Below are 57,671 nucleotides of genomic sequence, written 5' to 3'. Positions count from 1 at the left end.
AGCTGGGAGCTATTACAAAACCAGCCGAAAGACGAGCAGCTGGACTACTGGCAGTTGCTGCAGACCATTGCGTTTTTGCGCCATAAAATTGAGCGATTGCATGAGCAGCTCGAGGGCCACGATGCCGATTACCAGTCGTTTGTTGAAAGGCTCGGTAAAGCAGAGCTAGCCACCGAGAAACAACTGCATATCCTCAAGTATGCAGAAACACTGGGCGCCTCGGGTACCCAGCTGCAGCAAGATAAACAGGCCTTCTCCCGGTGGTTTGATGAAGGGGCCGTGATAGGGCGCTATCAAACCCTGGTTGCTGACTTAGAGCAGGAGCTGCGTTTTTTTATTGCCAAACTGGGCGCACTGACCAACCGCTATCTCAGGCTGTCGGAAGACAACCTGGACCAAGCCTGGAAGAAACTGGATCTGCAACCGTTTTTCCTGCGCCTGATGGCCACCAGTAACAATGCCCATGTGCGCCATGGTATGATCCGCGCCTTGGTCAACCAGGTGTCTGTGATCAACGAATTCAAAGCCGATCCGGAACTGGACAGTGAGCTGGTTGCTGAGTTGATTGAGCTGCTGGATGCCGAAAACACCCCCTATCAGGCCGTGGTGGATATCCTGGAGATTTTGATCCACCAGCGTCCGACCTTTGTGCGCAGCTACATGTGGGCCTATGTGGAAACCAGCGAGCGCGACAACACACCTGCGCACAAGCACAATGACCAGCTGTTTATCATTGCCGCGATGCCGCGTATTCTGGCCAACAAATACCCATTGGCGGAGCGAGACATCCCTTTACTGCATGAGTTAGCCCAGCACCCGTTTGCCCGGGTGAGGCAAGTGTGCATAGAGCAACTCCCCAATCTGCCGGATAAACTCGCTAAAACATTGCTTGAACAACGCTTTGCCGATGAAACGGTTGATGCCGTGCGCTTCACCTTGGTCAAACAGCTGACCGCCGCGCGCTTTGCCACCTATGGTTACGCATTTAACTTATGGCGCTCACTTTTGCTTGGCAAAGAATGCCTTGAAGTTAAACGCATGTTGTTAGAGCAAAGCCCCAGACTGATGCTCAACCAAGCGGTTGAGATGCCACTCGACGATGATGCTGTCAGTCAGGATGCCGCGCTGGTAAAAAACTATATCGAGGTGCTAAATCAGGCATTGAGCTGTGAACCCAGCCTGGCCGTCAGGCGCTATATTACCCGCACCCGGGAGCAGCTGATAAGCTTCACTCAACAAAGTTTACATGCCCAGCTTGCCCAGCAATTAGCAGAGCAGGAGACCGTTTACCTGCCGGGGGATATCGACCAGGACACATTGGGCCGGGCGCTCAGCATGTTGGCTCAGCATGAACAAAGCTTCAATGCGTATCGTGACAAACAAGGCTGGCGGGTCATCGTTGGCTATAAACGCCGGCGCAGATTCTGGCGGGTATGGCATGAGTTTTTCAGCCCAAGTACCGACAAACGCCAAAGCTTTAGCCACACCAGTGCTAAAATCCCCTCGGCGCAGTTACATGTGCCCAGCTGCACAACCGCCGAGATCAGCGCCACCAACGTCCCCGGCGAAGCGCTCTATCATCTGAAAGAAGCAAGCGCTCGTCCTCATTTGCCGCTGCCCGACTATCTGCTGTCCGTACTTAGCCAGGATCACCTTAAAACCAGCTGCAAAAACTATACGCCCGATGGCATTTTAGTGGTCACCCCGCCAAAGCATGTCTGGCAACGTGTGCGAGCTTACTGGCAACTGTCAGTAAACTATGCCGAAATTGATGGCCTGCGCAAAGGTAATGAACTGGAGCAGCAAAACTACCTGGCACGCATACGTAAACTCGGGTTTGCTCTGGAGTTTAAACCGTATGGCAGTGAGCTGGACTGTGAATTTCCCCTTGAGGCGGGCATTAGCAAATTGTTTGCCCGCGCCGGTGTACCGGGTGTGCTGGTCAATCTGGCTTACAGTTTTAAAGAGTATCTATACTCCATTTATCAAAACAGCATCGGCCAGCTGGTGTTTTTTGTCTCGACCTTTATCGCCTACTTCTGGCTGAGGCACATTCGTCTCAACCGCAAAATCCGCACCAACCGCGCTCAAATCCCCGTCACCATAGGCGGCTGGGGCACGCGTGGCAAGTCGGGCACCGAGCGACTCAAAGCCGCCTTATTCAGTAGCCTGGCACTGCGCGTGGTCACTAAAACGACGGGCTGTGAAGCCATGATGATTTTCGCCCGCAGCTCGGGAGAACAATATGAGCTGCCCCTGTTCCGGCCTTTTGACAAAGCGAGTATCTGGGAGCAAAGCGATGTGCTGGATTTTGCCCGCTCGGTGCGTGCAGATGTCTTTTTGTGGGAGTGTATGGGTTTAACGCCCAGATATGTACGCATACTACGCCGCTGGATGCGCGATAATTTTACCACCATTACCAACACGTACCCGGATCATGAGGATATTCTCGGCCCGACCGGCGTCGACGTCGCGCAGGAAATGGCCGCATTTATTGGCAGCCGTACCCAGATATTTACCGCCGAACAAACCATGGCCCCGCTCCTTAACCGCGCGGCAGATCACAAACAGTCTACCCTGATCCAGTTGCACTGGGGAGACGGGTTTCAGATCACCCCGGATATCCGCGCCTTATATCCCTATGAGGAGCACCCGGACAACATCGCGCTGGTATGCAAAATGGCGCAGTACATAGGTATCGACAAAGACTATGTGTACAAAGAAACCGCTGAGCGCATTGTGCCGGATGTGGGCGTGTTACAGCACTTTACGCCGGCCCCGGTGGATCATGTGACTCAGTCTTTCGTCAACAGTATGTCGGCCAATGAACGCCTTGCCACGCTGGAAAACTGGCGACGCCTCGGACTCTTTGAGCTTAACGACAAACCTGAGACACAAACCATTGCCCTGCTCAATAACCGCAACGACCGGGTCGCGCGCTCTAAAGTATTTGCTCAGGTACTGATTGAAGATCTCTGCTTCGATCATATCGTTGTGGTTGGGAGCAATGTCGATGGCTTTGAAGCGTATCTGGATCAGGCGCTGGATACCCGGATCAACCGTTTGATTGACAATAACGACAAGCAAGATTTGCAGCGCCTGCTGGCGCAGTGGAAATGTGGCAGTAACCCTGCGCAGTTTGTCGAGCAGCTCAATGCCCTGTTTGACAGCCACTGGCTCGAAACCGCTCACCTTGATGATGAAAGCCTGCTGGGGATTGCACTGACTGAACATATTGACGATAAAACACAGCAGCGCCTGGTCCGGCTGCGCATTCAAAACTGGCAACTGGCACAATCGCTGCTGAGCCTTGAAAACCTGACAGATCACCAGAAACAGCTGGAACGTGTCCTGAGCAGTATCCTGCACAGTAAAGTACTGCTGCTGGATAACCCGCATATCACCGCAGACGAGCTTACCAATCGCATTGCCAGTGTGGGCCTTGCCGGGCAACATCAGTTGATTGTGGGCATGCAGAATATCAAAGGCCCGGGGCTTAATTATGTTTATGCCTGGCAGCACTGGCATACTTTGCACGCCAGCTGCGAGCGCCTGCTTGAACCTCAGATAAGCCACGCTCAATTCCGTCGCGACCTGAACAAACTCACGCAACTTGATAAGGTCAATCGCATTGAGCGTGATTATTTCACTAAGATGCTGCACACCCTGGGCAAACTGCCGCAGGCGCAAAGTGAGTTTGCTCAGGCCGAACTCAGTCATCTGGCCGAGCGGCTCACTCAGCAAAACGCCAAAGATGAGCAGGAAACTGACCGGGAAAATCTCTCGGGCTTCACCCGCTTTGTGTTGCAAGTGGTCGAGTCGTTTCTGGATGCAGGTGCGGCCGTGAAACGGAAAAAAACGGCGCAACAGGTTTATCTGGATATTGCTACCCAGCGGATCACCCCAGAGCGCGCCATTTCGGTTCTGGGTGCACTGAACCGGGGACAAAAGCCCGGCTGGCTGACCGAGCGCTGGCTGAACCGCAACCAGAATTAGGACGAGCAGACTCTCAGGCCCACTGTCACTTAATGTGGGCACACTCCTTGCTTTGATACCCCTGAAATGCCCCAGATGCAGTGTCGTTTTGCATTTTGCCATTTTGCTCAGCCAGATGACCGTTTCCGGCCTCGCAAAAAGCAAAATTGTACAAATTGCGAAACCACACAGCTCCGATGACATGTAAAAGTATTAGGTACACTGTAATCAAAAACCAATACTTTGGAACTGTTTTTATCATCCAGCCTTGAGGCATAAATCAGAACTAACAGTCATTTTTTGATTTCTAATTGACCAAGCTGTGTAAAAATAAGAAAATGGGATTAGTTAAAATTGATTAGGGATAACATTTTATTTACACAAATAGAGTGAAGCCCTGGAGTATATCTATGAAATTATCAGTTCTTGCGCTTGGCCTCAGTGCCGCCCTAATCAGCAGCTTTCCTGCAAATGCCAGTGAAAACCTGATCACCAACGGTTCTTTTGAGCAGTCAAATGCCGTCAACGGTTCATGGAGCCTGTTTAAAACCTTGCCCGGCTGGAACCGCAGCTCTGCTAAGTTTGAAATTCAGACTAACCGCCTTGGCCTTATTCAGGCTCAGGATGGTGAGCAATATCTGGAGCTGGATTCAACCCGTAACTACAGCGCTTACCAGAGCGTTGCGACTGAAGCGGGCAAACAGTATGTCGTGAGCTTCTACTACTCACCACGTGTTACCAATAATAACACCACCAACAAAGCAACCGTTTACTGGGACGACCAGGTAATCGCAGAGCTAAACGGCACACAACGTGGCTGGCAGCACTACACGATTAACGTCACTGCAAGCAGCGACGAAAGTACCCTGAAATTTGTCGGTGCAGGCAACTCAGACTCATACGGTGCACTACTGGACAGCGTCTCTGTTAGTGCTGACTGCGTAACAGGTTTGTTCGGGATTAATAATTATGGCTCGGCTGAAGGTGGCTATGTCTATTACTTTGACATTGACGCCGGTCAGTACAGCAAAGTATCAGGCGTGACTCACACTGCGTCGAACATCGCCAGCAAAGACGGTGTGCTTTACTTTATGGAGCAAACCAATAGTAAAACCAAAGCATCCACCTTGTGGGCGCTGGACCTGAATGGCAACCAGCAATACAGCATAGCCAATACGAAGTCATGGCCTTTGTACCGCTCTGCGGTTACACCCGATGGCGTGTCTCTGCGTAGCACCAGTAAAACCTACATGTATGATTTCGACATGACCAGCGGCGAAAAAACTGTGCTGGGTAAATTGTCATACCCGGGTGATGACTTCAGCCATGGCGATATTGCTTACTCAGCAGACGGTAACGTCCTTTACGTTTTAACCGGCAAGGCGCTGTATACCCTGGATGAAGGCAATATGGAGCTGACTAAGATTGGCGAGCACGGCGTAAACTGGGCATCTGGCCTGGCGATTACGGATGATGGCAAACTGTATGTTTCTGGTCGCGAAGCCAACAGCAACGCGCAAGTCTGGCAAATGAATCCAGACACAGCGGTTGCCACTTTAGTCATGGAAGGTCCTGAGCATATTAACGACCTGACCTTTGTCGACAACTATTGCCGTTGATAAGCGCCGATAACCGGAACATTCGCTCTATATGCGCAAAAACCAGCCAGACAGGCTGGTTTTTTTGTATACAAAAAGCGCCTAACCCAGCTGGTAAGGCTTCCCCATCGCCATCCCACTAGGTATACTGACGCGCTTTTAATGAATAGTTAGTCAACACTGACTTAACTTGGAAATCATTTGGGGACTGGCCACCCGTTCAAAGTATGCCGCTGAATACTGTCATCAACAGTACCTTCGGCATCGATAATATTAAGGCCAAAACAACACATTTGATTGAAATGGGAATAATATGAATTCATTACCTAATCGCGGTGAGTTTCTGGGCCATCCAAAAGGCCTGTTCTTACTCTTCGGCACGGAAATGTGGGAGCGCTTTGGCTACTACGGAATGCGTGCAATCTTGGTTCTTTATCTGGTTGCTCAGGTACAAAATGGCGGCTTCGGCTGGACTAACGCCGACGCACTGAGCCTGTACGGTACCTTTACCATGGCGGTCTACCTGACCCCGTTGATCGGTGGTTGGTTAGCCGATAACGTATTGGGTCAGCGTAAAGCCATCATCATTGGTGGTATCCTGATGGCCGCAGGTCACTTTACTATGGGTATTCCGCATGGCCTGGTTGCTGGTATGGAAGAACAGGTTTTCTATATCGGTCTGGCATTATTATGTGCCGGTAACGGTCTGTTTAAGCCAAACATCTCGACTATGGTTGGTGACTTGTACCAGGAAGGTGATAAGCGCCGCGACGGTGCCTTCACGATTTTCTACATGGGTATCAACTTAGGTGGTGCGTTGGGTCCACTTATCGCAGGTTATGTGGCAGCACAAATTAACTGGCAAGCAGGTTTCATCGCCGCAGGTATCGGCATGGTGATCTCCGTTGTAATGCAACTACTATTAAGCCAGAAATATCTTGGCGACATCGGTGTCGTTCCAGCAGCCAAGCTGTCTCAGCAGCAATCTAACAGCAACACTAAAGAGCCGCTTACCAGTCAAGAAAAAGACCGTATCCGCGTTATCTTCACTATGAGTGTTTTCAGTATTATCTTCTGGATGGGCTTTGAGCAGGCCGGTGGTCTGATGAACCTGTTTGCTGCTGATTATACCGACCGTATGCTGATGGGTTTTGAAATCCCGGCGTCATGGTTCCAGTCTCTGAACTCTATCTTTATTATTATCTTCGCGCCACTGGTGGCCATGATCTGGCTGAAGCTGGACAAGCGTGAGCCTAACTCACCGGTTAAGTTTGCCATCGCGTTAGTATTCCTGGCGCTGGGTTTTTTGACCATGATGATGGCGCTTATCACCGAAGGCAGTGATGCGGGTAACCTGCAGATCAGCATGATGTGGCTGGTACTTTTCTACCTGTTCCACACGCTGGGTGAACTGTGTCTGTCTCCAATTGGCCTGTCTATGGTCAGTAAACTAGCACCACTGCGCCTGGCTTCATTATTAATGGGTCTGTGGTTCCTGTGTACAGCGGTTGCGAACAAAATCGCGGGTTTTGTTGGTTCTTTCATCGGCGAAGGCCAGGAAGCAATGAACAATGCCATGAGCATCTTCATTGGTCTGGGAGCAACAGCGCTGTTGTCTGCACTGGCAATGTACCTGCTTAGCAACAAGCTGGTTGACTGGATGCACGGCGCTGAAGGAACCACTGATGAGCCGCATACTCAGGAGCACTATTTTGAGAAAGAGCTAGAGATCTCTGGCGAAAGACAGTAATTTCTAATTCCTGACTCGTGTAAAAGCCGCACTAAATTTGTGCGGCTTTTCTGTTTTCAGCCCTCATTTGTAAACTTATCAATACAGCAACGCGATATTTTGCTTCTCTTGTACCTGTCTCTGTATTACTAACAAGGTGATATCGCTGTCAACGAAAAACTTTAAAGTTGATACTTTTCATATAGATAAATAAATCCCCGCTGAAAAACCACCCGAAGTTCAATCCATTTTAAAGAACAAAAAAGGTCTTTTAATCGATAAATTTATCCTGTTCACGCAATCCGTATAATCCAGACAATTTGTACGACAGAATTTACATTTTACCCGCTTGCTAAATCATGCCCATAGCTTCCCCTTTTTGCCATTTTGATTAATCATCCACAGCACAAAACAAATAGCGATCCAGTGCTTTTAAGCGGGAGTAAGACAATGAGTGAAGTAACAAATCCTCTAGGCCTAGTTGGCATTGAGTTTACCGAGTACGCAACACCAGATGCGGACTACATGGAAAAGATTTTTGCCGATTTTGGTTTTTCTAAACTGAAAAAGTTCAAAGACAAAGACATCCTGTACTACAACCAGCATGACATTCACTTCCTGCTGAACAAAGAGCGCGGCGGTTTCTCTGCTGAGTTCGCTAAGAGCCATGGTCCGGCTATCTGCTCTATGGGCTGGCGTGTAGAAGACGCGCAAAAAGCGTTTGAAATCGCGGTTGAGCGCGGTGCAAAACCAGCCACAGATTCAACCCACAAAGACTTGCCTTACCCGGCTATCTACGGCATCGGCGACAGCCTGATCTACTTCATCGATGTATTCGGTGACAAAGGCTCTATCTTCGAGCAAGATTTTGTTGACTTGGAAGAGCAAGTGGTTGTTGAGGACAAAGGCTTCCTGCGTATCGACCACCTGACTAACAACGTATACAAAGGCACCATGGAAACATGGGCAAACTTCTACAAAGACGTATTCGGCTTTACTGAAGTTCGTTACTTCGACATCAAAGGTCAGAAGACAGCCCTGTTGTCATACGCACTGAAATCTCCGTGTGGCACCTTCTCTATTCCAATTAACGAAGGTAAAGACGACAACAACAACCAGATCGATGAGTACCTGGACGAGTACAATGGCCCGGGCGTACAGCACCTGGCGTTTTTGACCAACGACCTGGTTGCATCACTGGACAAACTTGACCAGACTAACATTGCAACATTAGACATTGTTGATCACTACTACGACACCATCTTTGACCGTGTACCTTGGGTTAAAGAAGACCGTGACAAGATCAAAGAGCACCAGATCCTGGTAGACAGCCAGAGCGAAGATTGCTACCTGCTACAGATCTTCACTAAGAACCTATTCGGCCCTATCTTTATCGAGATGATCCAGCGTGTTGACGACGGTGGTTTCGGTGAAGGTAACTTCCAGGCACTGTTCGAGTCTATCGAGCGTGATCAGGAACGCCGCGGCGTGATCTAATTCTCCTTTGAGAGTAGAAATTTAAAAGCAGCTTGGGGCGATGCCTTGTGGCTGCTTTTGCCGTTTAATTTGTCTGAGACTCAGATGTTGCATTGAAAAATCAGAACGCTATCACCACATCTGAGAACAGCCTCAAACTTGCAAAAAGGAAAGACCATGTCTTTTATCAACGAAACGCACGACATTAATTTGAAGAGCTGGGTTGCCAGCGCTAACCAGGCCGGGACTGATTTCCCAATTCAAAACCTGCCATTTGCTTCATTCCGCCGCAAAGACAGCGCTGAAGAGTTCCGTGGCGGCGTTGCCATTGGCGATCAAGTACTGGATCTGGCTGTGGTTGCCGCAGCAGGTATTTTCAGTGGCGAAGCACAGGATGCAGTAGAAGCGGCCAATGCACCTAAACTGAATGAGTTTATGGGAATGGGTCAGAACTACTGGTCTGCACTGCGCCTGGCACTGTCTCGTGCTCTTCGTGAAGGCTCAGAGCACCAGGGCGCATTAGAAGCGGCGTTGGTTGCACAATCTGACGTTGAATATGCATTGCCTTGTCACATTGGTGATTACACCGATTTCTATACTTCAATCTACCACGCCACAGCGGTAGGTAGCTTGTTCCGTCCGGACAACCCTTTGCTGCCTAACTACAAGTGGGTACCAATCGGTTACCATGGCCGTGCTTCATCAATCGATGTATCTGGTCAGAGCTTCCCGCGCCCGAAAGGCCAGACTAAAGCGCCAGATGCTGATACACCGTCTTTCGGTCCTTGTAAGCGCCTGGACTATGAGCTGGAGCTGGGTATCTACCTGGGTAAAGGGAATGAGCTGGGCGATTCAATCTCAATTGCAGATGCCGAAAGCCATGTCTTTGGTTTCTGTCTGTTCAACGACTGGTCAGCCCGCGACTTGCAAGCCTGGGAATACCAGCCGTTAGGTCCGTTCCTGGCGAAAAACTTTGCCTCAACGGTATCGCCGTGGATTGTCACCACTGAAGCACTGGCGCCGTACCGTACTAACTGGCACCGTGACGAGCAAGATCCTCAGCCACTTGACTATCTTGAGTCTGCACAAAACCGTGAATCGGGTGCTTTCGATATTCAGATGGACGTACTGCTTGAAACCGCAAAAATGCGTGAAGCCAATGCAGCCCCAAGCAAGCTGTCTGAGTCTAGCTTCAAGCACAGCTACTGGACTGTGGCACAAATGGTGACTCACCACACAGTAAACGGCTGTAACTTCCTGCCGGGCGACATGCTGGGCTCAGGTACTCAATCTGGTCCTGAGCACGAAGAAGCGGGTTCACTGCTTGAGCTGTCTCGTGGCGGCAAAGAAACCATCACCCTGGACAACGGCGAAGAGCGTAAGTTCCTGGAAGACGGCGACAAGGTCATTATGCGTGGCTGGTGTGAAGCGAACGGCTTTGCACGTATTGGCTTCGGTTCTGTCGAAGGCACTATCCTGCCAGCGAAGTAATCGCAAACGCAAAAGCTTTTCTATAGAAAACAAAGGTGTGCTTAAGTACACCTTTTTTTTGTAAGTAAATACTGGCTTTTTGCATAAAAATTGTTAAAGTGGGTCGTTATTTTTAATTTTTACGTGTTATGTTTCGCTATATCAAACGCCTGATCACATCATTATTTCAACCTAAACAGCTAATGCTGCGCCAGAATGCCCAGGTTAGTCTGATGGTTGTGCCTGGCTGGTTGCAATTTATTGCGCTAGTGCTGGTTTGTAGTGCTCTCACCTGGTTAGTTATCAGTACATCAGCGTTTTTTAAGCAGCAAGACACCGTCAGCGCGCTACAAGCTCAGCTCCAGACACAACAACAGGCCTGGACACAAGAGAAACAACAACTGGCTGAGCGTCTGTCACAGCAGCAAACTCAGCTTGCTACTTTGAACGAACAACACACAGTACTCAGTGAAATTGTCAGTGCCCTGCCGACATCCATCACTGAGCAGGCAGACGCAGCAGTGTCTCTGCCAGAAAGCCAACAATCGAGTGACACGCAATCTGGTGCTGGGGAGATCAGCGGGGATATCAATGACAGCCATGAGTTTGAGGCGCACAGCGCTGAGCTGATTGATGCCCAGGCCGCCTTGCTTGGCACATTGCAAGCGATTATTTCGGCGCGCCATAGCCAGTTGATGGCCGGATTTAACGAAGCCGGTCTCACATTAAGCACCGACAATAACACCGCACAGGGTGGTCCTTATCACCAGGTTGATGCCACACTGTTGAGTGAACACTACACCCAGCTAATCGATGACTCTGTACAACTCAATCAGCTAGAGAACTTATTACACTCCACGCCCAAAATGATGCCCGTCGCGCACGACAAATATTATATTTCCAGCGCGTTTGGCTTTCGTAAAGACCCTATCACGGGCCGCCGTGCCTACCACAAAGGGGTTGATATGGCGGGCTGGCATAAAACCCAGATCATTGCGCCGGCAGATGGGGTGGTCAGTAGAGCAGGTAAAAATGGCGGATACGGTAAGTTTATTGAAATTCAACATGCGAACGGTATCGTCACGCGTTATGGGCATTTGCACACCATCAAAGTGAAAAAAGGCCAGGCAGTCAAGCAGTCAGACGTAATTGCACTGATGGGCAGCACAGGTCGTAGTACCAGTACACACTTGCATTATGAGGTGTTACAGGATAAAAAGCATATAAATCCTGTAAAACTGGCAAGAGTGCTCAAACGTGTTCAATAAAAAGAAAAACTCATTTCCTTTCTCGCTAATTTCTCCCGACACCGAAATCACAGGCAACATCCAGTGCGATGGTGAACTTCAGATAGATGGCAAAGTAACGGGTGACCTCAATGTCGCTCAGCTGATCATCGGCGAATCTGGGCTTGTAGAAGGTAATATTATCGCCAAACAGGTGCAGGTGCGCGGGCAAGTTCAGGGCGGGATCAACGCCGACAGCGTTACGCTGGAGCCCAGCGCCAGAGTGACTGGTGATATCGAACACGATACACTGAGCATTCAGGCCGGCGCGCATATCCAGGGCCAGCTAAATCATCGCGCAGAGCCATCTAATGTCACCCCACTGGATAAAGCCAGCGAAGGCTGAATGACTCGCCAAAAATAGGCCACCGATAACATTTCATAACACAAAACATAGACTTAGCATTTCACTTTTGTATCACTGAGTGGTACATTTCTGCGTATTTTAAGTACCTAGCGGGTGTCACACACTCGCTTGATACAGCACATCGAAGTAATTCAAAGGACATATCTTGAATAAGCATATTTTAGGCCTGCTACTGGCTACTGCCTCTTTAGGCTCTCAGGCCGCTGAACTGAGTAAAAGCTTCCTTGAAGTGGGTTATGGTAAGACCAAGCTGGATGGTTCACCGAGTTCAGTTACTCCTCGAGGATTTATGATTGCGGGCAGTTATGAATTTGCCAGCGGCATCTTTATGGGACTCAAAATCGATCAGCATTCAGACAGCCTGGCATTCTTCAACAATCTTCGTGATGGAGAATACGACGTTGACGAAACGACGTTTAATTTGGGCTACATTCTGCATTCAACGGACAGTGAACGCCTGGCAGTTGGCGCTCAGGTTGGTGAGTTTGAAGTGTCAACTAATCGCTCTAACTCAACAGCAGATACACGTCGCCTTTACGGTGAGTACGAGCATGCCTTCTCCAAACACATTAGCGCCTATGGTCAAGCGGGCTATGAGTTACTGGATAACTCTACAGATGATGACGATGGTGTTTTTGTTAATATCGGCCTGCGTTTTAGCTTTACGCAGCGCTCCGCTGTGGTGCTGGAGTACACTAATGGTGTGGAATACACCCAGTCAGAAGTAAAGTATCGCTATACTTTCTGATAGAAAAAGGCCCGCTGCTTGCGGGCCTGTCACTATTTTTTCGCCGAAATATACATAGTGACATCGGCATGAAATACCTTCACCCCGTCACTGTTGAACACCTCAACCGGCACTATCAGCTCTTCTTTATCCTGCCACTGGCGTGGGAGTGAAATCGTCGCTTCAGCACGCAGTTCTGTATCGGCTTTTTTCAGGTACTGCACCGTCATCCCTTTGGGGATCCAGCGATGCGTTTTAGAGGGAATACTGGCATCGGTCACCACCCCTGCACACAGCTCCGCAAGGTTACACTGCGCAATCGCATGCACAGTACCAATATGGTTGTGCACGGCCTTTCTGTTGGGCATTTGCGCCGTGATCCGCCCTTCGCTGAGGTGAGTGATCTTAGGTTTAATAGTACCGAAATAAGGCGCTCGATTACAAACCGCCTTGCTGAATAGCCAGTTGCCAAAGGGCAACCATTTAAACTTCTTATAGGTTTTTAATAAAGATGCTGCCATAACGCGTAACCTGTTGAATTAGATAACACCCCACCCTAACACATCTGACCAGTTGAGCCAATGGTGACGCTACACCCTATTTTCATTTTGAGTGTGGCGTGCTGGTTTAATTGTCGATAGCCTAAACAGTGCAGCCATTGTTATAACAAGTCACATATTGGCAGCTACACGTGAAAAAGAGGGCAAATGGCATATAAATTACTTTGTCCTTATTTGCCAATCGCATCAGCAATCAAAGCATTTGCTATCGCTCAATATAGTGCCGTTTATGCTACTCAAAACAATGCCAGCAACTGACAATATCAGTCGCTGGCTATTGAGCCAACCTACTGTGCTACTTGTACAGATACAGTAGCAACAGCGCTGGTAACGTCGTATAAGTTGTTGCCCTTTATACGGTACTGGAACGAGTCCTGACCTGTATATCCGGCAGCAGGTGTGTAAGTTACTGAGTAGTCGCTATTAACAGATACTGAGCCATGTTGCGGGCGGCTAAATATCTCAACACCGTAATAATAAGGCACGTCCACATCGTTGGCTTTAACAAATATTTCTACGGGCTGATTAAGTGATGTTTGCGCTGTATCATCACTTGGGTACACGTCATAATCAATATCAAAGGCCTGATCCAGGCTCACCCTTACCTCCGCCCACGGGGACGCTTCGTTGGCAGGGTTGATCACCCGAAATAGGATCACATCTACTTTACGGCTGCCATCTGACTCGCCTGAAAAATACAACAGCTTGCCCTTAAACTTAAGCCAGCGCCTGTCCAGCGTGTTGTAGGCAACGGCCTGACCATAAGTCGTGTTCATCTGGTCGTAAAAACCGATTTGCTCATAGGACTTTGCCGAATTGAGTTGAATTCTCAATGCGCTGTTAGGATAGTCAGGATCAGAAATATTACCATCTGCAAACAGATTAAACTCCTCCTGTATAAGTAAACCCGCATTGTATTCAAAAATGACTCTATCAAGTTGGGGAGCGGCATTGGCTGTAGATGCCATTAATACTGCACATGTACTTAGTGCGGTTAACCCATAAGACGTTCGTTTCATTATTACATTTCCTTATTAAGAGAGTACGGTGTCAGTTTAACTGACACCAATTTATGTTAGTTTCGTTCTGCTGTAACGAGTATGTTGATGGTACTGTGGAGCAGTCAGTCCAGCGTGTTTGAATGAGCATCACCGTATAACCACACAACTCCATCATGCAAATATCATCAAGCTTATATATCAAATATGATAGTAGCTAAAAAGGGATACAAATAAGGTAGGACACAGATTTTATTTTTTAAAATCAGATACTTTATTGCATTTCCTTGCATCAATTGTCTGTAGGACATGACTCGCAGGGCAAAAAGCGACACTGTCCAAAAACGAAGAAAAGAGTATCTAAAAATCATACAAGTGTAAATTGCATAGAAATCTAAAACGGTGAGCGAACGCTTAAATACAGCACTTAGAGCTGTGATTACCTGGACAGGAAAGCGCACCAACTGTGATGGCCACCGTCAAATTATCTATAAATTTGAAGTAAAGCCAGCTGCTGGGCCTGCTTGGTTCTGTAGCTAAGCAGCCATGCCTGACTATGCCGAAAAAGACAGTCCATATTATAAAAAGTCTATCGACAACCAGCCTCGACGTGAAATATTTAATTCCTCAAATTAAATATCTCATAGCCCCAAAAGATATACTCACAAAAACATAGACATAAGTTAATCCAGGCTCTTCTATGCACTTACCCGAAACCTTAGCATTACCTAAACGCATATCTTACTAGAGTAAGCCAGAGTATTAGGATGCTACACGTTATCTGAATATTTGGAACGATCTACAGGTCGGTACATCAAGCCTGGATAACTATCGTGATAGTGCCAACTTTTCACCAGACACAAGATAAAATTTGCCCCTTTTAGCAATTAACGACTTTAATTATGAACGATAACACAATGAAAAGTACGCCATGGATGACGCCTCTTTCAAACTTGGTGATCCTATGAAACTCAGTAATAAGCTCTACTCAGCCTTCGGTGTTTTAATTGTACTGATGGTGATGTCCAGTACTTTGGTTTGGTTTAAGGTCTCTACAGAAACGGCACGTGCACAGGAAGTCACTGGGGACGACTTACCCGGCATGATCCTTTACAGCCGGTTACTGGACACCGAGCACCAGCTAAAAAGCGCCGCGCTCGAGTATATGAATGGCGATACCAGCAAAAAATCCGTATTCAATGAGGTCTTTCGAAAGTTCAAAGAAGTACATACTGAATTGTACCGCTATGAGTCTGCCAAACAGGCCGACCGGGAAAAAATGGCCCATATCCTCAAGAGCATTACCACATACCACCAGCGGGTAAACCAGGATGTGTTTGGGCGCTATGATCCCGATGCTTATCAGCGCATAAAAACCCGGGTTGACCGCCTGGAGTCGACCACCGGAGAACAATTAGAAGCCCTGCTAGATAAGCTCAAAGAGCAGGAATTTAACGATGCTATGCAATCGACGGATTTACAGGAATCGCTTAACGATAATCTGCCCGGTGTACGCTATTATCTGGAGCTGGTTGATGAAGCCGGCGATATGATGGCTGCAATTACCTCTCACACGACGGGTAACGCCAATGCAGAAGCCGACTTTAACGATGATGCTGCCAGCTTTGAGGAGTATTTAAATTTGCTTATTCCGCTGGAGCAAAAGCCCAATGAATTGCAGGATATTGCGACGATAAAGCGGATGTACAAAACCATCCAGGATGAAGCGGCAACGGTATTCAAAAGTTATGACCCTCAGGCATATAAGCAAGCAACGAGCACCCTCAATGAGTTAAACAAAAAGTATATTCAGGAAGTGGCGAAGATCCTGGATGTCTCCGCCCAGGAAGAAATTGATGATGCCTCCAGCGCCCTAGCCTTGCTCGTAGAGGGCTTGAGTGCCATCTCAATTGTGATCATAGTGATCACTTTGATTGCTGCCGTGCTGGGTATGGCCATTGCCTATATGATCAGCAGTTCAATTGTGTCGCGACTTAATCAGGTGCTGGGCGTGGCTGAGCGGATCAGTGCCGGTGATATCTCAGACAGAGACATTGCCCATAAGGGACAGGACGAAATTGACGGGCTGGCAGAGGCCACCAACAAAATGGCTCGCTCTTTGAATGAGCTATTACACTCGATTGCTCAGGTGGTAGATGATGTGCGTACTTCGAGCCACGATATTGCCGAAGCCAATGACCAAATCGCCTCGCGTAGTCGCTCGTCGGCCGACCAGTCCACTCAGGTTGCCACGGCAATAGAGGAGATGAGCGCCACGGTCTCTGAAGTGGCGTCGCAAAGTCAGGTTGCAGCAAGCCACGCCGATCAAGCGCGTACACTGGCGTCCGGAGGTGGAGATACCGTTGGGCAAACCGTCAGCAAGATCAAAACCGCTTCGCAGAACGTGCAAAAAACCGCTGAAAACGTGACTCATTTGGGTGAGCTGAGTAGCCAAATCGGTAATGTGATTGGCGTGATTGGCAGCATTGCGGAACAAACTAACCTGCTGGCGTTAAACGCTGCTATTGAAGCTGCCCGAGCCGGTGAACAGGGGCGTGGTTTTGCGGTGGTTGCCGATGAAGTCAGAACGCTGGCGGAGCGCACCTCAAAAGCCACTGAGGAAGTGGTCTCTACGGTGCAGTCAATCCAGTCTCAGACCGAACATGCCGTCAGCTCAATGCAAAACAGCGTGTCTCAGGTTGACCAGAGTGTCTCGATGGCGGAAGCTGCGGGTGCCCAGTTGGATGATATTGTACGCGGTGCGTCTGAAATTGCCGCCATGATCCAGTCGATTGCCACTGCAACTGAGGAACAATCTGTGGTTGCCGGTGAAATGGCGCAGGACATCTCTATAATAGAGCAATCCAGCCAGAGTTCCTTACAGGATACCCAGGTTGCCGCTTTGTCAGCACAGGAGCTGAATAAACAGGCTGAGCAGCTGGCACAGTTAGTGCGCAAGTTCAGGCTCAGAGCTTAGCCTGCTCTATAGTCAGGCACAGCGCCCTTTGCTGTGCCTGATTTCCACACCGCTTTGACTCACTTTTTGCCTCAATGAAAATCTCGTGACTTGCTGTGTAACGTGCCCAGTATCTCGCTGCGGTCAATCAACCGACCAGCAATAACATGGATCACCTCCCCTTCTTTTTCAACCATGCCTTTTACTTCTAGCAGTTTAGCACTGAGGTAAGCCTGTTTTTGCGCCCGGGCCGTTCCCGCCCATACCACCACATTAATATTGCCTGTGTCATCTTCAAGCGTAAAAAAGGTCACGCCACCAGCAGTCCCGGGTGCCTGCTTACCAGTTACAATGCCCACAACCGTCACCAGAGATTTATGCCGACAGGCACTGAGCTGCGCCATGCGCGTAAAACGCCCCAGTTTACCGGCCTTATCGAGCAAGGTGACCGGGTGCTGACCCAGAGTAAGACCCAGCGCAGCATAGTCTTCCACCAGGTCGTCCATGTCATCCGGCTGGAACACACAAGATGCCGACTCTGCAACTAAATGCTCGGCAAACAAAGGCAAAGTGTGTTCCTTATCCATCAGCGCCCAGCGCGCGGCGTAACGATCGCCCTGCAACGTTTTAAGTGCATTGGCCGATGCCAGGTTTTCCAATGTATTAGCAGGCAGCCCAAGACGCTGTAACGCTGACATATCAGAAAAACCGCTGTCTGGCCGGGCAGCCAGTAGCTGCTCTGCACTGTGACGCTGTAACCCTTTGACCAGGCGCAGGCCCAGGCGAATTGCAAACTTACCCTGCTGCTGACAAATATGATGATCGTACTTGGATGCATTAACACACACCGGCAGCACCTCTATCTGATGGCGCCTGGCGTCCTGGATCAGTTGAGAAGCACTGTAAAACCCCATTGGCAGGCTATTAAGCAAGGCGGTATAAAACATCGCCGGATAGTAGTATTTTAACCAGGCCGATGCATAAGCCAGCACAGCAAAAGACGCTGAATGACTTTCCGGAAATCCATATTCACCAAAGCCACAGATCTGCTCAAAAATACGTTCGGCAAAACTCACCTCATAACCGCGCTGTTGCATGCCATTGATCAGCTTTTCTTTAAACTGCATCAGCTCGCCGCTTTTTTTCCACGACGCCATTGCCCGGCGCAGCTGATCTGCCTCTCCACCGGAAAAGCCAGCCGCGACCATTGCCAGTTTAATTACCTGCTCCTGAAAAATAGGCACGCCCATAGTGCGCGACAAGACCGACTTCACCTCCTCAGAAGGATAAGTAATGGCTTCCTCACCATTACGGCGCTTTAAAAAGGGGTGCACCATATCCCCCTGAATGGGCCCGGGTCTGACAATGGCTATCTGGATCACTAAATCGTAATAACAGGCCGGTTTTAGCCGCGGTAACATGCTCATTTGTGCCCGCGATTCAATTTGAAACACGCCGACGGTATCTGCGCGCTGAAGCATTTTGTATACCTGAGGGTCATCACCCATGCGGGTTAACTCGGCCAGGTCCAGCTGTCTGGATGTGTGCCGGGCAATCAGTGCAAATGTTTTGCGGATCGCGCTGAGCATCCCCAGTGCCAGGACATCCACTTTGAGTAGCCTGAGACTTTCCAGGTCGTCCTTATCCCACTGGATCACCGTACGCTCAGCCATCGCGGCATTTTCGACGGGGACCAGATCATGCAACGGGCCTGCCGAGATCACAAAGCCACCCACATGCTGAGAAAGGTGGCGGGGGAAGCCCATGATTTCTTCAACCAGGGTAATAAGCTGCTGCCCTTTGTGCGACTCGCTCTGCAAACCCAGCTCTACCAGCTGAGTTTGCCAGTTTTGCCCCCGGTCGCGGCGATTCACATTACGAATAAAGTAATCCAGCTGGGTGGTTTCAATGCCCAGCGCCTTGCCCACATCCCTGAGCGCACTTTTAAAGCGATAGCTGATCACCGTTGCAGCCAGTGCGGCACGCTTACGACCATATTTGTGATAGATGTACTGGATCACTTCTTCGCGTCTTTCGTGTTCAAAATCGACATCTATGTCCGGTGGCTCATTACGCTCCTTGCTGATAAAGCGCTCGAACAATACCGATACCTGGCAAGGGTCTACTGCCGTAATTTCCAAACAGTAGCACACCACTGAATTAGCCGCCGAGCCACGCCCCTGATACAAAATGCCTTTACTGCGGGCAAAGCACACCAGATCATGAATGGTGAGGAAAAAGTAGGGATAGTCTAACTCCTCAATCAATGCCAGCTCTTTATCTATGATCTGGGCAATTTCAGCAGGTACTCCCTGAGGAAAACGCCGCTGCTGACCGGCCTGCACCAGAGCGCGCAAATGCTGCATCGCGGTTTTCCCTTCAGGAACCAGCTCTGCCGGATACTGATAACGCAGTGAGTCGAGATCAAATGTGCAGCGCCTGGCAATGCGTAACGACTCTGCCAGCCAGGACGCCTTAAACAACTTGCCAAGCTTATCGCGGCTGCGCAGGGCTCGCTCAGCGTTTACCAGCAGCGCCCCTTTAACCTGCTCAATCGGCTGATTAAGCCGAATCGCCGTCAGTGTATGTTGTAACCTGAGCCGTTCACTGTGATGCATTAGCACCCCGCCACAAGCGGTAACAGGCAACTGATAACGGGCAGCCAGTGCTTCGCAGTGGGCGATAAAACGCTGCTCCTGATTTACCAGATGACGCTGAATGCCAACCCAGCTGCGGCCCTGATGATGGCGCATCAGCCAGGCGCCCCAGTGTGCATCCTGCTCGCAGCCTTGCGGTAACCAAATGAGCAGGCAGTGGCGCAATGAGAGTAAGTCCCACTCAGCTAATTGATAGTGGCCTTTTTCAGCCCGCCGCCGGGCATTGGTGATCACCCGGCATAATTCACTGTAGGCGGCTTTATCCGGGCAAAGTAGCACCACTTCGAGAGTCTCAAAGCGCATCAGGCTACCCACTATCAGTTGTAAATCCAGCTGTTGATTTTTGATCAGCGTATGTGCCCGCACCACGCCTGCCAGCGAGCACTCATCGGTGATCGCCAGCGCAGTGTAAGAGAGAAAGGCGGCCTGTCGCACCAGCTCTTCTGGCCGGGATGCCCCCTGCAAGAACGAGAAGTTAGTCTGACAAAACAGCTCAGCATAACCCGCTCTGTGCGTGTCACCCGGCGGCTCACCTTTACTTTGACTCGTCGATTGCTCTGCCGCCAAGTGCGCAGCTGGCAGCGTAAACATAGACGACTTATGCACTGCCATCAGCTAAAAATCCCATGACAAAACCAGCGCTGCTGGCGGTCTCTGAATACCCATAACCAGCGCCCCTGCTGATCCTGCGCAACAAAATAATCGCGCTCAACCCCATGAGCATCCCACCAGCCAGTGCAGATCCGCTCAGGCCCCAGATGCACCGTCACCTTATGCTGCAAGGGCTGAATAGTTGGCAGCAAAAAGGCAGGCCGAAGATAGCGCATTACAGACGATGCCATCATGTCATCCGACAGAGGTGTCCCCGACAAAGGTGTCCCCGACAAAGGTGTCCCCGACACACTCAGGGGTGTGCAATATGCGCTGGCCCGCTCTGGACGCAGATCGTCACAGGCTTTCACGCCCTGTACAGCCTGCTCTCCTAACCTGGCCTGCAGCACCGCAACCAGACCGGCAGGCGTCATAGTACCTCGTCGCTCGGCGAATAGGTCTGTCATCAGCTCGTCGGGTTGACACATCTGAGCTACTTTCAGCCCTATCGCCTGTACCGGGCCACTGAGTGTCACTGTACTCAGTTTAAGGTCGCACAAAGTCAGCCAAAGGTCGGCCCTGTCTGTGCCTTCTCCCCGGCCAATGCTTAACACCAGCGGCTCGGCATCCCGCTGATGCAAAGTCAGCGTGAGTTGTGTCGCATAGCGATTGCGCAAGCGCAGAAATTGCTCCTGCTGCACCAATAATTTGAGCAAAGGCTTGTTCAACCAGTCGAGGTTTTCTATCTCGTATAACAAAGGAAGATGGCGCTCAAATTCCGGCTCGCTCTGATAAAAGGTCACCGGATGAGGCACCTTGCCGCGCAGCCGGGACACATACTGCACCAGCTCGCAGTCAAAGCGTTTACCCAGCTCCACCAAAGGTAAGGCAAACAGATCGGCCACCGTCTTAAAGCCAACCCGGCGTAATTGTTCCAGCGCTTTGGCTGGCAGCGACAACGCCGTTAAGGGCAATCCCAGCAAGGCGTTTTCCAGTACTTTTGGGTCCTGGCTTACTAAGGCACCATGGTGCTCTGCCAGCAACCGGGCTGCCTCAGGAGAATAACCACAGGCAAAGCGATAGCTGAATGATTGCGTATCCAGGTGCGCGTGCAGTGTGCTCAGATAATGAGACAAATCCCGATACATGGCCAGCATACCGCTAACCTTCAGTAACAGTCCCTGAGGGGCGAACAAAGCTATGTCTGCGGTGATCAAATACAGCCACTGTGCAATTTCACATATCGTGCGCTTTTCATCGGCTTCATCATAGGGGTGCACGAGCAACTCGCGGCTGCGTGCAGCGGCCCCGGCCAGCCCCATGCCCACCTTAATACCAGCCTGCGCGGCAGCCGGATCCAGCTGCATCACTCGGTTGTCATGGCCTCCGACAATAATACAGGGCCGGGACAATGCGCTGAGGTCATCGCCAGGTTGCGCTCCATCGGGGATTTGTGCCTGTGCTGCCATTTTCAGTTTATCGAGCTGAATGGATGGAAAGTGTAAATACAACCACAAAGTCACTGTAACTACCTACCTGTACGGTATTGGCGCGCCGCTTGTGGCATCTCCTTGCCCTGAGTATGGAAGTGTTCGGTCAGTTCCGGCCAGCGCGATGACAGGTCCAGGGCAAACTGGGCCTGCGCCCAACCGCCTTTACGCTTTTTAACGGTGACATTCAGGCCACGCGCGTGTGGGCTAAGCCCCAGGCTTAAAGAAACCGGCAAGGTGCCCTGAGCATGGTGTGCATGGCGCAACAAGTACAAACACGCTTCGCCTGTCTGAGCCGCCAGCTGCAAACGCTTAACCTGATGGACCTGTAACTCACCATGCCAGAGCAACACACTGTTACAGGCACCGCTTTTCAGACACTGCTCAGCAGCCCACAGCGCTTCCTGTGGGCATCCGGGTGTGATCTCCAGCAATTTACTGGTATCCATGCCTGTACGCTGTAAAGCATCGGCGTTTAGCCGTGCCGGCGGCGAAATCACTGCCGTCAGGCCGCTTTGCTGCATCAGGCTCGGCAATAACAGTCTTAACTCACCGATCCCCAGCTCTGTATGCAAGTCGACCACCCCCACGGCAGGAAAGCCGCCTTGCAGGTGTTTGTCTAGTTCAGCAAACCCCGTTGCAGTCAATGCGCCTTGCTGCTGGCGCTCTGCAAGCCCGGTGCCCTGCCATACCAGATCCTGGCGCTGTAGTAGTTCAATTAAATTGCTCATAACACACCTCAAACTGTATATTTATACAGTATAATTACTGTTGAGCAAAGTGCAAGCATGCTGTGCATGGCACGCACCAGGCAGCCTTTTGCAGGCGTCAAGAAAGTATCAAGCAGTTAATCCAGATCAAGCAGTTACACGCGAAGTTAGCTAAAGTGATAAAAGACAACGGGAGCATAATATGTGTGGACGATTAAATATCACCGATGATCCTTTTGTGATCGAGGTCTTAACAGGGCTGGGCATCGCAAACCCCAGAGCAGGCATGCGTTTTGGACGTTTTAAAAAGGCCACTGACAGCATCAGCATTGTCCATGAAGAAAACGGCCAGCGGCAACTCAGCGACGCAACCTGGTGGCTGCTACTGGACCCACAACCAGGACAGGGGTTTAAGCCATCCAAATACACCTCTTTTAACAGCCGTTACGATAAGTTGCATGTCAAGGGTAGCGCTGCCTATCGGCCTTTCCACTACAGTCGCTGCATTATTGTGGTAAAAGGGTTTGGTGAAACCCAGTTTGTGCAGGGCAAGCCACACCATTATTACGACTTTATCGCCGCAGACGGGGCTTTGTGTTTAGGCGGGTTATATAAGGTATGGCACCATCCGGACAGCGGGCAAAAGCACTACTCCTGCTCAGTGATCACGCTGCCCGCACATCCTAAGCTACGCCGTTATCACGATAAAGCAAGCCCGCTTATCCTGCCACCCAACTCAGCTGAACTTGACGCCTGGCTGGACAGCACACAACATGATGGCGGGCGCTTTACGCATTTGCTGATCCCGCACCTCTATCAGCGTCTGGCTGCTGTTCAGATAGACAAACCCAGTCAGTATCATCCTGTGAGTGAAGTCACTTATATCGCCAAAGATCCCCCCCGTAACAGAATATAAGTTGGACAACCCTGTCGCACACATTGCGGTTTGATGTGATGCGTGACGACAGGAAAATACTAAACCTGATAACGGGCCAGGATATCGTCCAATTGTACCGCCAGTTTAGCCAAATGCTGTGAGCGGTCATCAATATCCTGACTGCGCCCCAGGTTACCATTGGCCTCTTCACTGATGGCACTAATGGCCTGGCTGATCTGTGCAACTACCGCCGACTGCTCTTCCGCTGCGGTCGCAACCTGAGTGTTCATTGCCACTATTTGCTCAATCGCACCTGACACTTCCATCAACGAGTCCTTAGCCCGCTCGGACGTTTGCGCATTATCAACAGAGCGCTCGCGGCTTTGCTGCACCGACTGGCGCGCCTCGCCAACACCATTTTGCAGGGCGTTGATCATCTGTTCAATTTCTTCTGTTGCTTGCTGGGTGCGCTGTGCCAGGCCCCGTACTTCATCTGCCACGACCGCAAAGCCACGCCCCGACTCTCCTGCCCGCGCCGCTTCAATGGCCGCATTCAGCGCCAGCAAATTAGTTTGTTCGGCGATGGACTGGATCACATCCAGCACACTGCCTATCTGCTCACTCTGCGACGATAGCCCGTTCATAACGCCTCCGACTTTATCCATCTCTTCTGCCAGTTGCTCGGAGATATCAGCACAGTGCTCCACCAGCTGATTAGTCTGACTGGTCAGCGAGCTGACCTGCTGGGTTTGTTCTGAGGTATTTAGTGCACTGCTTGCCACTTCTTGCACTGTATGTTGCATTTGCTGTCCGGCAGTGGCCGATTGCTCACAGTCGAGCGACTGTTTATTCACGCCATCAATCAGGCCCGCCACCCGCTCAGACAAGGTCGTCGACATTTCTTTAAGCGTATGGGCACTGTGTAATAAGTCAGCAAAGTTTTGCTGTAAGCGCTCAACCAAGCTATTGACCGAGCGGCTTAAGTCGCGGATCTCATCATCACCTTCATCGGGCGCACGCAGCCTGAAGTCGTTGTTATCCGCAATGCCACGGATCGCTTTGCTGGCGGCTATCACGGGGCGTGTTACTCGGTTAGCCACAAAAAAGCCCACCAGGCTGGCTATAATGGCTGCCACAGACACAAATAATACCGAGGAGCGAAGTACGGAATACTTCAGCTGCGAAATCATCGCAAAGGCTTCGCTTTCGTCAATCTCACTGATAATGGCCCAGTGCAAGCCGTCAATATCGAGCGGCGCAAAGGCCGACGCCACCAACACCGACCGGTAGTCGGGAAAGATGGCAAAACCGCTCTGTCCGGCCAGCGCCGCGCGTGTGCCCGGCGAGTCAATCCGCAAAGTGCCTATGGTGGATTGCTGCTGCTCAATGTTATCCACCATGGTTTTATCAACATCAAATGCTCTAAGCTGAGCAATAAAACCATCCGAGTCTTCGACAAAAAAACGGCTGTTGTTCAGCAGCAACTTGTTCTGATTCACCAGATACAGCTCGCCACTGTCGCCAAGCCCCTGTTCATGCCATTGACCATCCAGCGTCAGCATACGATTAATCTCATCCACTGGCAGTTGAAAAATTAAAGTGCCAAGCAAGCTACCGTCGTCGGCCAGAATGGCAGAACTAATGAACCCTGCCGCCGCATTATAAGACGGTGTATAGGGACTAAAATCGATAAACTGTCCTTTACGCACCTGCTGAGTGCGCGCAGCCTGATAGGCACGTGCCAAACCTGAGTCCCGAAATGGGCCGCTGCTGAGAGACGTAGCAAAATCCAGCTCTTTGAATACCGAGTACACCACGTCGCCCTGCGGGTTAGTAATAAAGACATCGTAAAAGCCAAAGCGCGCCTGAAACTCACGTAATGCTTTGTGATACCGGCGGTGCACGGCACTGTAAGGGCTGTTGTCTCCGGCATCCAGTAGCTGATCTTTACTGCCCAGCGGGTTCGGGTTGGCCGCAATATACTGGGCTTGCAGCGCGCGTGTCGTCGGGCTCAGCTGGCTCATAAGCGCATTTACGCTAAGGCTATCACCACGATTCTTTTGCTTGTACTGCTCAAGAAACTGGGTTTCATAGAATCGTTGCAACGCGTGTTGCGAAGCGCCTGCATGCGGATAACGGGCAAATGCGTCTGAAAATGCCCGGCTGGCGTCAATCACCATAGTAGAGCCGGCAAGTGTAACCACCTGATCTGAAATAGTTTTAAAATAACGTTCAACCTGAGTTTGCATCGCGTTACGACGCGACACCAGGTTATTTTCAATTTCCTTTGTGACAGCGGCTTTGCCTTCCTGATACGCCAGTAAACCAATAACAAAGCAGGTGATAAGTAAAGGAATGACAGCAAGCAGAACAGCAACGATGCTCAGACGGTTTTTTAATTGCACGTGAACTCCTACAGCACAAAGCAAACCCGCTCCGGGCATGGGGAGCGGCAAATGCATACCACAGCCACTGTGACCCTGAATACAATGATGTCAATGCACTCAAAGATCCGTTGCGCCAGCAGTGGCTAATACACCATGTCGTATTACAAACGGGCAAAACTAAGGTGAGAAGGTTTTCACAACAGCCACGCCTGAGACATGCATTAATTATTATTAAAGGTATTCAAATTATTTTGATACATTAAACAACCTACACCTTTTAATACTTTGATACTAGTAATGTAAGGTTGGTTTTTGATGTCAATCAGGTATGACCAATAAAGCGTACAGGAAATGCAAGAATGGGGGAGTTAAAATATATCGGGCCACATTTATGGCCCGATAAAAATAAAAGATACCTTTGGACGTTTTATTTCCCCTTAGCTAATAAGGGAGTGAATAAAACAGACCGCTAATACAATTTAGTGAGGTTGACAAGGCACTTCTCTACAACCACTCAAGGCAGAAGTGGCTGTACCACCACCGGCGATTTTCATAGTTTCCTTAGCATTGATATTCATGTTGTCGTTTAGGTTTTTAAGTTTTTGTTTTTTAACTGATAGTTTCATTTTTAGTTTCCTTCTTTTGAAATCAAAATCAGTTTAATCACAATAAAAAAAACTTTGCAATACAAAATTTGTAAAAAACAAAAACGCCCGTTCATAAGTGAATACTGGGCAGCACCTGACTCAACTAACCATGAGGTTGATAAGTTCACTTTTAGCAATGAAAATATTCATAGAAAATAAAATTCAACAAATAAAAATCTATATCAACATAATAAAAACAAAAAGTCAGGCCCTGCGGGTTATTTCACACTTTACGATAACGCATTAATTCACTTAATACACAAGCCCCAAAATAAAACACAACAATCATGTACACCTACCCCACATAACTTTATTTTGAAACATAGCTGCAAGCATTCTTTCATATCTCGTCTCTAAAATGACGCCTTCCTCAGCAGGAAGAGGCTTCCCGTGCACCAATACTCTGCAATTTGCAAAGATAATCTGGGTCGAACTAACAAAGGAAACACAAATCAGGCCCGCATGCATGCGATATCTCGCTCAGCTTGCGTTAATACCAGGTAAAATAATGAAAAAAACACTTTTATTGCTTAGCATCAGTACTGCACTGTGCAGCTTTCACTCCTTCGGCGCGCCCGAAGTACATTATGATCAATGTCAGAGTACCTTTAGCTATCTAAGCGCCAGTTACCAGGGCACAACGGATAAAAATAATTCGGGTAGCCAATGGTGCTATCTCAAGCAAGCTATTGATGGTTCAAGCTGGGGTAATGTCCGGGTTGAAACAATCCCTGAATTTACCACCATCACCGGTAAAAGCTGTAATACTCCATCCAACTATCAGGGCGAACAGTTTTACGGTTGCTCTACGCGCAATCACAGCGCGCCATGGTGCTATGTTGACGAACAAGGGAGCTGGGAAGAGTGTGCAACCGAAGAACCTGAGCCCCTGCTGAGTCACACGCACCCGCAACAGAGTAAGCGCCTGGATCGAGTTGCACTGGGCTCCTGCTTTAAAACAAAAGGCGACATGCCTGCTGCACTGGCACGTCTGATAGGGCATAAACCGGACTTGTTTTTCTGGCTGGGTGACAATATTTACGCCGATACGACAGATATGAGTACCATGCGCCAGAAATATGATGACAAAAAGCGTAACCTTGACTATCAAAAATTTCTGGCAGCCAAAATCCCGGTCATGGCCACCTGGGATGACCACGACTTTGGCCGCAATAACGATGGCAAACATTATCCTAAACGCGCTGAAAGCCAGCAGGAATACTTGCGTCACTTTGATGCGCCGGCCGATGACCCCAGGCTAAATGGCCGGGCAGGAATCTATGAAGCCAAAATGCTAGGGCAAAAAGGCGAGCAGACGCATGTGATCACGCTGGATGCCCGCTACTTTCGCTCTCCTACCTTTTCAAATTATGGGGAGTGTGAAGGCGATAGCACCACGATTTTGGGTGAGGAGCAGTGGCAATGGCTGGAAAAAGAGCTTAGCAAGCCATCAGAGATTAAACTGATCGCCAGTGGGATCCAGGTTTTGCCGCCTTTATATCAAGGTCGTAGCCGCAGCAGTTACTGTGCCTATGGCGACGGCAAAAAGTTCGAGCAAGCGCTGAGCAACCTGCAAGAATCCGAGATGTCGGGCACCAGTTACGAATCCTGGGCTGAAGTGCCGCTGGAGCGTGAACGGCTGCTAAGACTTGTGCAAAAGTCAATTAATGCGGGCAATACCAAAGCCGTGATTTTCTTGTCTGGCGATCAGCATTGGGGTGAGTTGCTACAAAAAGATATTCCCGCCAGTAACGCGCACGGTAAAATGGCCAGAGTCTATGAGGTCACGGCTTCCGGATTTGGACAAAACTGGCCTTATCACATCGAAAACCCGTTACGCCTGCCCGTTTATGCCGATACCAAAGGCGATGGCAACTACACCAAACAATGCCAATTCCCCGCTAAATATGCAGCAGTGACTTACCAGGGGTGTATTACTAAGGATCATGACAAGCCCTGGTGTTATACCGAAGTCGATGAGAATGGCAATGGTGTAAAAGGTGAATGGGGCAACTGTGCAGCCAGCGGTGCAAGCATCCCGACCGGTCAGGTTGGTGTCGTCAGTAAAGACATCGCAAACCTCACCACCAGCAACCGCCACCTGATCAACAAGTCGGGCAGTAACTATGGCATGCTGGATATAGACTGGCAAAAGCGGACGATAAAGATGTCGATTGAAACAGCTGAGGAAGAAGCTGTATCAACCATTATTACTTTCTAGTGGCACAGGTAAAAACAAGCTGACCTGCGCATGCAGGCCAGCTTTTAAAGAAAGCTATTTGACTACCTTGAGGCCATGCCCGGGGGTGCTGACAGACTCTGGGATAGGTTGGTCGGTCGCCCGGGCTCTGAAAGCGCGCGCTCTGTCGTGGGCACTGCGCACCGCATCACACTGGGCGATAATATCTTTTTCATCCAAAGCTTCTCCCAAGTCCATCACTATTCTATAAGCGGTATCATATAATTCTTGTTTGGTGTCTTCTTCAGCACGAAAGCGCATAAAAAAATCCTGCACTTTTTGCTCTGGTTTGTGCAATTTAGTCCCCTTAATACACACACCAATCGCGATCCCCACAACTAAAAGTATCGCCAAGCAGGCAATGACTAACAACATAATTACGCCTCCTGCCGGATACGGGATTCCATAAATTTATAAAATGGATACTTAGCAACAATCAGCCACTCTAGCAAGTTTGTTATAATAGTGGCTGGGCCATATACCTTGAAAAGCAAGTCACTATTTAAGTAACCTCGCAACATCAGCTGAGCTGCATTAAGTAATACGAGAAAGAGAACCAGGTAGATAGAGTATCGTGCAGCCGAGAAAAACTGGCATCCCCTGATTACATGTAGCAAATATAAGGTAACCGCGAAGGCAGTACCGGTACACACTAAGGTAAAATAATATATTTTAATTTTTGCGAGCCTTTCCATTTCAGATAACAAGATAAAGCCAGCTAACTGGCTACTTATTATATAAAAGGTCAGGCAAGCAACTGCCGTTAAAAAACATGAATGCAGTTTATGGTCTTCGGGCGTTTTCAGCGAGGCACTGCCACCAAAAAACAAGCTGAACCTGTGCTGCTTAAAATAGTATAGCAAATACACCACAACCATCAGTTGTAATAAGCGCAGAGCCCACCCGGTTACTAGATAAAACTCACTCATGTTTAGTCCTTTTTAAGTCTCCGAACTAGCAGTGATCAGCGCTCAAGATACGCATCTGCTTTGGTTGATCTCCATCGCCGGTGCTGCCACCGCCGAAAACCTCAGCAAGTTTCTCATGCGGCAGATTAAAACCGTTTAGTTGTTTGAGTTTCTTCGATTTCACACTTAAACGGCGACCAAGTTGTTTTGTAGTAGCTTTCATGGTTTTTTCCTTATGTTTCATTGGATAGTACAGCCCAGCCACTTGCTATAGTCATGTTAAACAAGCAAAGCCAAACACTCAACCTTAATTTAACAAAAGCGCAACTAAATTAGCTATGACCAGATTGTTTGACAGATACATCCAGTCTTAAGTTACCATGAAAATATTAATATGAAAGGCGTTGTTATAAAATATATTGCGACCAATTGCAATCAAATGCCCAAATAACAAACAGTTAGGGCTGTTCAAAAAACAAACTAACATTAATTACTCAATCAACAAACGCGAGTTATCAGCTAGTTAGGCAATTGTCCCTGATACATACACACCCGGTTTCGACCCGCATGCTTTGCCTCATAAAGCGCCTCATCCGCCTGTTTTAAAAGCACTTTTCCACTTTTCATACCTGGCTGATAAAAAGCCACGCCAAAACTTGCCGAAATTGTGAATAATGTATCTTTTGCAGTAAAACTTAACTCAGTCAAGTCGCAGCGCAAACGCTCCAGATAAACCAGCACTTTATCCTGCTCACATTCGGGGATCAAAATACAAAATTCCTCACCACCGATACGCGCTACCAAATCCGAACTGCGGCTGGATGCCAGTAAAAACCGCGCTACCTCTTTGAGCACCTCATCACCCATATCATGGCCCCACTGGTCATTGATCTTTTTAAAGTAATCAATATCGAGCAGAACCAAAGCGAACAAACCCCCGTACCGGGTTGAGCGGTCCAGCTCCTGCTCAAAACGCAGGGTGAAAAAGCGTCGATTAAACAGGCTTGTTAGCGGATCCTGGTTTGCCGTTTTCTCCAGCAAGGCATTCGCCTGTGTCAGCTCTGCGGTGCGCTCATCAATTTTGTCCTGCAAGTTTTCATTCAGCGTCCTGAGTGTATGCATCATATAACTAAAATGTGCGGTCAGTTCGCGAACCTCCTGCCAGCCACGCGTCACCCTTGGGGGATCAATCAGTTCTCCTTCATGGGTGACTTTCTCAATATAAGTCTTGAGGTTTTCAATAGGTTGAGAAATGTAAATCGACAAGCCAACACCGACAATCACGGCCAGCAGAACAATGCCAAGTTCCGCAGCATAAATGACCGTGCGATTGGCATACACCATAGCATTCACTTCGCTTTCATCCATCTTGGCCACCAGCCCCCAACCCAGCTGTTCGATATAGCGAGTTGACGCCAGCACGGGGACACCGCGATAATCCGGAGAGTGCTCAAGTACCAGCTCATTACCAGACAGGGCCTGTATGATGGGCACAGTGCCTTGTGTAAAGGCCACTGTGCGCGTGAATGCCGCTTTAGGGTCGTATTTCAAAGGGGTAGCAAACAGCGCATCGCCATTGTCGTCCTGCGTGGCTATCAGCCATTCTCCGGTTTGGCCCAGACCGGTACGGTCCCGGACCAGCTGATTCAAAAACTGAGTTGAGAAGTCAACCTTAACGTAACCTGCTAACCGCCCGTCCAGCAGCAAGGGCGCAACCCGACTCAACTGTACAACCCCATTATGCTGCTCAAGACGGATCGGACGATCTTCAAATTGTGCAGACGCCAGGCTGCTAAGCTTTTCAAACCCATGCGTTGCTGTCACAAACTGACCCTGGTGGTCAAACACCCCGATACTTCTCAGATAAGACCTGTCTAAGGCTGCATCATTGATGATCCGGGTAATTTGCGCCCGGTATTGTGCATCACGCGTGTCATGCCAAAGCACCAGCGAGCGGCGCAACTGGGTTCTGCTGGCTATTTGCGCCACATTGTCGTTTGCCCGCTCAATCCCGGCAAGGATCCGCAGTTTCGCGATTTGAGAAATGGCGCTCAGGTTAGACTTAACCTGCTCCCGATACTGCACGCCCGTATAGCTGTTAAGAGAGTACAGGCCAATGAAGAGAGGCAGCGCCGTCACTAAGATAAAGGTTGCGATAAGCAGGTGTTTTAACTTCACATGCGCCAGTCATACAGCTTGGATGGTCTAACCAGAATAGCACAGGCTCAGCACATTGCGAGCATAGCAATAATGCAGAAAGCTAAATAGCGAATTTATGCCAGCAGATACAATCAGTAAAACGGTATACACTCGCTGCGTTATGCTGCATCTGGATTGATATCACATTCTGCTCTTTACCCGGTTGGTCGCCTGAGCCGTGGCCGGGTCGTCTGGCCAGAAATGTTTGGGATTGATATCACATTCTGCTCTTTACCCGATTGGTCGCCTGAGCCGTGGCCGGGTCGTCAGGCCAGAAATGTTTTGGGTAGCGCCCTTTCATCTCTTTTTGCACCTCACGATAGCTGGACTGCCAGAAGTGCGCCAGATCCTGCGTCAGCTGCAATGGCCGCTGTGCAGGAGAAAGCAGCTCCATAAGCACCGGTATTCGCCCTTCACACAAGACCGGGCTGTGGCTCATGCCGTATACTTCTTGCATACGCACCGACAAGCGCGCCGGCCCGTCCAGCTGATACTGCACACGTATACTGGAACCACTGGGTACGGTAATACGCGGTGGCAGTATCGCTTTAAGGCGTTGCTGTTGCGCCCACTCCAAGTTACTTAGCAAGGCTGTGTGGAGATCGAGCTTTTTTAGTTGCGGCAATTGCCGAATGTCATCCAGATAAGGCGCAAGCCAGGTTTCAAGGCGCGTCAGCAAACTGGTTTCGTCCAGGCCCTGAAACTCCTGTGGATAAAGCTGCTGCGCCAGTGCCATCCGGGTTAATAGATCCTCACAGTCAGTATAGGCATTGAATATCGCCAGACCGTGCTGTCGAACCAGAGTCAACCAGGCCTGAGTACGCAGTGTTGTGTCTACCGGTCCCTGCGCGGGCTTAGCCATGTAAACCCAGTGACCGAGGTAAGTGCGTTGCTCATGAATAAACTGTGCCGACTTTTGCTCAAACTCACACACATCACGCTCAGAGAACAGATAGGGTAAAGCCGCTTGTAATTGCTTAGGCTCAAAGGCAGTGGCGCTGAAGATTTGCTGGCCTTTGTGCCCCCCTAACTCGGCAATCGCCAGATAGCTGGCATCCAGCCAGTATGCTTTGTGTGCGTTCACACCGGCTCCATTGGCCAGCACCCAGCCCTGTCCACGTCGTTTGGCAAGGCGGTCCGGAAACGCGAGTGCAATGACGATTGGCAAGTGCTCAATCGCAAGGTCTTCTTTAGTTTGCTGAAGCTGGGCACGACGCAGCCAATAGGATAACTGCTGACGAAATGCACCATGTGGTTTTGCTACTTGCTGTTGCAGGGCAATGCTTAGTTCAGGGCTTGGGGATAGTCGGCTCTCTAACAGCGCTATCATATAGCAACCAAGGCGGGTAATGCCCGGATATTCAGCTTCAAGTGCTTTGGACTTTAACAGCATATGTCCGTACCTAGGATCCGCGCCCAATGCCTGAACCTGCTTACCCAACGCTGTAACCCGGTCACGATCATCAATCAACTCCAAACTATGGAGCAAGGCTTGCGCCTTGGCCAACTGCGCCTCGCTTGGCGTATCCAGCAGTGCCAGTTCATGTACTTCGCTGCCCCAGACTTTGGCCTCCAACATTAAGCCACTCAGGTCGCTGCACAAAATATCAGGACGATCATGAGCATCACGGCGTTCGAACAGCGCCTGGCTGCCAAGGCGATATACCACCCCAGCCTCGATACGGCCTGCTCGCCCCGCTCGTTGCACCGCAGAGCTGCGCGAAATAGATTGGGTCACCAGCTCGCTCACGCCGGTGCGCAAATTATACTGAGCAGCCCGCCGTTTACCGCTGTCAACAACGATGCGGATCCCTTCTATCGTTAATGAGGTTTCGGCGACGTTAGTGGTCAACACCACTTTGCGCTTGCCAGCAGGTGCCGGCTCAATTGCCGCCTGCTGGGCTTGCTTGTCCTGATCGCCAGACAGCGTTGCCAGTATCAGCTCGGGGCAAGATGAGAGCGTATCCTGCAGGGCATCTGCGACATAGCGAATTTCTTTTTGCCCGGGTAAAAAGACCAGAATACTACCGCTCTGCTCGTGCAATGCCTGACGGACCATTGGCGGGATTTGCTCCAGCCAACGGCTTTCATCTTTGAGCGGCACATACACTTCGTCAATTGCAAAGCTGCGCCCGTCTGAGCGCACCAGCGGACAGGATAAAAACGTTTGATACCGCTCACTATCAAGCGTTGCCGACATCACCAGCACATGCAGGTCATCACGCAATGCCTGTTGCGACTCCAGCGCAAAGGCCAGCGCAGTATCGGCCGCCAAAGAGCGCTCGTGAAATTCATCAAAAATGAGCAAATCAACGCCCTGCAATTCAGGATCTGCCTGAAGCAGGCGCGTTAAGGTGCCTTCGGTCACAATATCCAGCTGAGTGCGAGCGGAAATTTTCACTTCCTGGCGGATCCTAAGCCCCACCCGCTCACCAACAGGCTCACCCAATTGCGCCGCCAAAAAGCTGGCAATATTGCGCGCCGCCAGACGCCTAGGCTCCAGCATAATGATGCGTTTAAAGTACCCATCCAGCATCAGTTGTAGCGGCAGCCAGGTAGATTTACCTGCCCCCGGCGGAGCCTGTAACAACACACGAGGTTGCGTGGTTAATTGCGAGACAAGTTCATTGTAGACGGCCTGAATGGGGAGCGCTGTGATCATTTTTACTGCTGTGTTAAATCCAATATAGGGCTAGTTTATACTAAATCGGGCGATGAAGTGACCCGTTGTGAGGCACATGCCTGTCGTGGTGCTCTTGGTTAATCAAGCACACTACAACCGGCCGATAAAAATAGACAAACAGTAAGTCAAAGTGGGATGATCAGGGCCCACAGCTATAAGCCACTTTGCGAGCAAAAACAGTGGTTAGCTGTAAAGCAGACAAACATATCAAAGGATCTTATGACCCCCAGTGCACACCTGATGATGAGCTGGCTGTGCGGCGCCAGCACTGTAGTAACGAAACGTGAGCGCATACTCATTACCTTAGCGGGCCTGGCTCCTGACCTGGACGGCGCAGGGCTGCTGATAGACTGGCTCACAGGGACCACCCGATACTATCAACAATGGCATCATGTCTTCGGCCATAATCTGGTGTTTGCCGTGGCAATTGCGACCTGCGCCGGACTATTTGCTCGCACCAGACAAGCGCGTGTCTGGCTGATGTCCTTTGTTGCGATACATTTGCACTTGTTCACTGACTTGATTGGCTCCAAAGGTCCAGATGGTTATCAGTGGCCCATCGAGTATTTGTATCCGTTTAGCAACACCGGTTTGACCTGGCAAGGGCAATGGGCACTTAACGCCTGGCAAAATCAACTCATTTGGTTGGCACTTGTGCTGGCATGTATCAGCTATATCAGGCGCAGAAACATCTCATTTTTCGAACTCTTTGGCAGCAAACTGGATGAGGCAGCGCGAACACTCTGTATCCGGCTCAGCGCCAGATATTTCAGGTAATCGTGTATAGAAAAAACTTACGACACGAGGGCGACGCAAGCCTGATACTGGTTACGCCCTGCTTCTTTGGCATGATACAACGCATCATCGGCTTGTGCTATCAATTGCGCCGGCGTTGTGGCTTTGCTACTGCCGGTACAGGATAAGCCCACACTCACAGTCACATGTTTAAAAGGAGACATTGGGTGGACAATGGCCAAATCGGCAATACTTTTTACAATGTCACTGGCAAACTGCTGAGCACTGTGCACGGATGTATCGGGTAACAACACCGCGATTTCCTCGCCGCCATAGCGGCAAACTAAGTCGACCGGGCGACGTGCACACAAAGATACCTTCCGGGTCACACTTTTCAGTGCCTGATCCCCTTCGAGGTGGCCCAGGCTGTCATTGAATTTTTTGAAGAAGTCGATATCGATAAGCAGCAATGCCAGCGGCACACGACGGCGCAAACTGTCTTTTAATAGTCGCTCAATTTCGATGTCAAAAAAGCGCCGGTTATAGAGTTCCGTCAGACCATCAACAAAAGACTGGTTAGTCAGAATATCGGCCTGTACTTTGTATTTGAGGTGAGTGGTGATCCGTTTAACCAAGGTACTGGCAACTAAAGGTTTTTCGATAAAATCCACTGCCCCGGCATCCCAGCACTTTTCCTGCGTTTTAGGATCTTGATTTGAGGTGATAAAAATCAGGGGAATATCAACCAGTTCAGGGTCTGATTTAAGCTGCTGACACGCCTCAAGGCCGGACATGCCCTCTAAATGAATATCCATGATGATCAAGTCTGGTTTAATTTTATGGCACACTTTTAACGCGGTTTCGGCACTTTCGAAACTCACCGTGCGGCAAACAGGCTTTAATATGGCGCTTACCAGCTTGCGGATCACCTTTGCATCGTCAACCACCAATACCGTACAACTCTCGATACTGTGTACAATTTCAAACATCGAATTCCATCCCGTTTACCCTGGGTTATACCACTGTGTACCCGCAATAATGCAGGGTTAACCGCCTGATTTTATTAACGAGGGTACCGCTGACAAAGTCAATTATATCGATTTTAAGTGGCCGCGCATGCTGGGCCGCTTAGGTGCATGCTCTGCAATCACCTGCCAGAGCACTTTTTGCTCTATGGGCTTGGCGATATAGCCATCAAAGCCTGCATGCTGATACTTTTGCCTGTCTTCGGTTAACACATTAGCAGTCAGGGCTATGACTGGCAATGTCGGATGCTGCTGTTTTATCAGCTTGCAGGCCTCAACACCATCCATAACCGGCATCTGAATGTCCATCAACACAAAATCCGGGCGCTGGCGTGTTACCTGACTAACTGCCTCCTTGCCATTAATCACCATGGCAACTTCAACATTGCACTTATCCAGCAGAGCGCGGATCACCAGCTGGTTAATTTCATTATCTTCAGCAACCAACACGCGTGCGCCACTCAAGTCAGGACTTTGTGACCACTGTTCATGAATTTCAGGCTGAGCCTGGTCGCATTGTTCAAGCGGTAGATAAACGGTAAACACGCTGCCGACATTTTCCATACTCTGCACCTCAATGGTGCCTGCCATCAGCTCGACCAGAGACTGGGTGATAGACAGCCCAAGACCAGTCCCGCCGAATCTGCGGGTGGTGGATTTGTCGGCCTGCTCAAAGCGCTGAAACAACCGCTCAAGGGCCTCTTTGCCAATCCCCACCCCAGTATCGCGCACGGTAAAGACCACTCCCGGCTCGCCCTGTACTTGTTCAATTTCAAGGTCAACCCCGCCTCTTTGGGTAAATTTAATCGCATTGGAGAGTAAGTTTAAAAGTATTTGCCGTACTCTGACGGCATCCCCTTGCCAGCTGGCATGATCAAAGTGGCCGGTCACCGACAAGTAGATCCCTTTTTGCGCGGCTACCGCTTGCAGGTCCGCCTGAATGTGGCTGATTAGCTCGGTCAGATTAAACGGCCGGATCTCCAACGACAGTTTGCCCGCCTCTATTTTCGAAAAATCCAGAATATCGTTAATTATGGTAATTAGGGCTTTTGCCGAATAAGTGGCTTTCTCCAGATACTCACGGGCGCTGCCCGGCAGTGACTCTTCACTTAGCAGCTGCAAGGTGCCATACAGGCCATTCATGGGCGTGCGTATTTCGTGGCTCATATTGGCCAGAAACTCTGATTTGGCCTGCGTGGCCTGCTCCGCCACCAGCTTGGCTTCTGCCAGTGCCTGTTCGTGCTCCAGCTGTTCGGTCAAATCGTATGCGACTCCTAAAAAGCCCACCAGCTGGCCTTGATTGTCCTGTAACCGTGACACACTGAGGCGAACCGGTGTTAATTGCCCGCTCTTTTTCACATAGGTCCAGTTATTAACATCATTTTTGCCATGGCGGGCCTTAGCCACAAAGGCCTCAAACCCCGGCTCTACAAGATAGCCCAGCTCCCCGGTTAACTCTTCTGCGCGCTGTGCTACTTCCAGTTCCAGATGAAATACCGCAGGCGTCAGTTTGCCAACCATTTCCTCGGCTTTATAACCCAACAGTTTTTCTGCAGCAGGGTTAAACACGGTGATCACCCCATGCACATCGGTTGCAATCACCGAATAGGTGGCACTTTCTAAAATGCTACGCTGCAGTGCTCCTACCCGCTCTATTTCAGCCGTCCGGGACACCACTTTTTGCTCCAGCACCGCATTGGCCTCCGACAAGGCTTTTTCCCGGGTCTCGGACAAATCGAGCTGGTGCGCTTTAGACTGATGGGCACGCAAAATAAGCAGCTGCACACAAAATACCACCAGCATCAGTGCCAAAGTAATCATCACCGCTTCGCGCAATGCCCGGTAGGGGCTGGGTAACCCCTGTGAGTCGATGTAACTCACCGTCGGGCTGAGCTCTATGCGCCAGGTTCGGCCATACAACTGGATCACGCTGTGTACTCGATATTCATTCAGCTGCGACTGAGTCTCGCCACGGCTGAAAAACAAAGTGCTGGCGCGGCGATCGACGTCTCTGACATTCAAAACCAGATTACGCTTTATGCCTTTAAGAGAGCCCAGCACCTCATCAATGAGGATCGGGCTGTAACTCCAGCCGGCAAGTTCTGCCATACGCTCTACCGGGGTACCGGGCGCTGTACCTTGTGCATAGACCGGCATTAAAATTAAAAAACCATGTTGCACTTTTTGATTGGCCTGCACTAAGGTAATCGGTGCGGTCAACATCACTTCGGCATTTCTGGCTGCATCGGTTGCCGCAACCCGGCGCATGGCTTCGGAGCCAATGTCCAGACCCACTGCCTGCTTGTTGCGCGACTCCGGCTCAATAAACTGGATCACATACAAACTTTGCTCATGGGGAGTCAGCTGCTTAATATTAAATTGCTTGTCGGGGCGTTGCTGGCGAGCGTCCTGAACAAACGCCGCTCTGTCGTCAAAAGACACAAAGCGAATAAAACCAAACCCTCGGGCACCGGGAAACTCCTGCTCATGGTAACGGCTGCCGGCGTAACGCTGCATGCGCTGGTAATTAAAGTGCTCAACGCCCACGCTCTGAATGGCCCCTCGCAGGCCTGCTAACCCGTAACGGTACAAAGCCATGCGCTCTTCCACGGCCTGAGTGAGCCGAGTCAGATCAGACATTACAGCACTTTTCACTCGTTTATCAATGCGTTGCAGATGCGACTGATGGCTATACCAGCCGCCTAAGGCGCCCAGCCCCATAACCAGCAATAACGGCCAAATCAGTTGCCACAGCGGTCTGTTTTTCCTTGCCGGTGTGTCCTGGTGGTTTGTCACATCATTCACCTTAGTCCGCCCTGATAAATATTCGATAACGGGGACGACTGTCGCTGTATTCACGTTGCTTCACCATTAGCTCTCACTGCCTTGCCTGACAACAGATGACGTATTAAATACCGCCTCCTGAAACACCTGTTCAAGCACCAGATACTGCGCTTCAATAGTTTCGATTAGCGCGCTATATTCAGCGCCGTCTTGGTGGCTGGCGCCTTCTTCGAGTTTCGCCAGCAACTGAGTCAGGCGTTGCGCACCTATGTCGCCACTTTGCCCCCGTAATGCATGGCTTATCTGTTTAACCTGAGCATGGTCTTGCTTATTACACTGCTCTTTCAGAGATAACAACTTTTGTGGTGCTTTATTGTAGAACAGCATACAGATTTGCAGATACAGCTCCGAATCTCCCTGTAGCCGCGCAATGGTGCCATCAATATCAAGCACTTCGCCAGAAGCTACTGGCGGCTGCCCCACCTCTTCCCCGGCGTTGTCCTGTGTTGTGATTTGTGAAGGAGAATGCTCAGGCACGTGTGCAACAGGCTGCTTTTTGGGTTGCTGAAAAGACTTAAACTTAGTCAGCGCATCAAACAGCAACTTGGGCTGTATTGGTTTAGTGACGTAATCGTCCATCCCTGCAGCCAGACATCGCTCCCGCTCTCCCGACATGGCATTGGCCGTCATCGCAATCACCGGAATATGGCGAAACGATTCACCTCCTTTTCCTTCTCTGATCAAACGCGTTGCCTGATACCCATCCATTGTTGGCATATTACAATCCATCAAAACGGCAAATACCGGCTGATGGATTTTTTCAAAGTTAAGCAAGGCACTTAAGGCTTCATGGCCAGATTGATATGTCACCACATCCGCATCGATACCATGCAGGATCCCCCGGGCAACTTCTCGGTTAATTTGATTATCATCAACAATCATCACTGTTGCACCGCTGAGGTCATTGTGCGCATGATGCTGTATGTTGGGGACATGCACCTGGTGCTGGTTTTTAAGCATTTTTTCAATCGCATTCTGATCAAATACAGACAGAAAATGACCCAAACGAATAGGTTTAACCAGTTTCGCCAAACATCCCCTAGCGATATTTTGTTGGGAAAATTCACTGTACAGCACGATAGTGCGAGCATATGCCGTAGTATCAGTCAGGTTTTCAATATGCGGATGATTATGATCCACAACCAGATACTCACCGTTACGCTCCACCAAAGTACCCCCGTACTTGGTAATGACATGTGAAAGGAAACTACGTTCCCGCCCATCATCCACATGCAGCTCAAACCGATGTCCGTCCAACAGGTTGTTATGAGGCTTAGCCTTTGCCGTATCCAAAGCAAACGGTAAGGTAAATGAAAACTTGCTGCCAATGTTCTTTTGCGACTCAAAGCCAATTTGCCCCCCCATCAATTCACAGAGGTTTTTACAAATTGACAAACCAAGTCCCGTACCACCAAACTCTGCACTGATACCGCTGTCTTCCTGGGTAAAAGCAGAGAAAATCTTATGGTGGTTATTTTTATCAATCCCCACCCCGGTATCTTCTACGGCTACCGTCAAATATATTTTACCTGCATCTTCTGTCGTCTCTGCTCGCACACAAACACATCCCTTGCTGGTAAATTTTATCGCATTGCTCACCAGGTTAAAGATGACCTGTTTGATCCGGCCAGCATCTCCCACCAGTTCAATAAAATCAATATCTGCAACATCGACCACCAAAGTGAGCTGCTTTTCGTACGCTTTCAAAGAAATGGATGTCACAACATGCTCCACCACTGATATAGGGTTAAGCGGCTCTTGCTCAAGTTCCAGTTTACCGGCTTCAATTTTAGACAAATCAAGAATGTCGTTGATTAGAGAAGCCAGCGTAGAAGAGCTGGTTTCTGTCATTTCCAGATACGATAATTGATTCTTGGTCAGCGGCTCACGACGGATCAGGTTGAGTGTACCCAGAATACCGTTGAGCGGGGTGCGCATTTCATGGCTGATGGTAGAGATAAAGGCGCTCTTAACCGCAGATGCTTTAACCGCTTTGGCCTTTTCGGCCTCCAACTCCCCGGTGCGCTCCTTGACCTGCCGCTCCAAACTTTCATTCGCACTTTTTACCTGCTGTTCACTGAGTTTTTCTTTTGTTGTATCACGACCGAACAAAGTAACCCCAACCAGCTGGTTATCGGGACCCCGCACCGGCGAAACTTTGAAATTCACATGCCGAACTTCATCCTGTACGGTGTAACGCTCATACCAGTCAGTATCTTTGGGTGCTCCCTCGCTCTTAAAGTAGCACACAGCGCCCTGCAAACGGTCCATGGGCAGTTCAATCAGGTCGGTAATATTGTGCTGTCGCTCACTGGCCGCGAGGCTGGGAAATATCAATAAAGACGCACTATTATATGTCTGTACGTTAAGCTGTGTATCAAAGCTGATAATAGGCTCGTCCGCCCCATCAATAATCGATTCATAGACGGCTTTATCTTCCTGATAGCGCTCACGATTACGATAGAAAACAACTATCCCCCCCATGAATAACAGCAGCACTAAAGTCACCACGGCTAGCAGCATATAACTCGACAAACGTCGTTCATTTAGCAATGCTGAGGCCTGTTGCGGAAGCGCAATTGCCGTGATAAACATCTCATGACCGGGGCCCTGATAACCACTATTGAGCTCTTGCTGTATGACGACCTGAAGGGTATCTGTGCCGTGCTTATATACCCCATCAACACGCCCCTTGGCTGTACTGTGTAGTTTGAAGTCATCGTCAAACATACGTGGTCTGGCAAGATCCCGGGTATAATGAAACACCGTGTCAGGGCCGTAGATATAATGCCCCTGATGGTCAGTCAAGTAATACTCACCCGTGTCACTGTCCAATAATTCGATCAACTGCTTTGCACTGGAATTGAGCACCAATAAGCCAAACAGGTCATTGTCGGCATCAAACAGAGGCATGGCAATACGCAGGACTGGGATAAATGGCCGTTGCACTTTGTTATTTTCAAAATTCAGCGAAATACGCGATGCAAAGTGCATTTCTTCAGACAAGTCCAGGGTTTCCTGAACATAATCTTTATGGGATTTATCCTGCAATTTTGCTTCGGGGATCTGTTCTACTTTGCCCCGGCGCCGATCAACCCGGACAAACTCCCGACCGTCCGGCATGATAATACGCAGCTGCAATAGCTCAGCATTGTTATAAATCAAAGACCTAAAAATTGTGGCAATGCGAGATTTCCACAGCTCAATGGGCTGATTATCCTGTGGATCAACGCCATTATTTTTCAGTGCGCGGGCAATACCCGGAAAAGGTGGCGTATCTTTTAGAAAGTGCAAATAGCTTAAATCTGCCCGATAACGGCGTTCGAATTGCTCAGCGATATGTGCTGCACTCTGCCTGAGTTGGTTTTCTACTTCAAATTGCACTTCACCTTGCAGCTTGCGCTCAAAGAAAATCAAAGCCAACACTATCATCAACAACAAACATACGCTGAATGCGCCCGCAAACCAGCGCGTTTGCTTATTTTTCTTAACAGACAGAATCCCTATCATATATGACCTTTTAACCCAGCAGACGAGTTTTTGGCGGCTCTCAAGTGCAAGACCGCAACCCCCCCACCAAAATGGTATGCATATGCAAACTATAGCCTATGCAACTGGCATTACAGGGCCACAGTCATTTTTTTCAAGAAAAGCTGAAAAGCCCTGACACTTGACGATAATTTCACGCACAGATAGACCGCCCAAATACACACTCCTCCCTAAGCTTGGTCTTTGCCGATGGAATGCGCCAGTGCATACTTAAATGCACTCTGGCTATCCATAGGTCTGGCATAAAAATAGCCCTGTGCCACGTCACACTTCAGCAATTTAAGCTCACTCACCTGGGAGTCTGTCTCTACGCCCTCTGCCACCAGCTTAAGGCCAAGGGAGCGCGCTAATAATACTATTGTCTGTACAATGCCAAAGTGGTGCTCGCCTGTTCCCATATCTTGTATGAACGATTTGTCGATTTTAAGTACATCCAGAGGGAAAACTTTTAGATAGGATAAACTGGAATAACCCGTTCCAAAATCATCAATGGCAATAGTTACCCCCATGCCAGCCAGCTCAGCAAGTTTGCATTGCACTTGTTCAAAACTCTCAACCAGTGCACTTTCTGTCACTTCCAGCTCTAACTGCCGGCTCGGTAACTTGTGTTTCTCCAGACACCTTGCAACCTGATCAACAAACAGAGCATGCTTCAGTTGTTGAGACGACACATTAACACTGACTTTAAGCGTCACCCCCTGGTCCAGCAAGCGACGTCCAAATGCACAACTTTTATGTAAAACCTGTTCGCCCAATTCGTCTATCAGACCCAGCTCTTCGGCCAGCGAAATAAACTCCTGGGGCGCAACCAGTGCGCCTGATTTTTCTTTGAGCCGCACAAGGGCTTCAAAACCACACACACGACCGGAGTCAATGGCAATCTGAGGCTGAAAAAACACTGTTAACGCGTCTGCATCCAGCGTTTCACGCAACAGCAACTCCAGCTCATGGCGTTTCATTAATTCGGCTTCAAGCTCCTGAGAGAAAAAACATACCGTATTTCGACCCTGGTTTTTGGCCCGATACATAGCGACATCAGCATGGCGCATCAGCACTTCTTCTTCGTGGGCATCCATCAATGACATACTCACGCCAATGCTGACTGAAACCTGATACTCTTTTTGTTCAAGCAGAAATGGTTCTTTAAAACTGGCAATCAGGTTGTTTGCAACAACCGAAACATAACTCGCAGAACGAACCTCTTCCAAAAGTAAAACGAACTCATCTCCCCCCACCCGTGCCAGCGACGCATTGGGGTCAATCACCGACTCCAGTCGTTTCGCTACCTTCTTAATCAGTTCATCGCCCAGATGATGGCCCAGCGCATCATTGATATACTTAAAGTGATCTATATCTATCAATAAGACAGCTACGTGCATATTCGATATCCGGGCGCTGGCTATTGCATGTTGGAGTCTGTCGTGAAGAAGTACCCGATTTGGCAGGCCAGTCAGCTGGTCATTGTTGGTTAAGAAGTTCATTTGCACTGCCATCGCAACCGACTCGCTCACATCATGAAACACCATCACCGACCCTAATACCGTCCCGTCTTCACCACGAATAGGTGAAGCAGTATCTTCGACCCGATATATCTGACCATCTTTGCTGTGTAATTGACAGTTTAAGGCCATTGCCACGTTGCGCTTTTCGGTAAGTGCTCTTCTGGCAGGATTGATTGATTCGCTCTGCGTGGTGGCGTCACGTAAGTCCATCACAGCTTCAATCGGTGAGCCCAGGGCATAACTGGCCGCAATACCGGTCAAGCGTTCCGCCACCGGGTTCATATAACTTACGTAGCCTGCTTTATCTGTGGCGATAACGGCATCACCTATCGAGTTGAGCGTCACCTGAAAGAGCTCTTTCTCTCGCAATAATGACTCTGTGGTACTTTCCAGTGCATCCTGATAAGCCACGATCGCCAGCTGGTTATAAACCCGCATACGACAGGTTTTCAGGTCTATCGGTTTCGAAATATAGTCAGCACCGCCTTCAGTCAGAGATTTGAATTCTGTATTGGGGTCACGACTTGCAGTAATAAAAACAATTGTGTAGTGGGCTGTTTGAGGGTCACTTTTCAGTGTGCGGCAAATATCCACACCATTGTATTCACCCATGTCGATATCAAGCAAAATCACATGAGGTTGAATCTCTTTGATCAGCATCAAAGCATAGCTGGCTTCAGAAGTTGAGAACACTTCGCCTAAGTCACTCACAGCTTTTTTGATGATCAGTATGCTACTGGGGTCATCATCGACGATCAGTATTCTCGCATTGTCGGGCAAGTTCAGTCTCACGTGCAAACCTTCCACATTTCCTTAATCTAATCAGCATAGACCAAGCCGGCGTGTTTTAAACTGAACAGCCTAATTATTTAAATACTTTATCATTAGAAAAGTATTTAAATGCCACCACTAACCCGCAAGCTGAGTGCTGCTGACGGTAAATGCTTCCATATTTTGTTGGAGTTGTTCAAAACTCATCGCCAGAGGCTGCGCCGGCGGATTCAGGCCGACCCAGGCATCACGCCCGCCGTGTTTGGCCTGATACAGACAGTTATCCGCAAGTTCCAGCACTTGCTCCCAGTCCAGCGGCTGACCATTGCTCAGGCGCAGCGGGTAAGGCGCAAACCCAAGTGAGCAAGTACACATAAGACGCTGAGCATCAGAACCAAACAATGCCTGCATAACCACATGGCGGATCCGCTCGATCAGTGGCTGGGCTTGCGATACATCGGTGCCCGGCATGACCAGCAAAAACTCTTCCCCTCCCCAGCGGATCAGAACATCCTGCTCACGAAGTTGCAGTCTGACCAGTTGCGCAAACTGTTGCAGCACCTGATCGCCAACGGCATGACCATAGCTGTCATTGATCTGTTTAAAGTGATCGATGTCTATCAAACAAAAAATTGTGCTCTGCGATGCGCTGTGACTGTGCGCCAGCAGTTTATCGGCCTCGCTGAAAAAGTAATGGCGGTTATGCAAACCGGTCAGGCTGTCGGAGTAACTGAGGGCCTGCAATTGGCGATTTCGCTCGTCCAGCTCTGCTGTTCTTTGCTTTACCTCCTCTTCGAGCAAAGAGAGATAGCGCTTGTTTTGCCATCGCCAGTATAAAAAGCCCAATAATGCCACAGCCAAAACCAGTAGCAGTGCGCCGCGTTGCTGCGCCAGGCGGGTGTTTTCAAGAATTTGTTGGTGACGAAAGATCTCTTGCGCCTGCAGGGCATTGTCTTTTTCCAGCAAGCTCAGCTGCTGTTTTTGTGTTGCCAATGCGTACTGTGACTCGAGTTGCAGTAACTTATTATTACGCTTCTGAAAGTTAAGGGCATCTTTTGTCAGGGTATAGCGTTTCAGGTATAAATGCGCTTGCTGGTAATCCCCCATCTGTACAAAGGCGTTAGACATAACAAATTGCAACTCGGCCTGCTCATCTAAAAACCGGGTGGCAAAGGTTTCCATTAATGCCGGCATGGCCGTATCCAGGGTTTGCTGGAAGTCGCCCGACTGCAACCAGACCATAGACTGCAACAGCTTAAAGCGCAGCCGCATTCTTTGATTACGAACCAGCATGTTGCTTTGTGCAACCTGATTCAAAATAGGCTGCGCCTGCTGATAACGGCCAAGCTTGAGCAATGCCCAGGCCCGCGCCAGCAGGAGTGTATCGTGCAACTCAGGGGTGCCGGTAACAACCAGCCCATCGGTTCGCAGCGTCGCAACCGCCTGATGATAACTGCCCAGCAAAACATACAAGTACCCTTGCCATAGCCTGTGCTGTAGTAGCAATCGCTGAGTTACGTAAGGCGCTTTCTGGGGGTGATTGGTCAATTGCACTATCAACTGGTGTACATCATCGAGTGAGCGCTGGGCATAGTTGTAACGCTCAAGGTCCATCTCCAGTCTGGCAATCGCCAGTCGGCTTTGTGCCATCAGTGCCAGGTCTTTTCGCTGTATGGCCAGCTGCAGCGCATCGTTATGCAATACCAGGCTTTGCTGATAATCCCCATATTGCTGGCGAACTTGTCCTTCAAGCAACAAAGTCTGAGCAACGATCTCCAGTGCATCAATTGCCTTAGCATCGCGGTGCAGCGCTCTTAATTCGGGTAACAATGACAAGTCAAAGTCGCTTTTCAGTGCTTCGTTTAGTTCGGCCAGCGACTTTTCAAGCGCACTGGGCGAGGCAAGCTCAGTTGCTGTGACAGGTGCACTCAACGCCATACAGAGCAGCCAGCTCGCCAGCATAGTCATTCGCATCATGGTTTGGGCTCCTGCGGCAACATCGCCCGATTAATGACTGTCCAATCCCGCACCTTGCTATTAATAAACCCGGATTCTGTGAGCGCTTTACGGATCACGCCCCGACGCCTGAGCTCTTTGAGGCCACGATTCAGTGCAGCAAATATTTGCGCGCCTTCTGGATGGCGCTTACTAACAATAAAGTGGCGAGAGTCGGGCAATACCATTTTCACGCCCTCGATGGGCACATAGTCACGCCCTTCAAACGCCAGCTGCAAGGATTCACTGACACTGAAATTCACCAGCATGCCATCCACAATGTCGGTTTCGACCATATTCAGCATGCTTTCCCACGGACCAATAAAGCTGACCAGGTTCATTTTGCTGTTTGTCAGCGCATGCCAGTCTACCCGCCAGCGCGGGTTAGCCACCAGCGTTAGTTGCTCCAGCCCGTCTTGAGTGGTCTGATGCAGCGCCTGGTTGCGTTTAGCGACATAGATACCGGCTTCATACTCACCAAATTTAACCACAGGATCGCTGACATGCACTGAGCCACGATAATTAATCACATCTTCATGCCAGACGGTACGCGCCAAAATCAGGCTTTCTCCGGCTATCATGTCGGTAAATTCAAGAATATTCACGGAAGGCTTGGGATTAAACACCACTTCCCGGGTTTCCCCGCCAAGGAATAGCGCTTGTTGTAACAACACCATTTCAATGATTTCGATATGGGAGCCCTGGGTGGTGGGCCGAAAGTCGGTCACATCAAGGACTGATCGACCTTGCAAAAAGGCCTGATAACGCTCAGAAAAGTTCTCGCTACTGATGATATCAACAATCAAAGGGTTGTGGGCTTTGGCACATTGCGACACAACGAGCAATAACAACACCAAAAACTTCATTTGCCTCCCCAGCACACAGGTAAGTCACAGCATCCGTTAGTATACAGGAAGGAGCGAACAAAAGTTAACCTTAAAATAACAACACATCAGCCTAAGGCGGTAAAAACAAGGTGCTAATCTCGATTTTCGAAACAATAATAAAGACTTAGCAGAATAAGAAATGGTACATACAGGCGTGGAAGTCTGATTTGAAGTGATTCTGAAATGAAAAAGGCCTTATTCAGGCCTTCAGAGTAAGATGTTCGAAAAGTCGCTTTTTGAAGCGAGTCAGCCGCAGTGGAACCCCTTATACTGATCCGCTATCAAACCAGATATCAGGGAGATGGCGTATAGGTTCTGGCATGTTCAATACGCTCTTGCAGGCTGGGATGGGTAGAGAGATACTTTAACCAGCTGTGTTCCTCGTCTTCATCAAGCGACACCAATGACTCCAGTGCCTGGGCAAAGTCTTCGCCGCTATATCCAAGACGTGCAAGTTGCGCCAAAGCATAGTTATCGGCTTCCCACTCCATATTCTGCGAGAACTGTAGGTCCATCAGCGCACTGCCGGAACCCAACACCACTTCAGCAACAATATCCATATCACCGATCAGCATGGCAATGGCAATACTGGCAACTGCAGCCTGGGACGCCAGGCGCACGCTGTGCATACGCTCTACATGACCGATTTCATGCAATAAAATGGCTCTGAGCGCATCAGGATGTTCGGCCAGAATCAGTGCCAGCTCGTCGGTGACCACCACCTGACCGTGGGGCAGCGCAAAGGCATTGGCGCCAAAATGATCTGAGCGATACACATCAATACGATATTTGTCGGCAGATAAATCAAGCTGCGCCAGTGTATCTTGCCACAAATCCCGAACGGCTTGTTGCTGCTCGGCGGACAGTTCACTGGGTGACAGCGCGGTACGCTCAATCAGCACCATGGACTGCTGGCCCATTTGCTCCACCACCGCATCTGGCATTGCCTCTACTGCGGTTACTGCAATCTCTGGTACAAGCTTAAACAGCAAGGCATAGAGCAATACAGGTGTCGCGACCAAGGCACACACAATGAGAACCAGATTGGATTCAAGACTCGCCAGTAGCGAGCTTTTGCCCGACTGAAACGACCAACGATGTGTCACATCCAGCGGCACAAAACGCGCCCCGTCTGTGAAAGTCAGCTCACTGGCCTGCCCCGGCAAATGCGCCGACACACTGAGTGTATCCTGCATCGTTTCACGCAAGCATTCATCGCCCGCATAGATGGCAACCTGGTTGCCGCTGAGCCGGGCAACCGCCTCTTGCACCCGGCTACTGTTTGGCTGGTAAAAGTATCCTGGGATCATCAGGTCAACGAGATATCAACGTCAAACACATTGGCGGCTTCTTCAGCGAAGGAAGAGTCTGCCTGCTGCGCCGTATCAAGCACCTGATCTGCCCCAGGCAACACAACAACCTGAGTTGCTTCTGCCAATGCTCTGAGTTTACGAACCTTAGCCCAGGGAAAAGCCAGCCCGGCTGTCAGCACAATCGCAGCGGCATTGGTTGCCAAAATCAGCGCATAGCGCTGTGGCTTCAGGTCCGATTTAAACTCCGCTACATCTTCAATCTGTGCATTGTTGAGGATGTGATTGCGGATCAGCGCCTGGTAGATACCTTGCAATGCAGAAATCACAAACAAGTACAGAGGCACAATCAGGAACATGCCAAAGTTGACCGGGCCCAGTTCACCTGGGTTCATGTTGATACCACCTACCAGGCTGAATGCCAGACCCAGCAACATCATCACCAGGATGCCCAGTAACATCACCAGCAATGCGGCGGCATAGTATTCTTTGCCCTCTAACTGCACTTGTACTGGCTTATCGCCGTAACGAATATTACTGTGAATATAGGCATCAATGCGCTTGAGCACCCAGGGCATCAAAAGATACAAGGTAAAAATACTGACAAATGGCAGCACCACAAAGTTCACCATCGCCTCGCCCAAATTGCCCTTAAAAGCAAAGCGAATATTGCGGTAACGGGTCATGCGCATGCTGAATTTAAGCCCCTGATTGATCATCCAGGGCACCAGCAATACCAGTGCAAATGCCATCATTGCGCCCACAAGCGGAAAGTAACTCGACACCACACTGTAGATCACAAACAAGCCTACGGCGAGCAAGCGACCTTTGAGTATCTGAATTGGTGTTGCGAGATAGTCAAACCTGTGCCCGTCTAACAGGGTATGGCCGTAAAAGTATTGTTTAGTCCGTACCGTCGCCCACGCTGAGTAAATACCCAGTGTTATCAGCGTCAGTAAAATATTGACAATCCATATACCAAAGTACTCTTTGCCGTTACCGGTAAATTGCAGTTGGGATGGTGTTGGTTGGCTGGCTGCTTCGGCAGCAGCAGAGGTAGAAGTCGAGTCCATTATTGGCTTCCTAATCGTTATGCTTTCGTTTTCACATTATTGACGTTTTCATGGCGAAATGTCCCCATGAAAACTACGGGAAAGTACATTAGAACAGCAATAAGTGCAACGTAAAAAAGCAAAACGCCGACGTAACTTGTCAGTTACCTCGGCGCTGTGTCTGAGTTGAAGGGCTTGCTTTACTTAGCAAGCACGCGTCAGCCAGTTCAGAAAGTGGCGGGCTTCGCTGCCACTTGAAAATTGCGTTTGTTTGCGGCCTGTGCCATCAGCAAAAACGACTTTTGATTTGTTCACCGAAATTGAGCGAATCGGTTGCTCAACACGGATCTCTGTTCCGTTGTATGTATAAGACATAATAAAACTCACTTTTATAATGCGCAGCCTGGCGGCTATCGCTTTAGACAATAAACGAGCTTTATGACAGTTTGATACCAAACCTGAAAAAACCGGCGATCAATTTTTCGACACTCTTGAGTCTGCAAACCGACGCGTGCTTCAAAGGGAATGGTACTGGCGATCTTAATTTCTGCATTCACAACGTCCCCTGCTGGGGTAACTGCAGTGGTATATCGCCTGACTATAATAAGCTCTACTTGTAATTTTTAATGCGGGCTTACTGGATCAAGGCAAGAGGGCATTACTTCTATGACGCTTTAAATCAGAGGTTATTTAAAGCAAGAGAGCAATAATATCGAAAAAGTTGATTAATGCAAGCAAAACTTGAGAACTTTTTGCCTAAAAAAAGAAAGGGTGCCACTTTGACACCCTGCATACACTTTATTATGACTGGGGCTCATACCCTAGGTTGGGAGAAAGCCAGCGCTCGGCTTCTGCCAGCGTCATATTGCTGCGTTTGGCGTAGTCTTCAACCTGATCCTGCTGAATGGCTGCCACGGCAAAGTATTTGGAGTCCGGATGGGAGAAGTACCAGCCAGATACCGCCGCGCCCGGCCACATGGCATATGAGCTGGTCAGCTTCATACCAATGCGGTTTTCTACATCCAGCAACTGCCAGATTTTGTCTTTCTCGGTATGCTCAGGACAGGCAGGATAACCCGGTGCCGGACGGATCCCCTGATAGTTCTCGCGAATAAGCTCCTCATTACTGAGCTTTTCATCCTCAGCAAAGCCCCAGTATTGCTTACGCACCTGCTCATGCAGGTATTCTGCAAAGGCCTCGGCCAGACGATCTGCCACAGCTTTCACCATGATTTTGTTGTAATCATCCTGCTGCTGCTCAAACACCTCGGCTAAATCATCCTCTTCCAGGCCACCCGTAACGGCAAACGCCCCAAAATAATCCGGTGTGCCTTTTGGCGCGATATAATCGGCCAGACAATAGTTCGGAAAATCGGTTTTTTCGGTTTGCTGGCGCAGCTGACAAGACTTCAGCAGCACTTCTTCACGGCTTTCATCGCGATAGATTTCAATGTCATCACCCACCCGGTTGGCCGGGAACAGGCCAATTACGCCCAGCGGTTGTAAACTGCCTTTAGCGCTCAGCTCGTCGAGCATGGCATTGGCGTCGGCAAAGAGTTTTTTCGCTTCCTCACCGACCACCTCATCTTCCAGAATACGCGGGTATTTGCCCGCCAGCGTCCAGGTCATGAAAAAGGGTGTCCAGTCGATATACTCGCGCAAGGTGGCAATACTGACGTCTTTAAATTCGGTGATACCCAGCTTTTTGGGCACCGGCGGCGTGTAATTGTCCCAGTCGAGCTTAACCGCATTGTCGCGCGCGCGGGCCAAAGTGACAGGCTTTGAGCGGGGCTTTTTACGCGCCTGCTGATCACGCACCTTAACGTATTCACTGGCGGTTTTTTCTAAAAAGCCCGGCTTTTGTGTGGCACTCAATAAACTGGAAACCACCCCAACTGCGCGGCTGGCATTGTTCACATACACCACGCCCTTGTCGTATTGCGGTTCAATCTTCACCGCAGTATGGGCTTTAGAGGTGGTTGCGCCACCGATCAGCAATGGGATCTCAAACCCACGGCGAGTCATCTCTTTGGCGACATGGACCATTTCGTCCAGCGACGGCGTGATCAAACCCGATAACCCAATGGCATCGGCATTTTCATCTATGGCCGTTTGCAGAATTTTCTCTGCCGGCACCATTACGCCCAAATCCACGACTTCGTAGTTATTACATTGCAGTACCACACCCACAATGTTCTTACCTATATCGTGTACATCACCCTTTACTGTCGCCATGATGATTTTACCATTGCTCTGACCAGCCTGTTTTTCTGCCTCAATGTACGGGTCCAGATAGGCCACCGCCCGTTTCATCACGCGTGCAGATTTAACCACCTGAGGCAGGAACATTTTACCGGCACCAAATAAGTCGCCGACCACATTCATGCCATCCATCAGTGGGCCTTCGATCACTTCAATGGGTTTATCAAACTGCTGACGACAGGCTTCGGTGTCTTCTTCAATAAATTCGGTAATGCCTTTAACCAGCGCATGCTCCAGGCGCTTGGCCACAGGCCAGCTACGCCACTCCTGATCTTCCGCTTTCTCAGCCTGTGCCATTCCCGAGTAATTTGGCGCTATCTCTACCAGACGCTCACCGGCACCGGGGTCAGTGTTGAGGACCACATCCTCTACGGCCTTGCGCAGTTCATCGGGAATATCATCGTAAACCGTCAGCTGGCCCGCGTTGACAATGCCCATGTCCATACCGGCCTGAATGGCGTGATATAAAAACACCGAGTGAATGGCTTCACGCACCGGGTTGTTACCGCGGAACGAGAAAGACACATTCGACACCCCGCCCGACACTTTACAGTGCGGCAGGTTTTGCTTGATGCGTCGCGTACCTTCAATAAACTCGACGGCATAGTTGTCGTGCTCTTCAATCCCCGTTGCCACAGCAAAGATATTGGGGTCAAAAATAATGTCTTCAGGCGGAAAACCTAGTTCATCCACCAGAATGCGATAAGAACGTTCACAGATCTCAAACTTGCGGTCGGCGGTTTCTGCCTGGCCCGTTTCGTCGAACGCCATCACTACCACAGCCGCACCAAAGCGCTTAATGATCTTCGCCTGACGCTCAAACGGCTCACGACCCTCTTTCAGCGAGATGGAGTTAACAATGGCCTTACCCTGAATACACTTCAGCCCGGCTTCAATCACTTCCCATTTGGAAGAGTCAACCATGATTGGCACACGGGAAATATCCGGCTCTGAGGCAATCAGGTTCAGGAACTTAACCATGGCGGCCTTAGAGTCCAGCATCGCTTCATCCATATTGATGTCGATCACCTGGGCGCCGTTTTCGACCTGGCTGCGCGCCACATCCAGTGCGGTTTCGTAATCTTCTTCCAGGATCAAACGCTTAAAACGCGCCGAGCCGGTAACATTGGTTCTTTCACCAACGTTGGTAAAAATGGCTGTAGATTGCGTCATATCAGTACTTCCTAATTCAGATTACAGGCTTCAAGGCCCGCCAGGCGCATTCTTACTTCAAGCTCAGGCAAAGTGCGCGGTGTCACCTGCTCCAGCCCTTTTACAAAAGCGCGAATATGGTCGGGTGTTGTACCACAGCAACCGCCCACAATGTTAATAAAACCTTCTTTACCCCAGTCAATAATTTCTTTTGCCATTTCAGGGGCTTCCAGGTCGTACTCGCCAAACTCGTTCGGCAGGCCCGCATTCGGGTGCACCGATGTGTAGGTTTCGCACACCCGCGATAATTCTTCAACATAGGCACGCAACAGATCCGGTCCCAGTGCGCAGTTCAGTCCGATAGAAATCGGTTTGATATGACGGATAGAGTTGTAAAAGGCTTCGGTTGTCTGGCCTGATAGTGTTCGGCCTGAGGCATCGGTAATGGTGCCGGAGATCATCACAGGCAGGGTTATGCCGGTGCGCTCAAAGGCTTCTTCCACTCCATAGGCTGCCGCTTTGGCATTCAGCGTATCAAAGATGGTTTCAATCAAAATCAGGTGTGCGCCGCCTTCAATCAGGGCTTCGGTCGACTCAATATAGGCCGCCACCAGCTGATCAAACGAGACATTGCGATAACCCGGATCGTTGACATCCGGTGAAATCGAACAGGTTTTTGAAGTTGGCCCCAAAACACCTGCCACATAACGCGGTTTACTGGGTTCTTTGGCGGTAAACTCATCACACACAGCTCGTGCCAGACGGGCCGACTCGACGTTAATCTCGCGGCTCAGGCTCGCCATATCATAATCTTCCATCGAGATGGTGGTGGCGTTAAAGGTATTGGTTTCAATAATGTCCGCACCGGCTTCAAGATATTCACGGTGGATCTGACGGATCACTTCTGGCTGCGTCAGGCTTAACAGGTCATTATTACCTTTGATAAGGACATGCCAATCTTTAAAACGCTCGCCCCGATAGTCCTCTTCCTCAAATTTGTGTTTTTGGATCATGGTGCCCATAGCACCGTCGAGGATCAAAATACGCTGTTGCATGGCCGTTTTAAGTGCGTCAGCAATGGCTGCGCCGTCGGCTGCAGTGGTGGCTTGTTTATTCGGCATAATTGTTAGTCCTTACATCCTGGCTAACCAGATTAATATCGTACGGTGTGGTCTGGTAAACATAGTAGTTTAACCAGTTGGAGAATAACAAAAAGGCATGGCTTTGCCATGTCTTGGATGGCTTTGCAGACGCATCGTTGTTTGGAAAGTAATTCTCCGGCTTAGGTGCATCCGGGCCTTTTTCGCAATCGCGGAAATATTCTTTACTCAAGGTATCGGCGTCGTATTCCGGGTGCCCGGTAATATACACCTGACTGCCCGACACATTTTTGATCAGGTAGGCCCCGACTCGCTCAGAGCCCGCCAGCGTCACCAGCTCCTCACAGGCATCGATTTTACTGGCTTCAATATGACCATAACGGGAATGGGGCACCAAAAACTCATCGTCAAAGCCACGGGTTAGTGCACCATGTTCAAAGTAGCAGTGGTGGCGGAACACCCCGCACAGCTTGTCTTTTTTAAGTTCCCGCTTCAGGCCATGATGATGAAACAGGCCGGCATGTGCCGCCCAGCAGGAGAATAGTGTTGAGGTTACATGGTGTTCGGCCCAGTCAAAAAATGCCTGTAACTCTTCCCAGTAAGTCACTTCTTCGTATTCAAGATGTGCTAATGGCGCACCGGTGACAATCAGCGCATCGTAATTTTCTTCTCGGACATCCGAAAAATAACGGTAAAACATATTCAAATGCTGCTCGGAATTGTCGGAGCTGCGGTGGGTGTCCAGGCGCAGCAGATCCACATTCACCTGCAAGGGCGTGTTGGCCAGCAGACGAATAAACTGCACTTCGGTTTCCACCTTGTTGGGCATCAGGTTCAGTATGGCCAGCCGCATTGGCCGGATCTCCTGCGTGCTGGCTCGACTTTGTGGTATCACGAAGACATTTTCGTGGCGCAAATGGCTGATGGCAGGTAAATCGTCGGTGACTGTGATTGGCATGATGTTCCCCTCAGTGACAGGACCTTATTAAACAGATCCGCTTTCCAGCGACATTATGACGTAATGGGAATAAATTTCAACTTCTAGATGTTTAGCCGTCCAAAATCAACTATTCTTCAAATACCGCCTTCAACAAAGCACAGGAACGCTGCAAAACATCATCAAGTGCCTGTATCTGCTGCGCCAGCTGTGGCACCTGATCCGCAATCGCCCGCTCCAACTGTGCGGCCAGCTCGGCACAGCGCAATAACCCCAGATAACCCGCCTGGCCTTTGAGTGTGTGCGCCATTCTGATGGCGCCCTCTATGTCCTGCGCCTGCAAGGTCTGCGTCAGAGATGCGCAAAACTCGTGCTGGGCTGCGATAAACTTGTCGGACATTTTACGATAAAAGGCCGCGTTACCATTAACGTGTTTAAGCCCCTGAGCAAAATCAAGTAATTCACAGGACTCAGGTTCAGGCTGGACGGCAGGCTCCGCGGATAAAACAGGCGGTGGCGCACTGGGCAATGGCGTGTTGTCCTGCGCCAAACTCTGCCTGAGCGGCTTGCGATGCAGCCACTGGTAGATCTTCTGATATGCCAGCTCAACGTTAATAGGCTTGGCAATATGATCGTCCATCCCGCAGGCTTTGATTTGTTGCAGGTCGTGCTGCATCACATTGGCACTCAGGGCAATAATCGGCACTTGCCCACAGTCTGGCATGTTGCGGATCTCCCGGGTTGCCGTGTAGCCATCCATCACAGGCATCTGACAGTCCATTAAAACCAGGTCTACCTGGCTATCGCACAAACGCTCAATGGCCTCTTTACCATGCACCGCCGTGATCACCTCCATGCCCGCATCCTGCAAAATCTCCTGAGCGATTTCGCGATTAATGTCGTTGTCCTCAACTAACAACACCACAGCACCCGACAGGGCCTCAACAAGCAGAGTTTCATCAAGCCGACCTGATTGCGGTACGGGTTCATCCTGTTCAAGCGTAATATCAAACTCAGCCGTAATCATAAACTGAGCCCCCTGCCCCACTTCACTTTCGCACCAGATTTTTCCCCCCATCAGACGGACCAGGTTTTTACAAATTGCCAGTCCCAGACCCGTACCACCAAATTGCCGGGTGGTTGAAGTATCGGCCTGTGTAAAAGGGGAAAACAACGTTTTCTGCTGTGCCTGGGAGATCCCAATGCCAGAGTCCGAGACCGTGAACAAGAGTTGCACACTGCGCTCGCTACGAGCCTGAATTGCCAGCTGCAACGAGACTTTGCCATAACGGGGAGTAAACTTAACGGCATTGCTCAACAGGTTGAGCAACACCTGGCCAAGGCGCAGGGGATCGCCCATCAGTACCTCAGGTAAATCCTCCGCACAGTGCACCTCAAAGGTCAGCAGCTTTTCCTCCATCCGAGTTGCTATCAATTCGCAAGCATGATCCACCACCTTAGCCAGGTTAAATGGCACCGATTCCAGGCTCAGTTTACCGGCTTCAATTTTTGAAATATCCAGAATGTCGTTCAAGATCAGTAGCAAGCTGTCTGCCGCATATTGGATCTTGTTCAGGTAGTTGCGCATTTTGGGGGGCGCATCCATTTTCATAGCCAGGTGCGTCAGCCCGGTTATGGCATGCATGGGCGTGCGAATTTCATGAGACATATTGGCCAGAAACTCCGATTTGGCCCGCGTAGCGCTTTGTGCTGCCTGCATGGCTTCAAGGAGCTTTTTCTCGGCGTCTTTACGTTCAGTAATATCGCGAATAATGGCGGTAAAGTAGGTAATGTCTCCAACCTGGGTTTCCGCCACGGCCAGATCAATGGGAAAGCATGCCCCGTTTTTCTTCCGAGCCGTCACTTCGCGCTTATTGTCTATGACCTTTTTGACCCCGGTGGTGAAATAGTCCTGCATGTATTGATCATGTTGGCTCCGATCAGGCTCAGGCATCAACATTTTTAGATTGTTACCCAGCACCTCTGAGGGCTCGTAACCAAACATATCGACCGCGGCCGG

Annotated in this window: 37 protein-coding genes (2 of these 37 running past the window's edge); 12 read left to right on the top strand and 25 right to left on the bottom strand. The window is 49.8% G+C overall.

The annotated features are described in order from the left end of the window. The 8 genes from L1285_RS17705 to L1285_RS17670 form a co-directional block, all read left to right on the top strand. Nucleotides 1–3,996: the 3' portion of a poly-gamma-glutamate synthase PgsB gene (locus tag L1285_RS17705; RefSeq protein ID WP_235413502.1), read on the top strand. The gene continues 114 nt to the left of window position 1, outside the view; only the last 3,996 of its 4,110 coding nucleotides appear in the window; its start codon lies beyond the left edge, outside the window; it ends in the stop codon at nt 3,994–3,996. Nucleotides 3,997–4,385: 389 nt separating this feature from the next. After that, nucleotides 4,386–5,594, top strand: a complete 1,209-nt coding sequence (locus L1285_RS17700) for a DUF642 domain-containing protein (protein WP_235413500.1) — start codon at nt 4,386–4,388, stop codon at nt 5,592–5,594. A gap of 292 nt (nt 5,595–5,886) precedes the next feature. Further along, nucleotides 5,887–7,323, top strand: coding sequence for a peptide MFS transporter (locus L1285_RS17695; RefSeq protein ID WP_235413498.1), 1,437 nt, complete (start codon nt 5,887–5,889; stop codon nt 7,321–7,323). Between the two features lie 429 nt (nt 7,324–7,752). Next, a complete protein-coding gene (hppD, locus tag L1285_RS17690) occupies nt 7,753–8,799 on the top strand; it encodes a 4-hydroxyphenylpyruvate dioxygenase (protein WP_046005648.1) in 1,047 nt (348 codons plus the stop codon). A 156-nt stretch (nt 8,800–8,955) separates the two neighbouring features. Then, on the top strand, nt 8,956–10,269 hold the full coding sequence (fahA, locus tag L1285_RS17685) for a fumarylacetoacetase (RefSeq protein WP_235413497.1): 1,314 nt from the start codon (nt 8,956–8,958) through the stop codon (nt 10,267–10,269). 128 nt (nt 10,270–10,397) lie between these two features. Then, nucleotides 10,398–11,516: a M23 family metallopeptidase gene (locus L1285_RS17680; RefSeq protein WP_235413496.1), complete on the top strand. Its 1,119-nt coding sequence runs from the start codon at nt 10,398–10,400 to the stop codon at nt 11,514–11,516. After that, nucleotides 11,506–11,880, top strand: a complete 375-nt coding sequence (locus L1285_RS17675; protein WP_235413495.1) for a bactofilin family protein — start codon at nt 11,506–11,508, stop codon at nt 11,878–11,880. The genes L1285_RS17680 and L1285_RS17675 overlap by 11 nt, the downstream gene beginning before the upstream one ends. Nucleotides 11,881–12,046: 166 nt before the next feature. Further along, complete coding sequence (locus L1285_RS17670) at nt 12,047–12,649, top strand: outer membrane beta-barrel protein (protein WP_235413494.1); 603 nt, start codon at nt 12,047–12,049, stop codon at nt 12,647–12,649. 32 nt (nt 12,650–12,681) lie between these two features. On the opposite strand, the gene L1285_RS17665 is transcribed toward L1285_RS17670, so the two are convergent. Together L1285_RS17665 and L1285_RS17660 are read right to left on the bottom strand one after the other, a co-directional pair. Further along, nucleotides 12,682–13,149 (bottom strand): hotdog fold domain-containing protein, encoded by a 468-nt coding sequence (locus L1285_RS17665; RefSeq protein ID WP_235413493.1) that lies wholly within the window; start codon nt 13,147–13,149, stop codon nt 12,682–12,684. Between the two features lie 326 nt (nt 13,150–13,475). Continuing rightward, nucleotides 13,476–14,207: an Ig-like domain-containing protein gene (locus L1285_RS17660; RefSeq protein ID WP_235413492.1), complete on the bottom strand. Its 732-nt coding sequence runs from the start codon at nt 14,205–14,207 to the stop codon at nt 13,476–13,478. Nucleotides 14,208–15,150: 943 nt separating this feature from the next. Here L1285_RS17660 and L1285_RS17655 point away from each other — a divergent pair. Continuing rightward, nucleotides 15,151–17,163, top strand: coding sequence for a methyl-accepting chemotaxis protein (locus tag L1285_RS17655; protein ID WP_235413491.1), 2,013 nt, complete (start codon nt 15,151–15,153; stop codon nt 17,161–17,163). 71 nt (nt 17,164–17,234) lie between these two features. On the opposite strand, the gene L1285_RS17650 is transcribed toward L1285_RS17655, so the two are convergent. Genes L1285_RS17650 through imuA form a run of 3 tightly spaced genes read right to left on the bottom strand, consistent with a single transcriptional unit; the run spans nt 17,235 to nt 22,611 of the window. Further along, nucleotides 17,235–20,411, bottom strand: a complete 3,177-nt coding sequence (locus L1285_RS17650) for an error-prone DNA polymerase (protein WP_235413490.1) — start codon at nt 20,409–20,411, stop codon at nt 17,235–17,237. After that, on the bottom strand, nt 20,411–21,913 hold the full coding sequence (locus L1285_RS17645; protein ID WP_235413489.1) for a Y-family DNA polymerase: 1,503 nt from the start codon (nt 21,911–21,913) through the stop codon (nt 20,411–20,413). The genes L1285_RS17650 and L1285_RS17645 overlap by 1 nt, the downstream gene beginning before the upstream one ends. A 5-nt stretch (nt 21,914–21,918) precedes the next feature. Continuing rightward, on the bottom strand, nt 21,919–22,611 hold the full coding sequence (gene imuA, locus L1285_RS17640) for a translesion DNA synthesis-associated protein ImuA (RefSeq protein ID WP_235413488.1): 693 nt from the start codon (nt 22,609–22,611) through the stop codon (nt 21,919–21,921). Between the two features lie 181 nt (nt 22,612–22,792). Here imuA and L1285_RS17635 point away from each other — a divergent pair, with 181 nt between their 5' ends. Further along, complete coding sequence (locus tag L1285_RS17635; protein ID WP_235413487.1) at nt 22,793–23,506, top strand: SOS response-associated peptidase family protein; 714 nt, start codon at nt 22,793–22,795, stop codon at nt 23,504–23,506. Nucleotides 23,507–23,565: 59 nt separating this feature from the next. Here L1285_RS17635 and L1285_RS23910 read toward each other — a convergent pair whose 3' ends face one another. Next, nucleotides 23,566–25,872, bottom strand: coding sequence for a methyl-accepting chemotaxis protein (locus L1285_RS23910; RefSeq protein WP_235413486.1), 2,307 nt, complete (start codon nt 25,870–25,872; stop codon nt 23,566–23,568). Between the two features lie 461 nt (nt 25,873–26,333). Continuing rightward, complete coding sequence (locus L1285_RS17625) at nt 26,334–26,480, bottom strand: hypothetical protein (RefSeq protein WP_235413485.1); 147 nt, start codon at nt 26,478–26,480, stop codon at nt 26,334–26,336. A 529-nt stretch (nt 26,481–27,009) separates the two neighbouring features. Here L1285_RS17625 and L1285_RS17620 point away from each other — a divergent pair. Beyond that, a complete protein-coding gene (locus L1285_RS17620; protein ID WP_235413484.1) occupies nt 27,010–28,722 on the top strand; it encodes an alkaline phosphatase D family protein in 1,713 nt (570 codons plus the stop codon). A 54-nt stretch (nt 28,723–28,776) separates the two neighbouring features. On the opposite strand, the gene L1285_RS17615 is transcribed toward L1285_RS17620, so the two are convergent. From L1285_RS17615 to hrpB, 5 genes are all read right to left on the bottom strand, one after another. Continuing rightward, nucleotides 28,777–29,115 (bottom strand): hypothetical protein, encoded by a 339-nt coding sequence (locus L1285_RS17615; protein WP_235413483.1) that lies wholly within the window; start codon nt 29,113–29,115, stop codon nt 28,777–28,779. A 2-nt stretch (nt 29,116–29,117) separates the two neighbouring features. After that, nucleotides 29,118–29,669, bottom strand: a complete 552-nt coding sequence (locus L1285_RS17610; protein ID WP_235413482.1) for a hypothetical protein — start codon at nt 29,667–29,669, stop codon at nt 29,118–29,120. Nucleotides 29,670–29,694: 25 nt separating this feature from the next. Then, complete coding sequence (locus tag L1285_RS17605) at nt 29,695–29,871, bottom strand: hypothetical protein (protein ID WP_235413481.1); 177 nt, start codon at nt 29,869–29,871, stop codon at nt 29,695–29,697. A 296-nt stretch (nt 29,872–30,167) separates the two neighbouring features. Continuing rightward, complete coding sequence (locus L1285_RS23905; RefSeq protein WP_235413480.1) at nt 30,168–31,826, bottom strand: sensor domain-containing diguanylate cyclase; 1,659 nt, start codon at nt 31,824–31,826, stop codon at nt 30,168–30,170. A gap of 238 nt (nt 31,827–32,064) precedes the next feature. Then, nucleotides 32,065–34,509: an ATP-dependent helicase HrpB gene (gene hrpB / locus L1285_RS17595; protein WP_235413479.1), complete on the bottom strand. Its 2,445-nt coding sequence runs from the start codon at nt 34,507–34,509 to the stop codon at nt 32,065–32,067. 240 nt (nt 34,510–34,749) lie between these two features. On the opposite strand from hrpB, the gene L1285_RS17590 reads away from it, so the two are divergent. Further along, nucleotides 34,750–35,307 carry a metal-dependent hydrolase gene (locus tag L1285_RS17590; RefSeq protein WP_235413477.1) on the top strand — a complete coding sequence of 186 codons (558 nt, stop codon included), beginning with the start codon at nt 34,750–34,752 and terminating at the stop codon, nt 35,305–35,307. A gap of 17 nt (nt 35,308–35,324) precedes the next feature. Here the strand turns inward: L1285_RS17590 and L1285_RS17585 are convergent, their stop codons facing one another. The 13 genes from L1285_RS17585 to L1285_RS17525 all read right to left on the bottom strand — a co-directional run. After that, entirely contained in the window at nt 35,325–36,254 is a 930-nt protein-coding gene (locus L1285_RS17585) for a diguanylate cyclase (RefSeq protein ID WP_235413475.1), read from the bottom strand. 102 nt (nt 36,255–36,356) lie between these two features. Next, a complete protein-coding gene (locus L1285_RS17580; protein ID WP_235413473.1) occupies nt 36,357–39,149 on the bottom strand; it encodes a CHASE domain-containing protein in 2,793 nt (930 codons plus the stop codon). Nucleotides 39,150–39,161: 12 nt separating this feature from the next. Next, nucleotides 39,162–42,644, bottom strand: a complete 3,483-nt coding sequence (locus L1285_RS17575) for an ATP-binding protein (protein WP_235413471.1) — start codon at nt 42,642–42,644, stop codon at nt 39,162–39,164. 209 nt (nt 42,645–42,853) lie between these two features. After that, nucleotides 42,854–44,977: a two-component system response regulator gene (locus L1285_RS17570; RefSeq protein ID WP_235413469.1), complete on the bottom strand. Its 2,124-nt coding sequence runs from the start codon at nt 44,975–44,977 to the stop codon at nt 42,854–42,856. A gap of 117 nt (nt 44,978–45,094) precedes the next feature. After that, nucleotides 45,095–46,933: a GGDEF domain-containing protein gene (locus L1285_RS17565; RefSeq protein ID WP_235413467.1), complete on the bottom strand. Its 1,839-nt coding sequence runs from the start codon at nt 46,931–46,933 to the stop codon at nt 45,095–45,097. Then, entirely contained in the window at nt 46,930–47,817 is an 888-nt protein-coding gene (locus L1285_RS17560) for a hypothetical protein (protein WP_235413465.1), read from the bottom strand. Before L1285_RS17560 ends, L1285_RS17565 begins: the two co-directional genes overlap by 4 nt. Before the next feature lie 314 nt (nt 47,818–48,131). Then, on the bottom strand, nt 48,132–49,148 hold the full coding sequence (locus L1285_RS17555) for a M48 family metallopeptidase (RefSeq protein ID WP_235413463.1): 1,017 nt from the start codon (nt 49,146–49,148) through the stop codon (nt 48,132–48,134). Then, nucleotides 49,148–50,221, bottom strand: a complete 1,074-nt coding sequence (locus L1285_RS17550) for a YjgN family protein (protein WP_235413461.1) — start codon at nt 50,219–50,221, stop codon at nt 49,148–49,150. The genes L1285_RS17555 and L1285_RS17550 overlap by 1 nt, the downstream gene beginning before the upstream one ends. A gap of 183 nt (nt 50,222–50,404) precedes the next feature. Further along, a complete protein-coding gene (locus L1285_RS17545; protein ID WP_164488164.1) occupies nt 50,405–50,575 on the bottom strand; it encodes a hypothetical protein in 171 nt (56 codons plus the stop codon). A gap of 426 nt (nt 50,576–51,001) precedes the next feature. Beyond that, a complete protein-coding gene (gene metH, locus L1285_RS17540) occupies nt 51,002–53,635 on the bottom strand; it encodes a methionine synthase (RefSeq protein ID WP_235413460.1) in 2,634 nt (877 codons plus the stop codon). A gap of 11 nt (nt 53,636–53,646) precedes the next feature. Then, complete coding sequence (locus L1285_RS17535) at nt 53,647–54,669, bottom strand: homocysteine S-methyltransferase family protein (protein WP_235413546.1); 1,023 nt, start codon at nt 54,667–54,669, stop codon at nt 53,647–53,649. 55 nt (nt 54,670–54,724) lie between these two features. Beyond that, entirely contained in the window at nt 54,725–55,672 is a 948-nt protein-coding gene (locus L1285_RS17530; protein ID WP_235413458.1) for a homoserine O-succinyltransferase, read from the bottom strand. A gap of 109 nt (nt 55,673–55,781) precedes the next feature. After that, nucleotides 55,782–57,671: the 3' portion of a PAS domain-containing hybrid sensor histidine kinase/response regulator gene (locus tag L1285_RS17525; protein ID WP_235413456.1), read on the bottom strand. 1,290 nt of this gene lie beyond the right edge of the window; only the last 1,890 of its 3,180 coding nucleotides appear in the window; the start codon falls outside the window, past its right edge; the stop codon is at nt 55,782–55,784.

Source organism: Pseudoalteromonas sp. DL2-H2.2 (assembly GCF_021532535.1).
GTDB classification, from domain to species: domain Bacteria; phylum Pseudomonadota; class Gammaproteobacteria; order Enterobacterales; family Alteromonadaceae; genus Pseudoalteromonas; species Pseudoalteromonas rubra_A.
Note: the sequence above shows the minus strand (reverse complement) of the source record. Positions and strands in the feature narration are given on the sequence as shown.

What these genes read in the sequence shown, in the direction of transcription:
- L1285_RS17700 (WP_235413500.1), top strand. Translation starts at nt 4,386, where the DNA reads ATGAAATTATCAGTTCTTGCGCTTGGCCTCAGTGCCGCCCTAATCAGC.
- L1285_RS17695 (WP_235413498.1), top strand. Translation starts at nt 5,887, where the DNA reads ATGAATTCATTACCTAATCGCGGTGAGTTTCTGGGCCATCCAAAAGGC.
- hppD (WP_046005648.1), top strand. Translation starts at nt 7,753, where the DNA reads ATGAGTGAAGTAACAAATCCTCTAGGCCTAGTTGGCATTGAGTTTACC.
- fahA (WP_235413497.1), top strand. Translation starts at nt 8,956, where the DNA reads ATGTCTTTTATCAACGAAACGCACGACATTAATTTGAAGAGCTGGGTT.
- L1285_RS17680 (WP_235413496.1), top strand. Translation starts at nt 10,398, where the DNA reads ATGTTTCGCTATATCAAACGCCTGATCACATCATTATTTCAACCTAAA.
- L1285_RS17665 (WP_235413493.1), bottom strand. Translation starts at nt 13,149, where the DNA reads ATGGCAGCATCTTTATTAAAAACCTATAAGAAGTTTAAATGGTTGCCC.
- L1285_RS17660 (WP_235413492.1), bottom strand. Translation starts at nt 14,207, where the DNA reads ATGAAACGAACGTCTTATGGGTTAACCGCACTAAGTACATGTGCAGTA.
- L1285_RS17655 (WP_235413491.1), top strand. Translation starts at nt 15,151, where the DNA reads ATGAAACTCAGTAATAAGCTCTACTCAGCCTTCGGTGTTTTAATTGTA.
- L1285_RS17650 (WP_235413490.1), bottom strand. Translation starts at nt 20,411, where the DNA reads ATGGCAGTGCATAAGTCGTCTATGTTTACGCTGCCAGCTGCGCACTTG.
- imuA (WP_235413488.1), bottom strand. Translation starts at nt 22,611, where the DNA reads ATGAGCAATTTAATTGAACTACTACAGCGCCAGGATCTGGTATGGCAG.
- L1285_RS17635 (WP_235413487.1), top strand. Translation starts at nt 22,793, where the DNA reads ATGTGTGGACGATTAAATATCACCGATGATCCTTTTGTGATCGAGGTC.
- L1285_RS17625 (WP_235413485.1), bottom strand. Translation starts at nt 26,480, where the DNA reads ATGAAACTATCAGTTAAAAAACAAAAACTTAAAAACCTAAACGACAAC.
- L1285_RS17620 (WP_235413484.1), top strand. Translation starts at nt 27,010, where the DNA reads ATGAAAAAAACACTTTTATTGCTTAGCATCAGTACTGCACTGTGCAGC.
- L1285_RS17615 (WP_235413483.1), bottom strand. Translation starts at nt 29,115, where the DNA reads ATGTTGTTAGTCATTGCCTGCTTGGCGATACTTTTAGTTGTGGGGATC.
- L1285_RS17610 (WP_235413482.1), bottom strand. Translation starts at nt 29,669, where the DNA reads ATGAGTGAGTTTTATCTAGTAACCGGGTGGGCTCTGCGCTTATTACAA.
- L1285_RS17605 (WP_235413481.1), bottom strand. Translation starts at nt 29,871, where the DNA reads ATGAAAGCTACTACAAAACAACTTGGTCGCCGTTTAAGTGTGAAATCG.
- hrpB (WP_235413479.1), bottom strand. Translation starts at nt 34,509, where the DNA reads ATGATCACAGCGCTCCCCATTCAGGCCGTCTACAATGAACTTGTCTCG.
- L1285_RS17590 (WP_235413477.1), top strand. Translation starts at nt 34,750, where the DNA reads ATGACCCCCAGTGCACACCTGATGATGAGCTGGCTGTGCGGCGCCAGC.
- L1285_RS17585 (WP_235413475.1), bottom strand. Translation starts at nt 36,254, where the DNA reads ATGTTTGAAATTGTACACAGTATCGAGAGTTGTACGGTATTGGTGGTT.
- L1285_RS17575 (WP_235413471.1), bottom strand. Translation starts at nt 42,644, where the DNA reads ATGATAGGGATTCTGTCTGTTAAGAAAAATAAGCAAACGCGCTGGTTT.
- L1285_RS17565 (WP_235413467.1), bottom strand. Translation starts at nt 46,933, where the DNA reads ATGATGCGAATGACTATGCTGGCGAGCTGGCTGCTCTGTATGGCGTTG.
- L1285_RS17560 (WP_235413465.1), bottom strand. Translation starts at nt 47,817, where the DNA reads ATGAAGTTTTTGGTGTTGTTATTGCTCGTTGTGTCGCAATGTGCCAAA.
- L1285_RS17555 (WP_235413463.1), bottom strand. Translation starts at nt 49,148, where the DNA reads ATGATCCCAGGATACTTTTACCAGCCAAACAGTAGCCGGGTGCAAGAG.
- L1285_RS17550 (WP_235413461.1), bottom strand. Translation starts at nt 50,221, where the DNA reads ATGGACTCGACTTCTACCTCTGCTGCTGCCGAAGCAGCCAGCCAACCA.
- L1285_RS17545 (WP_164488164.1), bottom strand. Translation starts at nt 50,575, where the DNA reads ATGTCTTATACATACAACGGAACAGAGATCCGTGTTGAGCAACCGATT.
- metH (WP_235413460.1), bottom strand. Translation starts at nt 53,635, where the DNA reads ATGACGCAATCTACAGCCATTTTTACCAACGTTGGTGAAAGAACCAAT.
- L1285_RS17535 (WP_235413546.1), bottom strand. Translation starts at nt 54,669, where the DNA reads ATGCAACAGCGTATTTTGATCCTCGACGGTGCTATGGGCACCATGATC.
- L1285_RS17530 (WP_235413458.1), bottom strand. Translation starts at nt 55,672, where the DNA reads ATGCCAATCACAGTCACCGACGATTTACCTGCCATCAGCCATTTGCGC.